We start from the raw sequence: 57,671 nt of genomic DNA, 5'->3' as shown, positions 1-57,671 counted from the left end.
CTGATAAGGTACAGTTAGCGTGAGTGTGTTTTTATTTGCGTCCCGATACTGGATCTGGAATTGTTGAAGTGCCTGATCAAATTCCAGATGATGAAACCGATCAGGTGCAATCACAATATACGGCTCAGCCAACCACTCTATGGTGCTAAAATCAGCATAATGAACAAACGGAGCACCTTTTTCTGTAGCGATGACCTCTGTTGACTGCGTACGCCGTATTCGGTCGTATTCATTCATCTCTAACTTATTAAATGACACCAAGTTCCCCATGAGCTCCATAGCGGGTTTCGATGTCTCCCAAAAGCGCATATACCGGGCGACATGTTCAGAGTCAAAGTGACCCGACGTATTTGCTCTGGCCTCTGAAGCTGAAAAAATCTGGCCGTTTGACGACTGAAATAAAATGGTAAGCCCTTGCGCGCCCCCCACACTTTGCCAGGGTTCAGGACCTAAGCAAAAGAGTGTGGTTTGGTCTTGCCCTGCGGCTGATTTAGCCTCACTGATGGGTTTCTCTATCAGGACCAGAAGGTATGCCAGCTCAGTCATAATCACCAGTTCATCTCTGAGCCCTTCTCCCGATATAAAGCGCTGGTAGGCACCAATAACGCGTTTACACGCCTGACTCTCAGCCTTTAGCCCTGCTTTCGCCAGCGGGATGATTAACAATTGTAAGTCCAGTAAATGGGCAGAACGCACCCGATGGATACCCACCCACCACACACAGAGCAGCGCCGCCTTGAGTTCTGTTTGTAGTGTCTTGAGGCTAGTCTGTATCTGAGTTTGCTCAACCAACAACCAATCCGGCCACTGCCACTCCACTCCCTGTTCACAGCTGTAAAGGTAAATACCCCACAGCTTTTCTGCTTTACTGACAGAATCCCCTACCAAGTCATCTATATGCTGCGCTTTTGTAAAGCTAAATGCCTGGCCATTAATCTCTATGTGCACCACGGCACCATCTCTGGTACCACTATAAGATGCGCTGAGCGTGTAAAGTTTATACACCTTACGGACAGCTTCTCGCCCCGCACTTTTCATAAGTGCATCCGGATCTACTGCTGGTACTTTTTCATCACATGCATCTTCACTCTCTATCACAAATAAAGCGACGGCAACCAGATGCTTACAGAGCCCTTGTACACTACAACTGCATCGGCTTCTGGTCATGTCTTCAACATCCAATGTTCCCGCCACGCCCTCGATGCTGTACTCGATACTCGATTGGGCCTTGTGAATAACAGGTGACTCTTTTTGCAATACCTTGTTCGCACGCCTAACCAATCCGGGACTCGTGAGCTGCTCTAAAAACTGCTGGTTCATTTCACTAGTCCCATTTGTTTCGCCAGCCAATCAGCAAACTGATCCGGGCTCAGTGCCGCTATTTCCATGCCCAGACCAGATAAGCGTTTAGTAGCAAAGCTATCGTAAAATGGGTCGCCCCGGTCGTTCATCGCCGTCATGCCTATCATTTTTACTCCACTGCCTATTAATCTTTGCGCTTGCTCAAATAGCGCCTGAGGTGATCCCCCTTCACAAAAGTCAGAGACAGTTGCAATCACGGTTCTGCGTGGGTCAGACACTGTATTTTCTGCCACTTGCCAGGCTTTTGTTATCAGGGTTCCTCCGCCAAGCTGCGTTGAGAGCAGCAGGGAGACCGGGTCCTCAACCTTTGAACTCAGATCCACAACATTCGTATCGAAGACATATAAGGTTAACGAAACAGTCGGAAGACGATGGAGAATACCCGCGATCACCGCTGAATATATAATTGACTCTGCCATAGACCCAGATTGGTCAATGCACATAATCACGTGCCATGGCAGGCTTTGTTGGTGTCGCGTATTAAAGTAAATATTTTGAAAGTGCAGTTTTTTCTTTTCTAAGTCATAGTGTTTCAGATTAGATTTAATTGTTTTTTGCCAGTCTAGGTTAGCCAGTTTTCGTGCCCCACTGTGCTCGTATCGATTGATCCGCCCTTTTAATTTTTGTGTAAAAACCGGCGTTAGCCGAGCAAGTAACTGGTCAACTACAGACTCTATGATCCTTTGCACCTGCTGGCGTACTGCTGGGTTTTGGGTGCTTCCCAGGCTCAACAAGTGCTTCAGTAACCCCACACTTGGCTGTAGTTTTTCCAACACCTTGGGTTCATTAATACAAGCAGACAAAGAAAACTCTTCGATAGCTTCTTTTTGCAGTTGATGAGAAACGGAATTAGAAAATAGCTGGTCAATGTCATTCAGCCATTCAACCAAAGCTGGTGCGCTATCGTCCAGGCCCGCACTCAGTTTGTGCCCTCTGTCAGTCAGGCCGTGCTGATATAACTGAAAAAGACATTGATCCTGCGCTTGCTGGTTTGCTGACAGCTGGGCGCCCAGGCGGTCTTCCGCATACCGGCCTAAAGCCAAACGCCAACGTGATTTTAGTCGCTCAGCCATTCAGATAACCCCTGCTGTTTTAAGTTAATGATCATTTCTTGTTGCAGGTATGCAGCGCGGTCAATGCTGTCCTGACTGATGCCAATGGGCTGCCATGCAAGGCGCTCATCCCATTGGTTGATCCCCTGTACACGCTGAGCTATCCGGTCAATCTCCTGACTATCAAGACGACAAAACATTTTCCGTAATGATGGTAGTATCAGGTTGAACTGCTCATCTGAGATCAGTTCCAGCCAACCATTTAGAAGTGTCAAAATGACCGGCTGTTGATCCAGCCAATGTGGTAACAAGGAAGCAATCGCTCGTAAAGCATCAAACGCGACTTGAGGATCACGCGAATACAAAAGTGTTAACTCATGGCCCAATGCATCAATGTCTTCACTTGAACTGGCCATTAGCGCAGAGATTGTGTAATAAAGCCAGGTTTTATGGCTTTGTTTACTCACTATCCTTTGCAGCTGCACTTTCCAGTCTGGAGCCAATTGATAGGTCACGCAAAGACCTTGCAGAGACATCAGAATATCCAGCGCTTCTCTTGTCTGGAGTGCATTCAGTTGCATTAATTGTCCACACAACTGCTGCCACATTTTTTCAATCAACTCACGGAGCAAATCGTGTTCACGAGCAAACAGCGGATGCTTAGCCAATGAAAGCATATGAATCATTGCTGATATCAGCACTTTCAGGTCCGTCTGCAACTCTAAAGCCTGACAACAGGCGCTCAGGTTGTCGGCAACCAGTCCATCCAGCCCACACTGGATAGCATTAGCAATCCACTCAATACGCCCTTCGAAATCCAGGTCGGGCAATTGCATCAGGAGCGTTTTTTTCACCACTTCATCGAGCCTATCACTCAACTCGGACAGTTCAAGCAGCGTGACTTCGACATGAGGAGACCATTGGTATTCCCACACCTCGTGCTGACGCGATAAGTCCGCACCATGCGAAAAACTCGGGCCGACCAAACGCGTACAAAATGGAATGCCAAGCATGCAGCAGCTAAACAGAAACTGCCGCCTGTTGCGTGTTGAGCCGCTCGGCTCAAAAACATCAAACCGTGCCTTTTTAGCTTCACTGTACTGCAAAGACAAACGATGCTGCTTTGCCAGCGCCCGCACATTCGCAATTAATGGCAGTTCAACGCTTCCCTCTGGCAGCTCTCCCAAGGCTCTGCCACGCCACTCAAGCTGCAACTGAGTGAACCAGCTAGTCGTTTTTTCTCCCTGTAACCAGCAACTCGCAACACTATCTGACAAGTCGTAATAACTTGGCTGATTCATCCCCCGTAACTGTAATAATCCCTGAAGGTGCTCGGCGGCCTTAATCTTATCGGCAACCGACATGAAATCGGGGGCACAGCGTTCGAGCATCGTCAACACCAGATCAAAATGTGCAACCTTACTTTGGCGCATCAGAAACCACTCTTTGGTATAACCCGGATATGGCATACCAGCCCGATAGCCTAACAGTGCATCCAACTGAGGTTCACTGTATCGCACCAGATAACTTGGTTCATCGGGCGTCTGATTTAATTGCCTGTGATCATCAAATGCAAATAAAGCAGGGGTATGGAATCCACCTGTCAGTACCAGTATTTTGCAGCCTTTTTTGTGCGCTGCTGAAATATGAGCACGCATATGGTCTTCTCTCAGCTCGTCGCCCTGTCGCACCAGCTGTGCCTGAGAAAAACACGCCCGGCTGGCCGCACAAAACAACAAAACCTGGAAAAAAAACGCATCAGCACTGGTAAATTCTTTTTGCTCAAACAAGCGACACCAAAGCTCGTCGGCATCTCTGCATTGATAACGCTGCTGTAACTGCTGGCTGTAACTAGAGCTATTTAGCCAGGATTCATCCCAGCATGCCTCGCCCGAAGCGTGTTGACTATGTGGTAAGTCAATAAAACTGATCTCTGCCCCAGTCTGTTTTGCCCACTTGATAGCCTGATATTCCGGACTATTTTCAGCCAATGGAAAAAAGCTGCCTTGCTGGTAGATTGCGATCGGCGGCTTGGTGTGGGCGCTTGCAATATCATCCACGTGCTGCAGATAGTTCGCAGGTGCTTCAATCAGCACCTGCTCTGGCTCAAACGTATTTAATAGTTCGATCAGGTACAAGCTGCAAGCAGGGCTATGATGACGGATTGGTGCCCAGCGTATTCTCTCATCCGCATAAAATAGCTCAGACAGTTCCTGCTTCCATTGACCCGCGTTCAGCTCATCCACAGCACTTTTCCTGCTTCAAAAAAGTCCCGCCAATGTGCCTGTTCACGGGCTCTCTCGCGCACGATAATGTCAAGATAACTGGCTAATTTAGCCATGTCTTCCACATTGTCTTTGATTACACTGCCATGCATTTGCTGGGCGATATGCGCCCCGCTGAGCGGCTGTTGTAAAAAGTGGCTTTGCAAAGCGCATGCATGCACAATATTGACGGCCTCTGCGGTCGATAAAACCGCTTCCAGACTTTGCAAGTTGCTCTGTCCTTTGCGCCTCAGGTCATTAAATACCTGTACAAGCAAAGCCACCAGCTCATCGGCAATGGCAACAGACACTGACTGCTGAGCTAACTGTGTGCTCACCTGCGACTGGATCAGGCGCCGCTCCTGAAGTGGATCCTGAAGCACCGGTACGGTTTCAAAGTTAAACCGACGTTTGAGTGCGCTGGACATTTCATTAACGCCCTTATCAGCCAGGTTTGCAGTGCCAATCAGATTAAACCCTGGCTGAGCCTGAATACTGACCCCCAACTCAGGCACTGTGAGTTGTTTCTCGGACAAAATTGAAATCAGTGCATCCTGAATTTCCTGAGGACACCGGGTCAGCTCCTCAATTCTGGCTACCTTGCCTTGTTCCATCGCATGGTAAATAGGGCTTTTTACCAGCGCTTCTAGACTTGGTCCGTTCGACAATAGTTGTGCAAAATTCCAAGTGTATTTTAGTTGTTCTTCACTTGTGCCGGCAGTGCCCTGAACCAATAGCTCACTGGTCCCACTGATAGCGCACGCCAGTAACTCCGACAACATTGACTTTGCGGTACCCGGCGGGCCGACCAGCATCAGACCCTGGTTGCTCATTAAGCTCACTATGGCACGCTCGACTAACGCGGCTTCACCATAGTACTTTTTGTCTACCCCCAGCTCAGGCTCGCCGAGTATAAAAGCCTTCACAGCCCGGGGAGAGAGCTGCCACCCTTGTGGCTTAGATGCTGAATCTTGCTCTTTAAGCAAAGCCAGTTCATCGGCAAATTTTTGCTCCGCTCGCTGGCGTAATGGTCTCACCATGGCAATTTACTCTTCCAGTTTGCATCTTCAGAGCACTTGGCAGCAACCCTTTCGTAATCCAAAGCCATGGCATTGAGCAGACTTTTGTTGAGCTCATTCAAAGGCACAAAGTCCTGCTCCCGCCAGTAATTTGATTTAGACAAGGGCACAACCCCCACACTGTAAATAGCCGCAACCATGTTTTCTTCCGGCAGCTGGCTGCCAGAGAACTCAAATATCAAGCGGTAGCCCAGTGACTGAAATTCTTTGAAGTAAAAGAAGAAGGTGCCCCCATCTTCGGCTTCACTTCGCTGATAGCCTCTTTTGGTCAACAGGCCACGTAACGTGAACGTGTCACTTAAAAATCCTCTGAAATGGGTCAACTGGGTTTGCTTTGGTTCGATGCCTGCCAAATTAAATTGTGCGGCGGCTAGTTGCTCAAATAAAGGTTTTACTTTGTAATCCTTCATATGCGTAATCCACAGCTTGAGCTGTTCAGCAGTGAATTCATGACCGGATGCCAAACGCACCTGAGTGATCCCGTTGGTCTCCAGCTCTTCATCGTCCAGGTCCAGTAATTCGCCATCATCACTGGGGCGTGCAGCCACCCACTGATTGTCGATTTCAAACTGCCAAACGAACCTTTGTACCAAGTGGTACATAACCGGATGCTGCCATAAGTACTCCTGCCAATCTGCAAACGTCCATTCGCGGCCACAACACATGGCTTCAAACAATCGTTGCGTTTGTAATGCAATGACTTGTTTCAGCTCTTTTCTATTGGCGTTGAATTGCTTCTTAGCGTGGCTATACTGCTCTGTGTCGTCGTCCTGGCGCGCCTGCGGCAAAGATTTTAGCGCCTTCCCCTGTTCATTGAGAATCGATATTTTGAGATCAGACGTAAGCACCAGTTTTAACGCTCTATTACCTAACTCAAAGGTCTCCATTTCACCTGCAACACTAAAGCCTGCACTGGGGATGGTGCGGTCTGCCAATTCATCCTGGCTCCAGCCATTTCGCTCGGCGATCCGCTCAATCAAAGTTCTTGCAGTTTCCTGCACTGAACGGGTACGGTAGCGACGAGCCGTACTCAGAAGTAATTGTATTGCGGCCATATCATCACTGTTGGCCAGGCTGGTCAGCATGGCTTCAATCTGGTGACGTCGCGTATAATGCTGCTTCATATAGCGAGATACCAGTTCAACGGCTTCAGCACCTATCATGCCGCTGATCAGGCAAAGCATGCCTTTATCTTTAATGGCCGACCCCAGCAAAGTCTCTTTGTGAGATTTAAACAACCATTTATAAGCATCTTCAACGGTTTTGTTCTTATAGTGCTCTCCCCAGCTCCAACTGGAATAACGCTGCCAGGATAAGTGAGTGCTCGCTTTATTTTCTTGCGCGTATTCGTGCGCTTCACTGTCAGAAGGGCACGCTGTATCCTGGCCAACAAACGCGGAAAAAACATATCTGCCCAACTGATGCTGACTCGTCCTGTCGAGCAAACGCAGATAGTGTAATAACAACCGATTGGCGCCGGGCTCTTTGAGCTTAACAGCAAGCACAATCCACCAGCGAATGATCTCAGCATCCACCTTGCTCCCATCTGAGAAAGACAACGCCGGGAGCTGTTCAAAAGGGAACCATGTCATGGACTTAGGTATGGCCTTTTTTAATCCCAGCTGCGCTTCTTTGAGCAATTTGTCTGGCGACAAATAAGCAGAAATGTCCTGCCCTAACTCAGAGAGCGCCGCAAGTCCTTCAGCTTTTGCAGATTCCCGTTTTTCTTTGTCTACCATTTGCTCCAGTGCAGGAATGGCTTCCCGGGCATTCAATTTTGCCAACCATCTTGCGGCCTGAATACGCTGCTCCTGCTTGCCTGAGCACAAGGCCTGTGTTACCCGTCCGATATCTATATCGAAGTGACCCAGCACCTGCTGTGCAGCAGAGCGCAATATTTTGCCATCCCCCAGAGCCAGCTCATACAGGAAATCCGAGTAACGCGTTGGCAGTTCGGGTAAATACTGTAACAGCAAAGTGGCTCTTTCCAGATAGCTTGCCCGATAGTAGGCGTCCTGCTCTTTCGGGTTGAATAAGTGGCCGTCTAATTGTGCTTGATGCTCAATTAAAAACGGCCATATCTTGATCGTCTCGCCCACCCCCGAGGGCAATTCTGCCACCTCTTCGCGCCAACTCGGTTTAAAGATCAGATCTTTAATGCGCTCTGTACTGAAACCTTTACGTTGGTAATACTCAATAATCTGGCGATAATCATTCAATTGCGGGGTGCTTGTCCTGGCAAGTGCTTCAAAAAGCGGATGATCAAAAATCTGATAATAGCGTGCCGGAAACAGGTTGATATAGTTGATCAAATGAATAAGCTCTATGTCACTGTTTTCCAGAACTCGTGTTTTTTCAAATGCCTCAACGATAAAACGCCTTACTTTATGAGTGTCAGCATTTGCCACACCAGATTCAATGACCACCAGCTCTTGCTCAATGTCTTTGTTCGTCAGTGCCCGCAACTCTTGAAACTCCTTCTGGGCATAAGTCCAGTCGGTGTTATTCTCTTTATTATCAGCGACCTCTTGTCTGGCTCGTTCTTTTTTGTGCTCCGCCAGCTGCTCCAGGGCGGCAAAACAATCTCGCTTTAGCTGCTCAGGTAACGGGGCTGAGTCTGGCAGCGCAACAAAGCTGGGCAAAGTAATATTTGCAAAAGCCTGAGCGACCTCGTTTGTTGCAGCCTTGTCTGACAAAACTTTTTCAATAGACTCCAGCACTGCTTTGGCGGTCTCTGTTTGACGCCAGGTTTTTAGTAAACTCTCGCCATTTTCTAAACACTCAGGGGCTATTTCTACCCAGTGTTTTCGTGATGTGGCATTTAAATGGCTATAGTTGCTCTCAAGGTATAACGCCAGCTTGCGGGTATCTAAAAACGGCAGCAGGGCTTTTGCCTTGTCACGCACAACTTTGGAAGAGTCTGAATGCAGCAGCATCGCCAGTGACATCAGATTTGATTTGTCTTTTCGCTCAACAACAAAGCGTATTAACTCACACCTTGCTGCGATTGACAGCTTTTTCAGCTGATGCGGATCAGCAGGCAGCTGACAAAAACCGATATGATCAATATGAATTAAAAACCGTTCTATGGCTGGCATCGAGAGATACCCTGCATTCGCCCTCAATTCCAGTAAATAGATCCAGATGGCCTCTTTATCAATGCCATTTGCTTTGGCCAGTTCAAATAACCAGGTTACAGATTGGAACGGCGCAGGCTCCACACCCGTTTGGGAGTTTGCATCGTGAATGTAAGCAAAATTCAGCACATCCAGTAACTGGCGGATCCAGCCGGGTAAACCAGAGTTCTGCACAGTGGTTATGGAAAGCTCCCTTCGGCAGCTGGCCAGCACATTGCCAAGACGCCGTGCAATATCAAAGTCACACAACAAGTCACTGCGCAAAAAATCTATGAAATTATAGGCGCGGACATTATTTTCAAACCCACTTCCGCTCTGTCCACCCTTAAGGTAGTAAATCATCAGCCGTGTCTGATGAAGTGTTAATTCCTGAAGTTGCAGCTCGGTAAGTTGCTGCAAGTCAGATAACACACTGTCAGATTCACCCGACACCACGTAAGACACTATCCGCCGGGGTAGTTTGGGCTCAATTTGCTCGAAGTCCTTGCATGCTTTCTCAAGGCCATCCTGCTGAACAGTATTGGTGTAAGTTTTAAGTATATTCCCTAAAAGATCGGACAACATATATCAATCCCTATTGTAATTTACCGACAATTGAACCAAACAAACCCGTTGAACTCAATGCTATTCGCAGCAGCTATCAGACTGAACTAGGTTTACCAACTCTTACCTGGCATCGCATCCATCTAATAATTCTCCATATTCCGTGCAAGTTTATCCGTTACCCTCGCAATAAAAGTACCTAAAACAAGAAACTAAGGATTTCACAATGAATACCAAGTTAAATGCGCTCTGTCTGGCGGTTTCGCTGGGCGTCTCGGGCCAGGCGATGGCGGCCTGTAGCGGGCTTGTCGGTGGTGCCTCGGCTTATCTGGACGGCGATACGCTGAAAGTTGCGGGGTCACGCCACAGCGAACAGTTCACCCTCAGTAAATCGGGCGACACCCTGACCGTGACCCGTAAAGTAGGTAGCAGTAGCAGCTGTGAAGTCTTCTTTATGAGCCAGATCAGTGCGCTTGAAGCGCGCCTGGGCAATGGCGCCGATTCGTTCAATGCCAGCAGTATTTCGGTGCCGCAAACCTTGTACGGTCAATATGGTAACGACACCCTGATCTCGGGCAATCAGAACGATCGTCTCTACGGAGGTCGGGGCAATGATACGCTCAAGGGCAACAGTGGTAACGACCAGCTGTTTGGTGAAGATGGCAGTGACACGCTTCATGGTGGCTGGGGTAACGACCAGCTCAAGGGCGGCAACCATCATGACAAACTGTTTGGCGATTACAACGACGACACCCTGTGGGGCGATGATGGCGGCGACTTGCTGATGGGTGGTCAGGGTACAGATGTACTTTATGGTGGCAACGACAACGACTATTTGGGCGGTGGCTGTCGTCTGGCCAATGCCAACAATGGCTATATTTATGAGCAGAGCAGTTGTAACAGTAATCGCGATGGCAACGATAAACTCTACGGCGGCGCGGGTCATGATGTACTCAGCGGTGACAAAGGTCATGACACCCTGTATGGCGAAGATGGCAATGACTACCTGACCGGCAATGGCGGCCGCGAAGATCGCTTACATGGCGGCAATGGCAACGATGCCTTGTTCGAAAATGGCGATGGTAATCCAAACAGCCTGCGCTGGCACAAAGCCTGGGGTAATAATGGCGATGATATCCTCTTTACCAATAGCGAAAACTCCAATCAGGAAGGCGGTAAAGACAATGATGTGATTATCACTTCTTCGAGTGGTTTTGAGGCCAAAATCCATGGCGGAAAAAGTGCCGACTACATCTGGAGTGCCGACGCTGCACCTCAGGGCACCTGTGGTAAAGGCGATGATAAGGGCATGGTGTTTCTGAACAGCTGTGAAGGCACCACCTGGGTGAAAGACTACCAGGGTTTGCTGTCTAAGGTAGATAACAGAAGTAACTTTAACAACCCCTATTACGAGGCAGCCAACGCGGTAGTTGAAATGTCTGGTGAGTACTCTGGCTATAACAATGGCTGGCGCAGCCTGGGTGTGCGTCCTACGCCGCTATACGACATTGTATCCAGTGCCGTCTTTGGGCGCTGGCTGAACGACCAGTCTACTTTGCCATATTCTTACTATGAATGGCGGGTTGATTATAATGTCGGGAACTCCGGCATTTATGGCACTTATTTTAACTGTATGGAAAACAATGTGGCCTATATGTGCCGTCACATCATTCAGCAAACGGAGACCTGTTATAACAGCAGCGGTGACTCAATTAGCTGTAGTTAATTGCGTTTTGTTCTCACTGGCAGGGACGCCAGTCAGGAGCTTTTGCTCAGACATTCGTGTCAGGCATAGCCATATCTGTGTAAATAAGGTACAAAGGAAGTCTGTTGAGCCAAGGATTGTGATCCAATGAACACCCACCCCGGTTATTACCTACTTCCTGCTTTGCTCAGCGGGTGCATGACCTCACCAGCACACAGCTTCAGTCTTCAACTTATATCAAACGGCAAAAAGCGGATATGTTTTCCCGTCACAGAAGACTCAGCCAGTAACAGATGACATGATCAGAGCAGCACTGTACACCTTGCTGACGCTGACACCTGAACAATGCCAAGCTTAGCCTCGAAAGAAAATGAATGTAATAACTTATAAACCCGGAGGTTGTTTATGACTGTTCTGCTTTACCTCGCCGCTGCGCTGTTAATTTTGGTTTCACTGGCTCACTCCTACCTTGGTGAGCGCTTTATCCTCATTCGGCTGTTTAAGCGCGATAACCTGCCACAGCTGTTTGGCAGCAGCGATTTTACCATCCGCACGCTACGTTTCGCCTGGCATCTGACTTCCATCGCCTGGCTGGGGTTTGCCGCGCTGTTGATTGCACTGGCATCACCTGAATTTACCGCAGCAACGCTTACGCAAATCACTGCAGTGACATTTGCGCTTCACAGCTTGCTGGCGCTGGTTTTTTCAAGGGGCAAGCACTGGTCGTGGTTATTGTTTGCGGTGGTGAGTGTGCTGCTTGTAGCGGCCGTGATGTAGCCGACCACAGCCCCCGCCCCCCGTTGTGTTTCATCTTAGCCAAGCTATTCAATCACCCAAAAATGATATAATATAACAATTCAGTTAATATACTAAACTGCGCGCTTGTTGGCTCTGTGTAAGCAAACGCGCTAGTAATCAATGTGAGGAAACCATGAGAAATCTGTCTGAAAGGTTAGACAAATATGCCATAGGCTTGTCAGCGATGTGTGTCGTTCATTGCTTGTTTGTGCCTCTGCTGGTTGCCCTGCTTCCGGCATTCGGTGCAACCTTCTTTTCAGATGAAGCATTTCATCGCTGGTTACTGGTTGGTGTGTTGCTCACCAGTAGTAGCGCATTGTTCCTCGGGTGTAAGAAACATAATCAGTGGCGCATTTTAGGCTACGGCACCGCTGGTATCGGCGTGTTATTCTTCGCCGCCTTTTTTGCTCATGACTTAATGGCTGAGGAAGGGGAAAAGCTGCTGACGATTTTAGGCAGCGTGTTGCTGGTGATCAGCCACTATAAAAACTTCAATCTATGTCAGACCGGACGTTGTCACTAAACCTACCGACTTGGCCGCACTTTACAATCAATGCGCGGCTAAAACCTGTGCGACAATCTCTTCCAGTTTGTCTGGTTCGCTGCCCGGCCCGACCACCAGTAATTTACTCCCTGTGGTCGGCTCCCCCTTAAATGGCCGGATAGACACAGTCCCATCCGGGCATCGCTCAAAGTAGGTATAATCTAAACTTGTACCAAGCCGAGTGCAGCCCTTAACACGCAGAATGGTCTTGGGAATACGTGTGCACAAAGCCTCAATACAGGCTTCGTCTGGCAAAAAAGGCAATGCAACAGAACAGGATGCCCAATGTGATTTCTGATGCTCAAATGACTCTACACTGCCCGATACCGTCAACAGCTCTGGCAGTTGCAAGATGGCAAGCTCACTGGCGTCCTGAATTGTGGCATTCGGGTTGACCTGCTGCAGCTCATCCTTAACCGCCTGTATGCGCACGTCAGGTAAGCCAGAGGTATGGGTAAGCGCAATCAGCGAAGAGACCTTCACCTGGTTCGCTTCCAGCGCATTGTGCTCACCACGACGTTGCCAGTTTTTGACATCAACCACTGCAATTTGCACCGGCGGTTTAAAACGCGCGTCCAGTCCCACACCGAGAAACCCCATTAAACGGCAGGCGTCGGATGTGCCATTCGCTTCAATCAGTGTGAGCCCCTGCTTACGCCGTGGAATGCGATTGATACTATCGCGCAATGCCGTGATGCCGCTGCAACAAATACAACTGCCATCAAGCGGTTTTAACGCACCCTCACTGAGCTGCCCCGCCAACTGCCTTGCATCCAGCTCAGCATGCTCATAATCATTCAGGATCACATAGGGATCCCAGTCGACTTGTTGAGCTTCGAGTAGCAGGCGTTTTAACAGCGTGGTTTTGCCCGCGCCCAAAAAGCCCACCAGCACAAGGATCGGTTCCACTGTTCCTCCGGAAAAACTCTATCTAATTAGGGTAAAAAAGAAAAACACGGGCAACTCATGCCAAATCAATGCTCGAACGTAACCTGTAGCCAGTCAGCCTGATCAGCAAAATATAAGGTTTTTACCTTACCTTTGCCCTCTACATTGACCATATTAACTTGCGTTGGCCACAGTTCCCGCAATGCGCCGTTGAAAAGTTTAAGTCCTTTCACCTGCGCAGGGATTGCAGTTTCCTGGTAAACCCAGAAAAACTTACCTTCAGCTTCGAAACCGACCTCCGCCAGAAGCAGCGCTTTATCTTGCAATGAGCTTACAGCAAACTGCCCGGCCACGTACTGAGAAAACTGTGCCTGCGTTTGAGCAGAGCGGAGAATATCCGCTCCCCCACCAAACAAGTGCTCCACCGCATGCTCAGCATCATGTAGATAAAAACGATGCATTATCTCCAGCATGCGTGTCTGTTCGTTAAACAATACCGTTGTTTGGGCAGCTTTTAGCTGATGTGCATGTGCTGGCCCTGATATTAACAATAGAGCCCCAAGCGTACTTAGTAACCTCTTAATCATTTTTCTTGTGTCTCATCCTTTTCTTTCTCAGGCGCTAATTCCGTTTTAATATCCTGCATTATGTCACGATGCACTTTTTGTGTGCGCTTTTTGGCTTTAAACGCTTCCAACCGTGACGGAATGATCTGTCTTGGGTAGTGATTGTTTTCAACATCAACATCGGCGGTCTCCCAGCCTGGGTCGACAACCACACTTTGGATCTCTTTTCCTTTGTCTGTCACAATGAGCTTTCGTACTTTTTTCGGGGTTCGACGCCATATCTCTGCAGGTATGTATTGCTGCTCTGTTGTGCCATCCATATAAGTAAGCTCTAGCAAGATTGGCATCACCAAACCACCCAGATTAGAAAACTCTAAGACGTAGTAGTTTTTATCCTCCTGAACAGCACGTTCCAGAGTACGACGCTCCCAAGGTTTGAGGGATTTCAGAAACGCCTGATACTTATTTCGTTCCTTATTCGTGACTGTAAAGCGGTCATGTTCATCATAAAAGTCACGGACATCTGGGTTACGCTCAATCCACAGCGTCCGCCCCTCAGCCTTATTGCGCTCAACAAATAAAGAAGATGGCTTGTTCTGTTCAATAGTACGTAAACGGGCAAAGTCGATATCAGGGTTATGAGTATCCAGACGCAGCTTGTATACTTTGTCGATAGCGATATCTACATGATCTGTCGTATAAAACCAGCCACGCCAGAACCAGTCGAGATCGACACCTGATGCTTCTTCCATGGTTCTGAAAAAGTCCGAAGGCGTAGGACGCTTAAACTTCCAGCGTTGTGCATATTCCTGAAAAGCGAAATCAAACAGCTCACGCCCCAAAATCACTTCTCTTAGAATGTTCAATGCAACCGCAGGCTTAGTGTAAGCATTTGGACCTAAGCGAAGCACGCTGTCGGATTGGGTCATCACCGGCACCTGGATTTCAGATTTCATGTAGTCCACGATGTCTCTGGGCTCAACCCCCCAGGGAATATTAGGATCCCATTCTCGACCGGCAACGCCGTCCAAAAAGCTGTTCAACCCTTCATCCATCCAGGTCCACTGACGTTCATCGGAATTAACAATCATAGGGAAGTAGATATGGCCGATTTCATGGATCACGACCCCAATCAGAAAGCGCTTTTCAGCTTGTGAATAGGTTCGGGAGCCATCCTCTTGCAGCTCCGTTCGCGGACCATTAAAGGTGATCATAGGGTATTCCATCCCCCCAACCGGACCATTGACTGATTGAGCGGTCGGATAAGGATAGTCAAAGGAAAAGCGTGAATAGACCTCCATGGTATGAATCACAGATTCAGTCGAGTATTTCTTCCATAAGTCTCCCCCCTCTTTAGGATAAAAAGACATGGCCATTACCATCGGAGTCTCTTTACTGTTCTGATGGTATGCCTTAGCATCCCACATAAATTTGCGTGATGAGCCCCAGGCAAAATCCCGCACATTGTCAGCTCTGAATTGCCAGGTTTTTTGTTTCGAGGTGCCAGCCTTTTCGTTTTCCAATGCTTCTTCCTCAGTCACAATAAAGACCGGACGTTTAGCATGTTTGGCCTGCTCAAGACGCTCAAGTTGTGTTGCACTCAGCACCTCCTGAGCATTGACCAGCTCACCCGTCGCGCTAACGATATGGTCTGCAGGGACAGTAATATTCACCTCGTAGTTACCGAACTCAAGGGTAAACTCGCCTCGGCCTAGGAACTCTTTATTGGTCCAGGCTTCATAGTCGGTGTAAGCATGTAAGCGCGGAAACCATTGCGCAAGCAAAAAGATGTCGTTGCCACCAGGGCGGGCATCGTCAGCAAAATGTTCATATCCGGAACGTGCAGATACAGCATCTTCTTCTACGATATTAAAGGCAAAATCAATGTTAAATGTGAGCTGACTATTTGGCTTTAATGGCTGCGGTAAGTCAATGCGCATGTGTGTGCCTACAGTGGTGAAACTCAGCGCCTTCCCAACATTATCAGTCACGCCATGGATTTCATAACCGAGTTCATTATCGGCCATAAATTGCTGACGGCGAAGTTCTCCCAAGCTCAGCTTAGCAGGCTCTTTGCCATTACCAATTTGTGTTTTAGGCCCCCTGCGCCCAATGCCACCAAAATTATTGCTCTGGTTCGCCATTGAATCTGGCTTAAAGATGTTCTGGTCCAGTTGCACCCATAAATACTTCAGTGTGTATGGCGAGTTATTATGATAGGTGATTTCTTCCTTGCCAGAGAGGCGACGGCGCGCTTCATCCAGGGTCACATCTATTTTGTAATCAACCTGTTGCTGCCAGTATCGCTCTCCGGGCTCGCCGGCTGCATTCCTGTATCCATTGGGTGTCGGTAACACTTCATCAAGCTGACGAAACTTATCCTCAAAGCTGCCTTTAGTCTGATTAACCACAGACGCTTTGGCAATATCAGTCACACCCAAAGCAAGCAGTGCTACAAAGGAAAATATATATTTTTTATTATTCATATCATTATCTTAATTTTATGGGGCTCAACTGGCAGTCAGTAACACCAGCTCAGTCAATAAAGTCCAGGGTAAGCAACAAGCGCGTTTCACCTACTGCGGGAGCCGGGGAACGATGTACCAGTGCGCCCTCTTCATTACCAAGCCAGCCAGATCCTTTTAACAGGGCGACATCGCCGGTGTTGAGTTGCTGAATGTCCGATTCACTGGTGTAAATGCCCGATTCGTGATCCTTTTTGCCTTTGCTGCCCGACCCCAACTTGCTGCGATCCACTTTTTCGTGTGGTAACCACTGAGAGGCCACGCCGCCGAGTGTACTCACCAGCCGGCAGGGAATGTGATCAACATGGAACTTAGGACACATGGCTTTATTGAGTATCGTGAGCCTGAGCCCGGCACGCTTGAGTTCAAACAGCGTGCAGAACATATCCACCAGCATGGCCAGATGCTCACTCAGCGCTGGCTTATTAGCAAGCAGAGCAGACGCCGCGTGCAACGCGTCTATCGTATGCTCAGGTGTAGCCGCAATCGACAATTGCAACTCACTAGCAGAACTAAGTAGATCCGTCACTTCTAAGCTAAGCTCTTGACTAAGCTTACATTGCCAGACGCTCAGATTGATTTCTTCGCGGTAGATATCTGTCAGAATATTCGGCTCAGAGGATAGGGCAGCATACCGATTGGCAGGGATTGCTGGATTTTCATTGATGGCTAAAGCACGGGTCATGGTCTTCTCCTACATCTGCATCAATTTGTAAAGCATTCACAAATAAAGTTACAGTATAACATATCGAAGATTTTCAAACATAGCCGGACTGCCCGCAGGCAGCCCGAGTGCTTAAGCTATGGAGCGACGTTTAGTCCGCGGCGCTTAAGTAGCGCTTCGGTGGTCGGCTCTGCGCCGCGGAATGCTTTGTAAGATTCCATCAGGTCGCGGGAGTTACCCACTTCCAGAATATTCTTACGATAGTGAGTACCAATCTTACGATTGAGCCCGCCCTGAGACTGCACATAGGCAAAGGCATCTGCTGCCAGGATCTCACTCCACATGTAAGCATAGTAACCTGCTGAGTAGCCGCCCCCCATTGAGTGAGCAAAGTAAGCTGATTTATATCTGGGCGGTACATAGTCAATATTCACACCATGCTTAGCCAACGCAGCTTGTTCGAAATCAACCAGATCCTGTAAAGGCGCGTCCGCCGCCAGTGCGTGCCATTCCATATCCAACAAAGCTGCGGCAACATATTCCAGTGTATCGAAGCCCATATTGAAGCTGCGACTGGCAATGACTTTGTTCAGCAATGCTTGCGGAATAGCCTCTCCGGTTTGGTAATGCTTCGCATAGTTTTGGATGACTTCTGGATGAATAGCCCAGTCTTCCTCAAAGGTTGAGGGAAATTCAACAAAGTCGCGAGATACAGACGTCCCCGCTAAGCTGGGGTAAGTTACCTGAGACAGCATACCGTGCAGGCCATGGCCCAACTCGTGGAACATGGTGGTCGCTTCAGAGTAACTCAGTAATGTTGGCTGGCCTTCAGGGGCTTTTTCAATGTTCATCACATTGATAACAACCGGACGCTTATTATCCAGGCCTGATTGTTGCACAAATGAGCTCATCCAGGCACCACCGCGCTTGCCATCACGGGCAAAGTAGTCAGCCATAAACAGTGCCAGACTGGTACCGTCGGCATCAAAGACTTCATAGGCTTTCACATCCGGGTGGTAAACCGGAATGTCATTACGTGGCTTGAAGGTTACGCCATACAAGCGCTCCATGGTAAAGAACAGGCCATCTTCCAGTACGCGATTAAATTCAAAGTAGGCTTTCACCTGTGACTCATCCAGGTCGAACTTATCCTGGCGAACCTTGTCGGCATAGTACAACCAGTCCCAGGCTTGTAGTTCAAAGTCGCCGCCCGTGGCGCGAATTTTGTCTTTGATGGCTTGCGCTTCGGCTTCGACGTTTTTCAACAGCGCAGGCACCATACTGGCAAACATGTCATACACTGCGGTGGGTGTTTTGGCCATTTGCTCATCCAGGCCATAATGCGCCCAGCTCTCATAACCTAGTAGCGCCGCCTTTTTTGCTCTCAGTTGTGCCAACTGTGCGACAATTTCACGATTGTTGTTTTCGCCTTTTAAACCACGATAAGCGGATGCGCGCCATACCTGTTCACGCAACTGACGGTCTTCGAGCTTAGCCAGAATAGGCTGACGCGTGGTATTGGTAATTTTGATCAGGTACTGACCGGGGTGCCCGGCTTGTTCAGCTGCATCTGCCAGCTGGCCAATATACGCCTCTGACAGGCCAGCCAGTTTCGCTTTGTCCTGAACCAACACAACATTGCTTTTCGACAGTGCCAGCAAATGCTGCGAGAACTGCGTGGTTAATGACGATAATGATGCATTGATCTCGCGGATCTCTTTTTGTTGCGCCTCATTGAGTTTGGCTCCCGATCTGACAAAGCGCTTGTAAAAGACTTCTGTCAGACGCTTTTCTTCCGCACTGATATTAAGCACATTCAGCTGCCCGTAAACCTGAGCTACGCGCTCATACAAGGCTTTATTCAGGTAGATGTTGTCGTAGTGACCGGCCAGTTTGGGAGCCAGTTCAGACTGTAGCGCCCGGCGCTCTGCATTTGAATCGGTGCCAGACAGGTTAAAGAATACTGCCTGGGTCCGCTTTAGTAATTCACCACTTCGCTCCAGCGCAACAATGGTATTACTAAAACTGGCAGGGTCTGTTTGGCTGATAATTGCATTCACTTCAGCTATTTGCTCAGCCATGCCCTGCTCAAATGCCGGCGCGAAATGCGCGTCGCTGATAGTATTAAAATCCGGTGATTGATATTGCAATGTGCTTGATACCAGTAGTGGGTTGCCTTCAGTTACCGTCGCAGAGGCTGCACCTTTTTGCAAGCCTGAAGTACGATCCCCGCCCGTGCAGGCCGTTACAAGTAAGGCGGAACTCACCGCCAGTGCTAGCAACTTTTTCATCGTTGTTTCTCTCATCTGTAAAATAGAATGGATATGTTATAATATAACAAAACAATCAACAATCTTTGTTGCGCCGAATACCCGTAGATGTAAGTCGGGTTATCGAAAGGCGGTACAGGCAATTTAGCCACAGCCTGTTTCGTGGTGGAAAAGGAACAGCCTTAAGTTTTTGTTTATCTTTATAATTAATCAGGATATCAATGGCACACTTAATAAAACACGCCACCTTAGTGAATGAAGGTAATCTTTACGTTTCTGACCTCAGAATTGAGAACCAATATATTACGGAAATTGGCCCTGATTTATCGGCCAGGCCTAATGAAGCAGTCATTGATGCCCAAGGCATGTGGCTGATGCCCGGCATGATAGATGACCAGGTACATTTCAGGGAGCCGGGCCTTACTCATAAAGGTTCTATTGCCAGCGAATCGGCGGCGGCCGTCGCCGGTGGGATCACCAGTTTTATGGAAATGCCCAATGTTTCCCCTTCGACCACCACCCGACAAGCACTGGCTGACAAACAAGCCATCGCAAGCCAGAACTCAGTCGCGAACTATGCATTTTACCTTGGTGCAACACCCGATAACTTAGATGAAATAAAGGCTGTTGACCCACGTCAGGTGTGCGGGGTGAAAGTCTTTATGGGTGCCTCGACCGGCGATTTACTGGTAGAGCACCCGGCAGCCCTGGATGCGATTTTCAGAGAGTGCCCCACACTGATTGCTACGCACTGTGAACAAGGCTCAGTGATCCAACAAAATGCCGCGCGCATTGAGCGGCAATTCGGCGCACCGCAAATCATCCACCACCCATTGATCCGCGACGACGAAGCCTGCTATCAGTCGTCTTCTTATGCCGTGGCGCTTGCTAAAAAGTATCGCACTCAGTTGCACGTGCTGCACTTAACCACAGCAAAAGAGCTGAGCTTATTCAGCAGCGCCCCTTTGGCAGAAAAGCACATCACAGCAGAAGCTTGTGTCCATCACTTGTGGTTCAACGAGCAAGATTATCCGGCACTGGGCAATCTCATCAAATGTAACCCTGCCATTAAAGCAGAATCAGACAGGCTCGCTTTGCTAAAAGCCCTGCATGACGGACGTATCGATATCATAGCCACCGATCACGCGCCACATACCTGGCAAGAGAAAAACGTCCCCTATCCGCAAGCCCCGGCTGGCCTGCCACTGGTTGAACATGCCTTGCTGACCCTGATGGAACAAGTTAAACGTGGCGCAATGACACTTGAGCAAGTGGTTGAGAAAACAGCGCACAATGTTGCAACGCGCTTTGCCATCGACAAACGGGGTTTCCTCAGAGAAGGTTATTATGCCGACCTGGTGCTGGTTGATCCAAATCGCACGACCCACGTACAACACGAGCAAACCCGTTACCTGTGTAAGTGGAGTCCGTTTCATAACACCACTTTCGCGCACCAGATCCGAGCTACTTTTGTAAACGGTACACTGGTGTTTGATGGTGAAAAGGTAAGTTCAGAACACAATGCCGCACAGGCATTACGGTTTAACCGCTAAGTGAGACTCATAACCTATGATGCAACTCCCCGATATTGCGACCCATTTTGAACCAGATAGCCAGAGCCCATTAAAGTGGGTTGGTATGGAAAAAATTGTACTGCCGATGCGAGTACGCTGCGATCAGAGCATTGTCAACATCAACACACTTATGGATGTTTTTGTCAGTCTGGATACAGGTGCAAAAGGTATTCATATGTCACGACTTTATCTGCTCGCGAACGAAGCTCTGGTAGAGACTGAACTCTCCTATATGCAGCTGGATAAGGTGCTTAAGGAAATCGTTGCGTCTCAAAATGGCCTGAGCCAGTCGGCCAAATTAATCTTGAAGTTTGAGCTGCCGTTGAACCGGCCTGCGCTGAAGAGTAAGTACAGCGGCTACAATGCCTACCCGATAGAGTTACACTGTGAATACCTTGAAGGCAAAACCCACTGCAAGCTTATCAGTACGATCACCTACAGCAGCACCTGTCCCTGCTCTGCGGCGCTGTCGCGTCAGTTGCTGAGCGAGACGGTTGAACAACAGTTTGCCACACAGGACAACATTGATAAAACACAGCTGCTGGAATGGCTTAAAGGGCCACAAGGATCTGTCGCAACGCCACACAGCCAACGCTCTTATGCCTACATTGAAGCCGATCTGGCAGGCGATCATTTACCTGATTTAGCACACTGGCTTGCCCTGTTTGAAGAAACTTTGGCAACTCCGGTACAAACTGCCGTAAAACGCGAAGATGAGCAGGCGTTTGCTGCATTGAATGCAAAAAACCTCATGTTTTGTGAGGATGCGGCAAGGCGTATTAAAGCAACGCTGGAGTCCATTTCAGAAGTCGCGGATTATCAGTTTAAAGTTGAGCACCAGGAAAGCTTGCATGCTCATAACGCCGTCGTTTACGACCGTAAATTTTAAGCAAAACACACCCACGTAGCAGGGTACGTGGGTGTTAACATGTCGGATCCAGACACTGGTCATTGCCCTGCGATGCATCCCCTCACAACAAATGCTCAACCAGTCCGGCAGACTGATCTGAGACACCAAAAAGCACAGCTCGTTGACAAAAAAGAAACAAAAAAATACACTTAGCCTACATTTCGATATAACAAGCAAAGCTGAGTTTATATTCGACGTGGAATTTGTGAATTAGCATTAACAAAAAGGAACTTAATGATGATCAAAGCAGTATCAACGCTGTTTACCTTATTGATGGGGTTATATGCCAGTATGACGCTGGCCAGTGACAATATCTTTTACTTCAAATCTCAGGGTAAAGAGATCCAGGCCAGCTATTCTGGCAGCTATCTTAACCCGAGGGCTGTGACGTTTCACCTGGACTGCTCGGGTACTTGCAACCTGCAACGTTATTCAGACCAGGTATTAGCCGACTTTGTACGCGCAGTACAGAACCAGCGCAACTACCGCTACAAGCTGGTCCGCGACTGCGGTTTTCGCTGCGACCACGAACAAGGTGGTGGCGGGCAAGACACTGCCGAAGCCATGTCCTCATACAGCGATGAATACGCAGGCGATGAATACACACGCGCAGAGTATACCGGTGAAATTACACCACAAGGTTGGACGCGTACCAAGCAGTTCTTCAGGGATTTAGGTACAGCGACAATCGCCAGCACCGCCGCCAATCACGTATTGGATATTGTTGCAAGCCTGAAGAAACCGGGCGGAACCCGCTTCCAGGTAATACCGAAAAAACACACCGGTGCGCCTGCCGGTCTGTTTGAGATGACCGACCAGGGTCTGGTCGCAGTTGATGAGGTAAAAGTAACAGAAAATGGCAACCATCTCATAATAACACACCCAATGACAAATGAACTTGGCCACGAAACCACGAGACTCGACCACATTAAGAGAGCACTGAAAGATTATCTGTATGAACAAAGATATATCGAGTGTACATACACCTATGTCGAAGAGAGTCCCAAAAGGATGATGTTTGTCTACACCTGTTTTGTGAATGTAGCATAACATGCCTCAATAATACGCCGGTGCCGGGCAAACCGCCGGTGTATTACCCTGGAAACGGCCTTCAGTACCTGTTTTGCTATTGCCCGTCAGGCACCAACGTGAGTCCAGTCACATATAAACCAACCACACACAGCTTTACCCAATTAATTTACAAAAATACCGATATCTGATAACTTTCCAGCGACTGAATAAATTTCACTCAAAAGGACTTAACAATGAAAAAAACACTGTTTACTTTATTAGCCATCGCATCCGGGTTATATGCCAGTACCGCAGTGGCCACAGACGGTATGTTTGGCTTTACATCTCAGGGTAAAGAGATCCGGGTTTCCTATATGACGAATAGCAAAAACGACCCGCAGGCCTTCGCCTTTCATCTGAACTGCGCCGGCAGCTGTGATTTGCAAAGCTATACGGATCAAGTGATCAGTGATTTTGTATACGCCCTAGAACATAGCCAGCTAACCGGTTGCAATCCGGACTGCACTCAGAAAACGACTATGGCGCCTAACCATACGTTTACCCGCACTGATGCAGCAGAGCGGGCAGATGAAATAAAAAAATTCTCTGGCAGCGAAGACGAACCGCGTTTATACGTGGTGAATGGGCAGCGACCAGGCATCCCCTCCGACATACGACTTATCAACAACGGGCGCTTAGAGGCAGTAGATGGCGTGCAGTTTAATGACCTGGGCAGTCAATTCACGGTCACTTTACCCGTGTCTGGCGAGCAAGGTGCCCTTTCATTTTGGCATGACGCCGTCGAAAGGATGCTTAAAGACTATATCACCAAACCATATGAGAACTGTAAGACCAGATTTACGACAAAAAGCAATGGTCAAATGATAAAAACACAGACTTGTTCCGTCGTTGAGTCTTAACACTATGGTGCCATGTCCAGCTGCATGTGGCACTTTGCCACCAACAGCAGGGTGAAGCGCGTCCCAACAAGCTCATCTTTGTCTATACCTGGTTTGTGAATGTGGTATTACTAATATGCCTCAATAATACGCTGGTGTATTACCCTGGAAACGGCCTTCAGTACCTGTCTTGCTATTGCCTGTCAGGCACCTATGGTAGTCCAGTCACATATAAACCAACCACACACAGCTTTACCCAATTAATTTACAAAAACACTGATATCTGATAACTTTCCAGCGACTGAATAAATTTCACTCAAAAGGACTTAACAATGAAAAAAACACTGTTTACTTTATTAGCCATCGCATCCGGATTATATGCCAGTACCGCAGTGGCCACAGACGGTATGTTTATCTTTAACTCTCAGGGTAAAGAGATCCGGGTTTCCTATATGACGAATAGCAAAAACGACCCGCTGGCCTTGGCTTTTCACCTCAACTGCGCCGGCAGCTGTGATTTGCAAAGCTATACGGATCAAGTGATCAGTGATTTTGTATACGCCGCAGAGCATAGCCAGCTAACCGGTTGCAACCCGGTCTGCAACCAGAAAATGAGCCTGACCCTGGCGCCTAACCATACGTTTACCCGCACTGATGCTGCAGAGCGGGCAGATGAAATAAAAAAATTCTCTGGCAGCGAAAACGAACCGCGTTTATACGTGGTGAATGGGCAGCGACCAGGCGTCCCCTCCGACATACGACTTGTCAACAACGGGCGCTTAGAGGCAATAGATGGCGTGCAGTTTAATGACCTGGGCAGTCAATTCACGGTTACTTTACCCCTGTCTGGCGAGCAAGGTGCCTTTTCATTTTGGTATGGCGCCGTCGAAAGGATACTTATTGACTATACAACCAAACCATATGAGAACTGTAAGGGCAAAGTGACGACAAAAAGCAATGGTCAAATTATGACAACAAACACTTGTTCCGTCGTTGAGTCATAACACTATGGTGCCATGCCCTGCTGCATGTGGCGCTTTGCCGCCAGCAGCAGGGTAATACGTTAAACCCGGGTAAAGGTCATCTCCCAGTTGGTTTCCCAGCTCTCACCGTTATCTTTAGAGAACGCCTGTGCCCAGGTCGGTTGCTCAGGGTTCGTGGCATCCCAGATAAAGCGCACTTTAATGGCTTCGCCGTTATATGTTTCATCCGCATAAAAGCGGCCCACCCCCTCGCTAAATTTGCCTACTACCGGTGTATCCAGCATGCCCGGATTGCGTCCATCCAGCCACCAGATTGACCACTGGTCAGTGCGCTCGTTATATGAACGAATAGCCTTTGCTCGCACAGAGCCCTCTGGAAAATGCAGATGATTGTCTTCCACGTTGCCAAATCCGCCCAGCGTGTTGAGCGTTGATGACTCCCCTCTGAACTCGATCCACTCATCGCCGCCATTAAGTATGTCCTTCAGACGGCGGTGCTGTACCGACCACTGGCCAATCATAAAATCGAAGTCGCCGGGTGCACCAGGTGCATTGGATTGAAGCATCATCATCCCTTGTTTTAGTATCGTCATTGGCAGCTACTCTAGCATGGGCACTGTATAAGTAAACAGTGCATTTATGACGAAATCCCGACAGTTTCGGACGTCACAGTGACAGATTTAGGCCCGGCGGCAAATGCCAGCAAACGGCCCATTAGCCAACTGAACACTTCGCTCTGACCACTCAATTCGCATTCACCGTCGCATATACGCTGCAACACCTGCTGCACATCGGTGCCGGTCAGCGCAGCGACCGCCTCTGAAGTCTTTAGGTGTATACGACATACGGGTAACTGCGTCATGATTTTATTGTCCGAACTGACAGTGCCCTGAAAGATGGTCAGCGTATATTTGCCATCGGGTGTGCTGATCTCCAGCTGTAAGTCTGGGCCATTGCCAGACTGCGTCTCTTGCCCCCTTTGCAAATAGGCAAAGAATGCAGCCCACCAATTATCCAGCTTGGTTGTCTCAAACGATCTTGTAGGCTCGGACATAGATGGCCTGGCAAACAGCGCATCGACTTCCTGCATCGCATCCTGTAACGCCACCAGCGTCGCATCCACATCGTCTTTGGTGTGCGCTGCAGAGCAGATAAAACGCAAACGTCCGCGACCGGTTTCAACTATCGGATATGTCACGGCTGAAGCCTGAATGCCTTTTTCAAACAAGCGCTGTACTATCGCATACAGTTTATCTTTGTCGCCAAAATGTGGGGTCACAATCGGTCCGTCTCCACTGCCCAAATCAAACCCGGCGGCACTGAATTGAGCCCGCATATAACGTGCAGTGTCCCACAACCGCGTACGCAGTGAATCATCCTGGCTGATGCGCTGCAGTGCCGTCAGCGCCGCGGCAATATCTGCCGGGCTCACTGACGCCTGAAAAATATAGGCTCTGGACGAGGCTTTCAGCAGCTCAACATATTCAGCACTGGCTGCAACGACGCCACCCAGACTGCCCAGCGATTTGCTCAGCGTGGTCATGATAAAATCAACCTCGTCGCTTACCCCCTGCTCCGCACAAATTCCAGCTCCCTGCTCACCATAAAAACCAAAGGAGTGCGCTTCATCGACCAGTACCAGAGCCTGATAACGCTTTGCCATGCGGACAATTTCAGCAACAGGGGCGGCGCCTTCTCCCATACTGTAAACGCCCTCAATAATGACCAACACGGTACGATAGGGAGAAGCCTCAGATTCAAGCACTGAGGCCAGATCGTTAATATCATTGTGTTTAAAAGTACGGACTTTGGCACCGCACAAACGCGCGCCATCAACAATGGAGGCGTGACAGAGCTGGTCGATCACCACCACATCGTTTTCACCCAATAAGCCCGCGACGGCACCCACATTGGCGGTATAGCCCGTTGGAAATAAACAAGCGGCGGGTTTGCCCACCAGGCTGGCAAACTGTTGCTCAAATGCCAGATGCAGATCCGTTAAACCAGATGCCGCCGCCGAAGTTCCCATACCAGTGCCAAACTCAGTCACGGCCTGACGTGCAGCGTCAATGACCGCGGCATCGCGATTCAGTCCAAGATATAAGTTGGTGGTCCAGATAATCGCCTCACGCGCCTCACTGTGCTGGGCATCAGCGACCGTACCACGCGTACCACTGCCGGTGCGCAGCACCTTACTATAGGGATTAGCGCGGTGCTTACTCACCATCTGAGTGGCAGCCTGAACTAGCTTGCTTTTGTCAGCGGCCGACCACGACGCAGCCTTGGCCAAAGCAAAAGGAGGATGACTGGCACGCATTTGAAATTGTAACTCTTTAAGCGTATCGCGCAGTGGGCTCTGACGGGCAGTTAATGATTCTCCAGAGCCTAAACTCAGCAAGTGCTGAGCCAGGCGCTGAGGCGTATTAAACTCATAAATTGCCTGCACGGAGCAAGTCACATTCAGTACATTGCTCAGCCGATTGCTTAGTTCCAGCGTCGTTAGTGAGTCCAGCCCGGCCTGCTCAAAGGTTTGCGACAGCATAGTATCTGTAGCGTGACCAAGCAAAGCGCGCAGCTCTTCGCAGACAACCGCAACCACAGACTGTTCAGAATCGACTGTTTTGCTTGCTCCGCGTGGCTCTCGATCCGCTGATACATCAGGCAAACGACTACGATCCAGCTTGCCGTTGGGCAGATAAGGCAATGCATCAACAAAGCAAACATTGTTTGGAACCATATGGTTTGGCAGATGACGGGCCACAAAGGACAAAATCACATCCGGGCTGAGTGCCTCACCCTGCTGACAGACAACACAGGCTTGCAATCTGGCCTGTCTGCTTTCTCCCTCCAACACCTTAACAGCGGCTGCAGAGATACCCGGCATGGTACTCAGCACCGTTTCGATTTCTTCCAGCTCAATGCGAAAACCACGGATTTTGACCTGCTGATCCACCCGGGAAATAAAGCGTAACTCACCATGTTTGGTCCACTGACACACGTCACCGGTTTTATATAAACGCGACTCTTCAATGCTACTGTCTGGTGCAGGGGTAGCGAAACGCGCATCTGTGCGTGGTTTGTCAAACAGGTAACCCGTCGCCAGCTTGTCCCCCGCCAGGTAAAGCTCTCCTGCTTCGCCCTCGGGCACCGGCTGTAAGGTTTTATCAAGCACGTAAGCGCGGGTATTTGCCACAGGCTTGCCAATGGTGATTTCAGCCATGTCCGGGTGCAATTGCACAGCTGTCGAAAAGACGGTATCTTCGGTCGGCCCATAGACATTGATCACCCGCAGGCCCGGCTGCTGGTTATACACTTGTTTAACCAGTGCGGGGTTGAGTACCTCGCCACCAAAAATCACACAGCGCAACGTATTGGGCAGAGTATAGCCACTGAGCATGGCCCGAATGGCTGAAGGGACAGCAATACAGGTTCTGACCTTACCTATGCTAGGTAAATCAGGTAATGCCAGAATGTTTTTAGCCAGCACCACGGTACCACCGAGCAAAAGCGTGCCGATGATCTCCATCACCGACGGGTCAAAACACACCGACGTGGCTGCCAGCACACCGCTCAGTTCTTCCTCACTAAGTAACTCGCCCATGGCCGTACACATCGCAATGACATTGCTTTGTGTGATCGCGACCCCTTTTGGCTCGCCAGTCGACCCCGAGGTATAAATCACATAAGCCAGTGTCTGAGCGTCACACTCAGGGTCTGGCAGAGACAGTGACACACCGTCTATGTCGGCCAGCAAAATGTGTGTGCTCGCTCTTTGACACAACGCAGCCGACCCGCTGCCATCCACAATCACCGCCGCAGCTTTACTGTGGGCCAGCATATAATCAATTCGGGCACGCGGATACGCCGGATCCAACGGCACGTAAGCGCAACCTGCTCTGAGCACGCCAAGCAAAGTGGCTACCAGCTCCCAGCTGCGCGCCATACACACGCCTACTAATGCACCGGGCACAATGCCACTGTTTGTCAGTTTAGCGGCAATCGCCTCTGCACGGTGCAATAATGTCTGATAGCTTATTTCCTGTGTGCCATCAATCAGGGCGGTTTTGTCAGGGTGAATTTGTACCCGATCGGTAAATCTAGCCGCAATAGATAACGGCTCGTTTTCCTTATTCTGACGCTTGTCTTGCGAGCTTATCGCAGCAGCAGATATTCGCTTGTTCATATCAATTTCCTTTGTTGTTATTGTTAACGGTGCAGATGTCCTAACAGGCTAGAGCAAGCCTGTCTCGTCTGAAATGGATGTCTTGTATGGCAACAGGTACATACTCATCCGCTGTTATTCAATTAATTTCAACACAGAGGTTACATTGATGAATAGAAAGAAACTAGCCGTCTGAACTGTCAGTTATAGCGGAATATACAAACGCAGAGCTGAAGCAATGTGAAAAAAGTAAGCCGGCATGATGCCGGCTTACCGTTAAAGACTAAACAAGGCTGTCTTATAGATTACTGATCTATGGGCTATTCACCGCCACGGACCATTAGTACAACCCCCCCAATATAACTATAGAACTGTTTACCACTCAGCCCCTGCTCCAAAGAAATGCCAAATATCCTCTGACTTGACGTGTCAGGGGTTGCACTGTGAATATAGCTTTTCCCATGTGTTTCAGGTACTTGAAAAACACTCGTATTTATCGCTGGTTGAAAACACCCATGTTCAATGATACTTCGGAGTTCATGAAAATTGGGAACACGCCAATCACTGTAGCCGGCACTAGAATCCAGCTTATGGATTCGTAAATGAGCATTTAATGACGTAGAACGAACCTCCCCCTCACATTGTCTGCTCTGCGCATTCCACGATTGTCCAACCAGGCAACGATACCACATTAAGCCTGTCACGTTGTGCGTTACAGTCCCGTCATCATGAACAGTAAAGTCACGAGTAGGCGTTGTCTTGGGGATATCATCACGGCAATAGGCTTGCAATCCGTTGCTGCATAAAGCTAAAAAACAAATTACTAATGTTGTTAGTTTCATCTTATTTCCTTCTATGGGGGCACTAGTGCCCCCTTCTAACTTTACTCAGCATCCCGTACCAACAGTACTAATGCATTGTGTGTTTTACTTACTGTCAGCATCTGTACTGGCGTGGAACTAAATGTGTATGAAGAACCTGAACTCCGCCAAGCTTGCTGTGGATCCTTTGCCGAAGTGAGCTCGGTCCAAATATTCATCCATAGTTGATGATCAGGCTCCTGGCTCAATAAATGTGCCAAACCTGTCTGGTTTCTACCTGACTCAACTGATATTTGGAAAATATTCAACAGCTCTTTATTGCTTGGCATACGCCAGTCTTTGGCACCACATAACCCAGCCGTATTGACTGCCTCAACAAAGGAGGGGTAATCACAGGCACTACCGGCACAAGTTCCACCATTCTGAACCCCGGGATAACCGCCATTGGTATTGTAATCCGGGTTATACCAACTATACCTATGGCCATAATAGTGCAGCGATTCTTTGTCACTTTGTTTCACTTCCCACATCAGGCCTGTGTAGTTGTCACGCAAACAGGCATAATGCTCAGCACTATTGGGGAGCGGATTGCCTTCACTGTCTATCTTTGTCAAGTCAAACCCGGCCATACCAAAACCAACTTTAGGTAACTCACTAGCCAGATCTTTCGCATCCCGACCAAAGAAGCCATCCTGACCTTCAAGCTCATATCCACTGTAAACACCACACTTGTACTTGGTTCGCGTTTGATCCGCAAACGTTGTGGAACAATACTGTTGTCCGGTATCGTTCAGTTTACCTTTTCTGGCAATACTGCGTGCAGTCACTTCGTTACTCATCGCATTTTCGTTACCCAGATGATTTGCGGTAACCATTACGTAATAATCCACGTAATTGGAGATAGCCACTTCCACACCACTGCTCACATTCGCAACGCGTGTGCCTGCGCGCAAGGTATCGTAGTTTTGCGGCGTCAACCCAGGCTGTTTCGCATAGAACAAGGTATAGCTGTCAGCCCCTGCAACAGGCTGCCAGGTAATACGCGCTGTGCTATCGGATGTGTCGACTGCGATACTTGGTGATTCAAGGTTAAGCATAAACTCAACAGACAAGCTGCAAGCACGCTTTAGTGGCTCTGTCGTAAAGACATTGCCTGTCAACGTACCAGTGCATCCAGATACATTCTTAATAATGTAGCCTTGCTCTGGAGTTAACTGGAAAGTCGCACGCGCGTTGTAGTCCACAGAGAGGCTAGTCGGCGTAACCGAGCCGCCCGTCGTCGCGCTAGCTGTGACTTCAAACTTAATTCCGTTGAACTTGGCCGTAACCTGACAGCTACTGGTTATAGTACCGGTAGTGTACGTCTGACCATTCAGCTGACCATTACAACCCAGCACGGACTCAATTTCGTAGCCTTCATTCGGCGTTACTTGCAAGGTTACCGTATCGCCATAGGCCGCAGTAAAGGACGCTGGAGAAATGGCCCCGCCAGATTCTGCAGTCGCAGTTACCAGGAAGGTATCTTTACTAAAGCTGGCAGACACATTACAGCTGGCAGTGATCTGAGCGGTTGTATAAGTATTGCCTGTGAGTTTACCACCACAACCATTGACCCCAGTGATGCTGTAGCCTTCAACCGGTGTTAACGTGAAGCTTGCCGTGTTGCCATGTTCAACATTTTGTTGAGCAGGAGAAATGCTGCCCCCATCAGTTGCGGTCGCATTTACTGTGTAGCTGTATTTTCCGAACTCAGCAGTCACCGTACAATTACTAAGTAACGCTCCCGTAGTGTAAGTACTTCCAGACAAAGAACCATAACAGCCAGTAATAGACTTTAAGAAATAGCCATCATCGATACTCACTGTTAACTGTGCTTTATCAAACTTATTGACCTCCTGGCTGGCCGGGCTCAGGCTGCCGCCCTCGTTGGATACCCCAGTAACAATCAATTTATTGGTAGCAAAACTGGCAACCACATTACAGGACGCCGTAACCCGGTCAATGGTATACAGGTTGTTTGTATAACTACCACCACAGCCCGTTACAGATGTGACCTTGTGACCTTCATCCGGATATACCCAGACGCGCGCGCCTTCACCATATTTCACAGTCTGGGTTGCAGGTGTCACTCGGCCACCGCTACCCGCAGAGGCTGAAACAACCAGTGTTTTAAGGCTAAAGCTTGCTGATACCGTACAGTTTGCAGTCACCGCACCTGTGGTGTAAGTGTTACCAGTTAGACGACCCGCACACCCAGTCACGGCGTCAATCTGATAACCTGCATCCGGCGTGACCGTCAATGTGACTGTGCCGCCAGCAGATACGTCACTGCTTGCAGGTGTGATAGCACCACCGGTGCCTGAAGTTGCCGAGACACGATATGTGGCTTGCTCAAAGGTTGCATGCACATTACAGCTAGCGAAGATAGGTGCTGTCGTGTAGGTATGACCATTAAGTGCTCCGCCACAGCCCGTAACACTCGCAACCTGGAAGTTCGGCCCAGATGGTGTTACATCAAATTCAGCACGCTCACCATCAAGGACGACCCTGTGAGTAGGGAAAATTACACCACCGCTATTCGACGATGTCGTTACCGAATGCTCCATCGAGATAGGGTTGAAGTTAACCTTGATCGTACAGTTTTGTGTTACCGCTGCGGTAGTGACAACATTGCCGGTTGCTGTAGCGCCACAGCCTTGAGGCCAGAAACTAACGTTAGAATTAGGTGACACAGTTACACTGGCGCGCTCGCCATGCAACACTTGTTGTGACATTGGAAATACGCTGCCCATATTAGAACCAACCACAGATACGTCAACAACATATTGATTTGGTTCAAACTTGGCCTTAACTGAACAGTCTGAATGCATCGGCCCAGTCGTGTACTCATTGCCAATTAAAGTCCCGTTACAGCCAGTTACCTCTTGCGTCCAGAACCCTGCATCAGGTGTCACTGAAAACGTTGCGGTTAGACCCGATTCAACTTCCTGTCTGGGCGGTGTAATTGTACCGCCTGAAGACGCCTGAGCAGTCGCCACATACTTAATTTTAATAAAGGATGCAACGACTTCACAGTTCATATATACGGCCCCTGTCGTGTAGGTTTGCCCTGTTAACGTTCCTCCACAACCACTGACTTTGTCTATAACAAAGCCCTCGTCTGGCGTAATAGTGAATTGAGCGTGGTTGTCATAGTCCACTTCCACAGCCTGAGGCGAGATAGTCCCTCCACCAGCTGAATTTGTAGCAACATGGAAACTTTGTCGTTTAGTCTCAACATCAATTTGACAGGACTGAGTTATAGGTCCAGTTGTATAAACGTCACTGTGTTTTGCGAACAATCCACCACACCCTGTCACCGACACAATTTCAAAACCCACATCTGGCGTGATTACAAAGCTAGCTCGCTCTGCGTAAGTGACTTGCTGAGAACGAGGTGAAACCTGACCATTTGAAAAATCGGCGACAGACACTTCAAATTGCTCTTTCACAAAACTGGCGCTGATCTGGCAGTTGTCGACAATGGGGGCCGTTGTATAGGTCGAACCACTCAATGCACCACCGCATCCTGTCACGCTTTCAATTAAAAAGCCCGCTTCAACAGATACTTCTACGCTAGCCACAGCGCCATAGCTCAATAGTTGGCTCGCCGGAGTGAGACTACCACCTTCAGTGGCTTGAGTTGTGACTGAGTACTTATTTGCATCGAAGTTAGCAACTACTTCACAAGCAGCCGTGATTGGCCCGGTCACATAAGTTGTTCCTACCTGAGAGCCTTCACAACCAGTGACGGATACAATACTGTGACCTGCTTCTGGCTGTAGTTCAAACGTCGCACTTTGACCATGCTCAACGTTTTGCTGAGCAGGTGTTACAACCCCACCTTCACTCGCCAGTGCTGTAACTGGATAGACAGTTCGCACAAATTTGGCACTGACCAGACACGCCGCCATGATCGGTTTGGTTGTATACAGGTTGCCAGTTAACGAACCTTCACACCCTTCAACAGCATCAATCGAGAAACCCTCATCAGGTGTTACAGTAAAGGTCATGCTATCCGCGTAAGACACCATTTGCTGTGCCGGGCTAATTTGGCCACCTTCAGAAGCCTGTGCTTCAACCATGAACTGCTGGGCACTGAAGGCAACGGCCACTTCACAGTTCGCCATCACAGGTGCGGTTGTATAGACATTGCCATCGAGCACCCCTTCACATCCAGACACTGACGCGATCTTCTGGCCTGCATCTGGCGTCAGCGTCAAACTTGCAGACTCGCCGTGTAAGACAAACTGAGAAGCTGGAGATACCGAGCCATTGCCACTCACCTTGGTCGTTACAGCATAACTATTCTGATCAAAGTTAGCACTTATCTGACATGATTGTGTGATAGGAGCCGTCACAAACTGACCATCAATCAGCTGACCGCCACAACCCTGTATATCAACTGTGTTGTAGCCTGGCTCAACCGCAACCGAAAAAGTTGCTTGCTGGCCATGTGCAATACGCTGACTGGCCGGAGATAAAGCGCCTCCTACTGACGATACCGCTGTTACCTCATAATGGTTTAAGCTAAAGCTTGCATGCACATTACAGGCACCAGTTACATTACCGACGGTATAGACATCGCCAGACAATACGCCATTACACCCTGTCACCTCTACCAGGCTGTAACCCGTATCTGTGCTGACCTGGAAACTAACCGCTTTTCCATGTACAACTTGTTGTTGTGCTGGAGAAATACTGCCTCCTTCACTGGCTGTCGCAGATATTTCGTACTGTTTAGCAACAAACGAAGCACTCACGTGGCAGCTTTGTGTGATTTCAGCCGTAATGAACCCACTTTCCGTTAACACACCGCCACAACCGGACACTGACTCCAGTGTAAAACCTTCATTTGCAGTGACACTAAACGAGACTTGCTGACCATGCACCGCGGCCTGCTCGTTGGGTGAAATACTGCCACCAGAAGTGGCGCTGGCCGTTACCCGGTATTGCGCAGCTTTAAAGCTTGCCTCAACCTCACATGCCGCAGTTACCGCCCCAGTCGTGTACGTGTTACCAGATAATGTGCCGCTACAACCTGTGACATTATCAACCAGGTATCCCACTTGTGGTAACAAATTGAAAGACGCCACATTGCCATGTACAACTTGCTGAGTATCCGGATCTATTTGACCACCAGCTCCGGCTGTCGCATTCACCGTGTACTCACGCTGTGCAAAATGCGCATTGACGGTACAGTTAGCTGTCACCGGGCCGGTAGTGTACTGATCACCTGACAACTGACCGCCACAGCCTTCGATGTTGGCAAGGTAGTGCCCAGTTTGCGGCGTTACAGTCAGTGTGGTTGTGCCATCATAGGCCACCTTAACAGTGTCAGGGGTGATAGAGCCACCACCCGTTACTTGAGTAGACACACTGAAATACTGCTGCGAAAACGAGGCGGCAACTTCACAATTTGCAGTCGCACTTGCAGTAGTAAAAATTTGGCCCTGTAGGGTTCCATCACACCCGCTAATATTTTCCAGCGTATAACCGTTTTGCACCTGCACCATAAACTGAGCGGATTCACCATGGTACACAGTCTGCTCGGCAGGCGTTATGCTTCCCCCTTCACCACTGCCAGACGTCATCAGGTACTGGTTTAGCGCAAACTGCACATCTACCTGACAATCTGCAGTAATGATACCTGTATTGTAAGTGTTCCCCGTGAGTGTACCACCACACCCAACGGCTGATTGAATGTGATAGCCAGTGTTTGGCGTAAGCACAATCGCAGCTACATCACCGTTGTTTACCTGTGATGAAGTAACGCTACTTGTACCCCCTTCAGAAGCATTAACCGTCACGGTATGCTGCCTTGGCATCGCAGGGCCGCCGGGGTCCTGAATAAAGCCATTATTCTCCCAGTCAGCATCACCTAACTGCCCATCGGTGAGGGTCAGCGTGACGACTTTTCTGTCTTCTGAGATCTGATACAGCTCCTGAGGCAGTGCATACCAAGTGTCCTCAGCGCCGGGTTGTGCCGGGCCGAACTTATAGTACTTAATCCCTTCAGGTAATGGCTTTTCATAGACGATGTCCAACTCTACGGTTGCACCCAGCTCTGTGGTTAAGTCGATGTCATTAACAAGAAAAGGTAAGTCAATATCGGTAGGAACTGGCGGCGCCCCTTCTTCACCTGGCTGGATGATCCCTTTACTGGTAGGGGAAATACCGGCATTGCCCTTAACATTCAGCTCAACTTGCTGATCTAATTTATCATTTTTAAGTGCGAGACTCAGCGGGTGGAACTCCACTTGAATTTCACACTCTGCTGTGACAGCTGGAATACTGTATTTATCACCTGACAGTGTCCCCCCACAGCCATATGCTTTACCGACTTTGTAACCGGTTGCAGCAGAGAGTGTTAACGTCTGCTCAGTGCCCCAGTCCAGCACCGGTGATTCAGGATAAATATTACCTTCACCTGACTGAGAAGTGGTTATCTGAAAAGATTTCAAGGCAAAGACAGTTTCAATTTGGCAGTCTTGTGAGATCTTGTCCGTTGTATAGGTATTATTTTGTAACGTACCACCGCACCCAGTCATAGATTCGATCAAATGACCTTCACCGGCTTTGACTGTAAATGTCGTACTGTTGCCCGATGCAAGACTTTTGCTCATCGGTGTAACCTGACCTGAGCCGGTTACGCTGACTGAGAGCGACACATTTGTTTGAGTCGTTTTTCCACCTGATGTAGTGGGAGAAGTTCCGCCGCTGCTACCGCCTTCACCGCCTCCACCTCCACATGCACTAAGTAGCAATGCAGAGGACAAAACGGCAGGAAGGAGTAACACGGAGGCTGAGCACTTTTTATTAAGCATTTAGCTTCCTTATTATTTCTTTCCGTAGAATTTCCAATCGGCGCTAATTTACCTGAATCGAGTTCAAATGTTAATGGAGCAATTAAAATTTAAAGAATTAACCTATTGATTAGAAAAAAGTTACCCACAAAGAGAACAGTGAGAAACACAATAAAATGAACTTTTACTCTAGCCCCTAAATCACATCAATTGCTGTTTCTATCACTCAATAAACAGCACTTAGAGAAACGAAGCGGACTAATGTCTGCTTGTTTTTCGTAGCCAGCGGGGTATGGTGGAATGTCAGCTTTAACAGTGAATGGAATGAGGATATGAGTATTGTTTTAACCACCCAGTGTCGTGATGATGTGGGACTAATTGCCAAAGTAACGGGGCTCTGTTTTGAGCATAATCTGAATATAGTCCGTAACAACGAATTTGTAGATAAAGCAGGTGAGCGCTTTTTTATGCGTACAGAACTGACAGGTGATGTCGGTGAACAGTTTTTGCCGCAACTACGCAGTGTGCTGCCAGGCGGTGCGCAAGTACACTTACATGGCAATGAAAAAACCAAAGTGGTCCTGCTTGCCACCAAAGAAGCCCACTGCCTGGGTGGTATGCTGCTAAAGCAATACGAGAATGCCTTTAACGTTGAAATTCAGGCGGTGATCGCCAACTATGATACCCTGAAGCCGTTGGTAGAGGGCTTTGGCGTGCCGTTTCATCTGGTATCGCATCAGGGGCTGACACGTGAACAGCATGACGATGCCATGGCTCAGGTTATTGAGCAATACCAGCCCGATTATATCGGCCTGGCCAAATATATGCGGGTGCTCAGCCCACAGTTTGTTGCCCGTTTTAGCAATCAGATCATTAATATTCACCACTCGTTTCTGCCAGCGTTTATCGGAGCAAAGCCTTACCATCAGGCGTTTGAGCGCGGGGTAAAAATCATTGGTGCGACGGCACACTTCGTCAACGACGAATTAGACGAAGGCCCGATCATCATGCAGGATGTCACTCAGGTGAGTCATGCCGATAGCGCCGAGGCCATGGCGAAAATGGGCCGGGATATTGAAAAAGTGGTGTTCTGCAAAGCCATTCAACTGGCCACGGAACATAAGCTGTTTATTAATGGTAATAAAACCGTGGTATTTGCCTAGCGTAATAACAAAAACGCCAGCATCTTCGTGCTGGCACTCTCCTTGTCACGACATGACTGTTAACTCTGGCTGTCGAGGGGTTCCAGTTGCAGCTTAGCCGCAATCAATACCGCCTGAGTGCGGTTGTAGACCCCCAGTTTACGAAATATCGCCGTAATATGTGCCTTAACCGTGGCCTCTGAGATATTCAGCTCATAGGCAATTTGCTTGTTGAGCAACCCTTCATGCAAATATTGCAACACCTTGTATTGCTGTGGCGTTAATGATGCAATTTGCTGTGCCAGCTGCTTATCTTCTCCGTCGAGTTCTGCAATCTGATCTTTGAGGCTGGCTGGCAACCAGACATCGCCTTCGAGCACCTGATTGAGTGCCTCGACAATCTCCTTTGATGAAGACGCCTTAGGAATAAAGCCCATGGCGCCATAACCCATGACTTTGGAGATTACATTGAGGTCTTCACTGCCCGACACCACCACAATGGGCAAACTCGGATAATCTTCACGGATGCGGATGAGGCCATACAAATCGCCATTGCCCGGCATATGTAAATCCAACAACAGCAGATCCAGCTCGTCCTGTTCGGATAATTGTTGCAAGGTTTGCTCGAAGTTTTCAGATTCGAAAATCTCCAACCCGTCAAACTGGTTTTGCAGCGCCCCTTTTAATGCTTCGCGAAACAAAGGGTGATCGTCCGCAATTAAAAACTGGTTCATGCTTGGCTCCTAAAAAATCGGCTGTCATGTCGACAGCCGATATAGTAGGTCAATATTTTGTCATAATTCAAGCGATTAACGCTCAATTAACGGTTTAGTCTGTTTTCGATCAATTCATCGACCACACTTGGGTCCGCCAAAGTCGAGGTATCACCCAGTTGCTGATACTCATTGGCAGCAATTTTACGCAAAATACGGCGCATGATTTTACCCGAACGCGTCTTCGGCAAGCCTGGTGACCATTGGATCATATCCGGCGAGGCAATTGGACTGAGCTCTTTGCGTACCCAGTTACGCACTTCTTTGGTCAACTCGTCCGTGACTGCGACCCCCTCGTTGGGAGTGACGTACACATAGATCCCCTGACCCTTAATATCATGCGGGTAACCCACTACCGCGGCCTCAGCGACAGCTTCATGCGCAACCAGAGCACTTTCAATCTCAGCGGTACCTAAACGGTGCCCAGAGACATTCAGCACATCATCCACACGACCGGTGATCCAGTAATAGCCATCTTCATCGCGACGACAGCCATCGCCTGTGAAATACACGCCCGGATAGGCCGAGAAGTATGTTTGCTCAAAGCGCTCGTGATCTCCATAAACGGTCCGCGCCTGAGAAGGCCAGCTGTCCAGGATCACCAAGTTACCTTCTGTTGCGCCCTCAAGCGTGTTGCCCTCTGCGTCGAACAAAGCTGGTGCAATACCAAAGAAAGGACGCGTCGCCGAGCCCGGTTTCATGTCCGTTGCTCCCGGTAATGGTGTGATCATGATGCCGCCGGTTTCAGTTTGCCACCAGGTATCTACGATGGGGCACTGACTGTTACCTATCTTTTCGTAGTACCAGCTCCAGGCTTCCGGGTTGATTGGCTCACCCACCGAGCCCATGATCCGCAAGCTGGTGCGCTTCGAGCTGGCTACTGGCTCATCGCCTTTGGCCATCAACGCACGGATAGCAGTCGGGGCAGTATATAAAATAGTGACATTGTGTTTGTCTACCACTTCACCGATGCGACCGGAGCTTGGGTAAGTCGGTACCCCTTCAAAAATCACCTGAGTACAGCCATTTACCAGCGGCCCATAGGCCATATAACTGTGCCCGGTGATCCAACCGACATCGGCGGTACACCAGTAAACATCATCGGCTTTGACATCAAAGACATACTCGTGCGTCATGGATGAATACACCAGATAACCACCGGTGGTATGTACGACCCCTTTTGGTTGGCCGGTTGAGCCAGACGTGTAAAGGATAAACAAAGGATCTTCGGCATTCATCGGCTCTGGCTCGCACTCGCTGGCGACATCTGCCACCAGCTCATGCCACCAGACATCGTGTGCCTGCCACTCTACTTCACCACCAGTGAGCTGATGCACAATCACGTGCTCAATGCTGACGCCATCCTGATTGACCGCCTCATCAACATTGGCTTTGAGCGGCACACAGTTACCGCCGCGACGCCCTTCATCAGAGGTGATCACCACTTTGGCCCCTGAGTCTTTGATCCGATCCGCAATGGCTGACGGTGAAAAGCCACCAAAGACCACAGAGTGCACAGCACCGATACGGGCGCACGCCTGCATGGCGTAAATCGCCTGAGGGGTCATTGGCATATAGATGGCAACACGGTCACCTTTTTTAACGCCCAATTTTTTTAGGCCATTGGCAAGCTTAGCCACTTCATCGTGCAGTTGCTGAAAACTAATGTGCTCACTTTGCGTTGGATCATCACCTTCCCAGATCAGCGCGACTTTGTCTGCGTTAACTTTGAGGTGGCGATCAATACAGTTATAAGACGCATTGAGTACACCATCTTCATACCATTTGATGCTGATGTGACCTTTGTCAAAAGAGGTGTTCTTTACTTTGCTGTAAGGGGTAAACCAGTCAAGGCGCTTTCCGTGCTCGGCCCAGAATGCCTGAGGATCGTCAATGGATTGTTGGTATAGTTTTGTATATTGATCGTTATCTACCAGCGCTGCGTTCCTGATAGCTTCAGGAACCGGATAAATGCTCTGTGACATAGTCATCTCCATGTTGATTTTTGGCCAGACGGCGATGCACCAAGGATCGCCCACTCTTTTTATATTAAGTATTAGACCTTAGTTGTACTTGCACCCATATTGCAAACATAGTAGATAAGTTAGCCCCTTCTCAAGGTGTAGTGCCAGTCACAAGTAGCGCAAAGTACAAGACTCCTCTATCCACATCCCACCTTAGTCGTATAGACCAAAGGTTAATTGAGTAAAAAGCCGCCATCAACAACATTGAAAGGTAAGAGGCACATTCGCTGATCTCAGCCGGGGCATGTCTGCGCAACCCGGAGCAATGCAAACAGGAATTCAACTATGACAACAGCAAAAAAAAATCATTTAACGCTCAGCGCCCTGGCTGTGCAAAGCGCGCTACTAAGCGGCCTGCTCGTTTCAACTGTCAACGCAGCAGAACTCGGCAGTACCGAAGTAAAATATGGTGGATATATAAAACTCGATGCCATCTGGAGCGACTTTTCCGATGGCAGCTTACCTTCACAGCACATTGGCCGGGATTTTTATATCCCCGGTACAACACCGGTTAGTGGAGGCGAGCCCAAAGATGCGGTATTTGACATGCATGCCCGTCAGTCTCGCTTCAGCCTTGCAACGGATACTAAGCTGGATGATGGCAGCAGTATTCAAACCAAGGTTGAGCTGGACTTTATCGCTTCTACGGGCGGTAACGAACGGGTGACGAACTCTTATTCTCCTCGGATCCGTCAAGCCTATGTGACCTATAAAGGTTGGTTATTTGGTCAGGCCTGGTCCAATTTCCAGAACGTCGGTGCGTTACCGGAAACACTGGACTTTGTCGGACCGGCAGATGGCACTGTGTTCGTGCGCCAGGCCATGGCTAAGTACACAATTGGTAACTGGTCCTTCTCGGCCGAAAACCCGGAGAGTACCATCACCTCTGAAGGTGGTGCCCGTGTTGTTACCGATGATGCTGGTATGCCCGACTTTACCGCTCGTTATACCTATAAAGCCGACTGGGGTCACTTGGTCGTCGCCGCATTAGGCCGTGAACTGACCTATAAAGTTGCGACGGCTGATGAAAGCGAAACCTCTTTCGGCATCAGTGCGTCTGGCCGGGTCAACTTTGGTAAAAACAACTTTAAATTTATGCTGACCCAAGGTCAGGGGTTGGGTCGTTATGTGGGCCTCAATGCCGCACATGGCGCTGTCTATGATGGTAAAGCGTTACATGCGATTGATTCAACGTCTGGCTTTGTTGCATACCAGCATTACTGGAATCCACAATGGCGCTCTACGTTCCTTTATTCTTTCTTCTCTGCGGACAATGACAAAGATCTCTTGGGCATCACGGTAGATCCTACAGAGTCTACCACCAGCTATAGTGCCAACATTCTTTACTCACCCGTGAAGAAACTCACTTTTGGCGCTGAATATAAGGTCGCAACCCGCGAAACCGAAAGCGGTGCCGAAGGGGATCTGGACCGTCTGCAGTTCTCCGTGAAATATGTTTTTTAACTCCCGCAGCAAAAAGCCCGCTACTGCGGGCTTTTTATTTTATTTGTGTCTTGTCGAGCGAGCTTATAAGGTCGCCTTACGCTCGTTGTAATATTCAATCAGCTTATCTACGGCTTCCTGACAGTATTCCCGTACGCCCGCAACCACCATATGTTTCTCGCCCTGGCCCACTTGCTCATCGCCATGGAACAGGTTGAATCGCAATACGATTTTCCCGCGTTTGCCTTCAAAGGTAAACTCAGGCTCCGCAGGCTGAAGTGCTACTTCTTCAATATCGAGTCTGTCCAGGTGGATGGACATAGACTCATAGATCACCATGGGACGTGCCGGGTTAATCATCACATCCTGCTTTGCCATCAATGGAATAATCACATGAGGAAAGGTGGTGCCAGAGAATTCGACGTAGTTGCGGATCAGGCTGCTGGTCAGGCTGTCACACTGTTTGCGCTCACCACTGCGTTTCACCGACAGCATCACTTTGTCATCTGAGGTGATATCAAAGGCATCGCTCAGGGGTGGAAAATGCAGACGGCTGGTTTCATCGACCATGCCCACAAAGTCAAAGTGCATATTCTCACTTACACCGTAGCGTTCAAGCACTAACGAGAACAGCAAGTCACCCGGTACACAGAATTTCTTAGCATCGACATCGTGCAAAGGGTTAAAGTCATCCGCCACCTGTTTAGCAAACTGGCTGGCCTGCTCGCGGCTAATCGCCACGCTATCCATTTCTTGCTGGTAATAAGGAGTTAGCATAATTCACTTCTGTATTGCTTTAAAACCGCGCTATGTTAGCAGAATTATGACTCTGAGAGGTCATATCTGTTTAACTTTCCTGAAAAGGACGCTTTAAGTTATTAAAAGTTTAGCTTTTGCAGTAACTTGACTAAATTAAAATAAAGCCATCAGTGGCTCATAGCCCCATGTGAACAACAACACCGCGCTCAGCACGACAAAAATCACATAGGCGATCAGACCACTGCGCATAGTAGGCGCAGATGATACAGGCTCTGCAGTTTTGCCCGTCAGCAAAGGCTTAACCAGGTTTTTACCTCTCAGGCGATAAACCACAATCGCACTAACGTGGATGGCAATGGCAATCAATAAAATATCGATATTGGTATGATGAATATCCCCGGCAAGCTCAGCCCAGCTATATGGGACATGCGCCACCAGCGGTCCTTCGACCAGAATATCATCCGTAGTAAATAAACCGGAAATGAGCTGCACACTGACTAAGATAAAGAAGGCAAGTACCATCAGACTACCGGCCGGGTTATGGCCAACATAGGACGCTGACGATTTTAACGAAGCCAAAATCGCTTTAGGTGAATGGAATAAGCTACTGAGTTTTGCCGTCTGACTACCGATGATCCCCCAGATCAAACGTGTTGCCATGAGCGCCAGTAACACATATCCGGTTACAAAGTGGATCTCCAGCCAGCCTTCCTCGCCGCTGAAATACAGCACCGCAATGCCGATGACCAGTAACCAGTGAAAGCCACGTATGAATCCATCCCAAACTTTAGTTGCCATTTTACTACCCCGAGTGATTTTGCTTTTAACCCTCGCAGAGTATCACAGGCAGGTAAAATACGTGAAGACAGGGCGATGATTTGCGCTCACCGCCCCAAACTGTGAGATTAACCTTACAAGCACGCTTGCAAGATGGCGCGCGATTTGGTCAGATCAACCTGCTGATGTTCACCCAGGGCAACCATGCCGTGACGTTCAAGCTGTGCCACGATTTTATCGGCTGCATCTGCGCCTACACCATAGTCACTCAAGCGGGTTTTCATGCCCAGAGACTGGAAAAAGGCTTCTGTTTTCTCAATGGCCTGGTCAATGGCCTGATCTTCATCGCCGATTTCTAACCCCATGACACGCTCGGCGTATTGCAGCAGTTTGCCGCGCTTAGCATCGCGCTGCTCATGCATCATGCGTGGTAACACAACCGCCAGTGTCTGAGCATGATCTAAGCCGTAAACCGCGGTCAGTTCATGACCAATCATATGCGTCCCCCAGTCCTGTGGCACACCAGAACCAATCAGGCCATTCAGTGCCATGGTTGCAGACCACATCACATTGGCACGGACTTTATAATCCACTTGCTCAGAGAACAACTTAGGCCCTTCCTCCATCAACGTCAGCAACAGGCCTTCGGCAAACCGATCTTGAACTTTTGCCTCAATGGGGTAAGTCAGGTATTGCTCCATGACATGAACAAATGGGTCGACCACGCCATTGATAAGCTGGCGCTCAGGCAATGAGGCCATGACCTGAGGATCCAATACCGCAAACTTGGGCTGAACCTTAGGCGAAGCAAATGGCAGTTTGTCATTGGTTTCCTTATTGGATACCACACTAAAGCTGTTCGATTCAGACCCAGTTGCTGGCAGGGTTAACACCACACCCAAGTCCAGTGCAGACTTTATTTCAGCGCCTTTGGCAAGAATATCCCAGGGCTCACCGTCAAATTCAGCCGCCGCCGCAATGAACTTGCTACCATCAATGACCGAGCCACCACCCACAGCCAGCAAGTAGGTATAGCCTTCCTGTCTGATCAGCTCAACCGCCTGCATACAGGTCTGATAGCTGGGGTTAGGCTCAATACCGCTAAACTCACCCCAACTATGATTGGCTAATGCATCGTTCACCTGCTGATAAATCCCATTGCTTTTAATACTGCCACCACCGTAGATGACCAATACTTTCGCATCGGCCGGAATACTGTCTGACATCGCCCCTATCTGGCCTTCTCCAAATAGGATTTGCGTCGGATTGTGAAAACTGAAATTCAACATGCTCTGTTCCTGTTAATTTGTGACTCGATATGAAACGACCCTCAGTCTAGCTTGCCCGTCTGTGATGATCATTAGTTAACAGGCAAATTAATTTTGCCATACAGCAACAATATAAATACTATACTGCTATTGCTTGCACTGGAGAGATAAAAATGTGGCAGGGTTTGGATATTTTTCTCGCCGTTGTTGAACATGGCAGCTTTAGTCGGGCGGCACAGGCGCTTGATGTATCGACCTCTCATGTCAGCCGTCAGATCCAGCAACTGGAACAGCGACTGGGCACGCTGCTCCTGCAGCGCACCACGCGAAGCATAAACCTCACCGATGCAGGTAAACACTATGCCGCCAAGCTGAAACTGATCCAGCAGGAGCTCAGTGAAGCCAACGACCAGCTGCTCGGTGGCCAGCAAATTCCCAAAGGACATATACGTATTACCGGCGCCGGAGATTTTGTTGCCAACCGGGTTGCGCCTGTAATTGCCGAGTTTTGCCTGCAATACCCGGAAGTCACCGTAGAAATCGATTTTAATAACCGTAATGTCGACCTGGTTGAGGACGGCTTCGACCTGGCCATTCGCTTTGGCCGAATGCGCGACTCCAGTCTCATTGCCCGTAAACTGACCCCCAGACCCATGACCCTGGTTGCCTGTCCTGACTATCTCAATAAACACCCGGCACCCACACACCCCCATCAGCTGAGTGAGCACAACTGCCTGTTGGCTGCCAATAACCGCTGGCGCTTCGCCATCGACGACAACATTGAGGAAGTCAAAGTCAGCGGAAACTGGCGGACCAATCACCCTCACGCTTTATTGCAGGCCTGCCTGCAAGGTCTTGGCATTTCGCACCTGGCGCGCGATATTGTTGAACCGCACCTTGCTTCAGGCGCGCTGATCACTCTGCTGGATGAGTTTCAGGTCACGGATAATGCCTCCTGGCTGGTTTACCCGCGTAAAGATCTAATGCCATACCGTGTGCGCTTACTCATTGATTTTCTGTTAGATCGTTTTAATACGTCGACTGACTAACGAGTGCCTGACTGAAGAATACCAATTTCACTCAATACCTGTTCAATTTGACGGAGCAAATATGACGCTAACGGCGTTAAAAATTTCTCAATTAGGACAACTAAATAATAAAATTTTTGCCTTGCCTACATGGACGTAGGTACCTCAGCGATAGTAGGACGCGTGAGCGGTGTTATCGACCCTATTTTCTCGCCTCAAAATAGAACCCTTAATTAAGAAAATTGGTATTAACTTGATCTCTTTGCTTGATTACACTAAATTATATCGCACACGATATAATCACAAGAGATTTAAAATGACCAAACTATACGAGTTCAGTGCCAATACATTGCAAGGACAGCCCTTTGAATTTAGCAGCCTGCAAGGCAAGGTCGTGCTGGTTGTGAATACCGCCAGCCAGTGCGGGCTGACGCCTCAGTACGAAGGACTTCAGGCACTGCATGAGCAATATGCAGAGCAGGGTCTGACCATTATAGGCTTTCCCTGTAACCAGTTTGGTCAACAGGAGCCCGGCAGTGCTACTGAGATACAACAGGGCTGTCTGATAAACTACGGGGTTGATTTTCAGATGATGGAGAAAATTGAGGTCAATGGAGACAATGCCCATCCATTGTATGGCTACCTGAAAGACGCCCTGCCCGGTTTGTTCGGTAACAAAATCAAGTGGAACTTTACAAAGTTCTTGCTGGGTAAAGACGGTCAGCCATTGGCACGCTATGCGCCGACCACAAAACCTGAGAAAATAAGCAAAGATATTGAAAAAGCATTAAGTGCATAAGATGAAAGAACAGCCGACGCAATTGCGTCTGGACAACCAACTATGTTTTAGCTTGTATGCCGCATCACGTCAGGTCACACGGCTCTATCAACCCTTGTTGAAAGCCCATGGCCTCACCTATCCGCAGTACATAGTCCTGATGATCCTGTGGCAACACGACGGGTTGTTAGTCGGAGAGATAGGCAAGCGGGCGCAGCTAAACAGCAACACGCTCACACCTCTGCTCAAACGACTGGCACAGCAGGAATTGGTGACACGGGTGCGCTCTGAGCGTGATGAACGCCAGTGCCATATCTATCTGACGGAAAAAGGTAAAGCGCTGGAGGCCGCCTGTAGCTGTATTCCCCAGCAGATGCTGGCACAGACCAATATGCCAATGGCAGATCTACAACAGCTAAAGTTACTACTGGATACCTTTTTAAACAGCCAGTTAAATGACAGCTAAGCAATAAAAAAGGCTGAACCTGAGTTCAGCCTTTTTTACCATGCACATCATGGGGTTAATATGAGGCCGGACCTCATTACCCGATGCTGGGGTACTCGCGGTATGCTTTTTCCAGCTTCTTCGCTTGCTTCTTAGATACTCCCAGGTGGTTCAGTGCCACACGTAAACGCGCACGCGACAGATCTGAACCAAGAATTTCCATCGCATCAACCACTGAGGTCGATGAGGTTTTGCCAGTAATGGCAACGAAAATTGGCTCCAGGAAGTCTTTGATCTTCAGTTCGTGGAAAGTCGCCACCGATTTAGCCACTGCGAAGACCTCACTCTTGTTCCACTGACGCAGCTTATCCAGCTCCCAGATGAAGAATTGCAGTGCCTGACGCACCGTTTCTTCCTCCGCCTTACCAGCTGTCAGTAACGCAGGATCATACTCTGGAATACCACCCACAAAGTGACCAGCAAGGCCTACCAGATCTGACAAGGTGTTAATACGCGTCTTCGCTTCCGGCAGCACACGCGCCAGCATCTGGCCATTGAGTTTCCAGTCAACGAAGCGCTCAATGAGTTGCTCGTCACTTAGATCTTCACGGATCCACAGACCATTCAGCCAGCTCAGCTTATCGATATCAAATACCGGTCCGCCCAGTGACACGCGCTTCATGTCGAAGTGTTCAATCATCTCGGCCAGCGTAAACTTCTCGCGCTCATCCGGCATAGACCAGCCCATACGGCCCAGGTAGTTCAGTACGGCTTCAGGCAGATAACCCATTTCTTTGTAGTAGTTAATCGAAGTTGGGTTCTTACGCTTTGACAGCTTAGATTTATCCGGGTTACGCAGCAGTGGCAAATGGCCCAGTACCGGCGCCTGCCAGCCAAAATCTTCGTATAGCTTCAGCAGCTTAGGTGCTGAGTTGATCCACTCTTCACCACGGAAGATATGACTGATCTGCATGTGGTGATCATCAACTACGTTGGCCAGGAAGTAGGTTGGGAAGCCATCTGCTTTAAGCAGTACCTGCATATCGACATTTTCCCACGGGATCTCAATCTCACCGCGCAGGTAATCGTTAAACTTGAAGCTGCCTTCTTCCGGGATCATCATACGGATCACATACGGCTTACCTGCATCCAGGTTTGCCTGAATTTCTTCCTGGCTCAGCTTCAGACCGCGACCATCGTACTTAGGGCGTAACCCTTCAGCCATTTGCTGTTCACGCATTTCGTCCAGCTCTTGCGCCGTTGCGAAGCAGTAGAACGCCTTACCTTCTTCAACCAGTTGGTGAGCATATTTTTTATATAAATCGCTGCGTTCAGACTGACGATAAGGACCAAAATCGCCGCCCACATCCGGTCCGTGATCCCACTCAAGGCCCAACCAGCGCAGGCTGTCCATAATGGCCTGCTCAGATTCAGGTGTGCTTCGTTGCTGATCGGTATCTTCAATACGCAGTACGAATTCACCGTCTTGCTGTTTCGCAAAGCAGTAGTTGAATAACGCAATATAGGCCGTGCCTAAATGGGGATCGCCCGTCGGTGACGGGGCAACACGCGTGCGGATAGTCATGTTTTTTCTCTTAAATTATGTCTAATGAGGTCATGAGGCTAATGCTAGCATAGCCCCTTGTACGGGCAAACCGCTGATATGCAGTTTACGGGTGTCGCGCTCAGGCTGCCTGTTCAAGCTTTTGTAAGTACGCCACAATGTCGTTCGATTCATACAACCAGGTCACCTGGTTTTGCTCTTCAATTCGAAGACAAGGCACCTTAATTTTACCACCCTGCTCTTGCAGTTCCTGACGATATACCTGATTGTTCATGGCATCACGGGTTTCCAGCTTCAGCCCTTCGCGCTTAGCGGCACGGCGAACCTTGACGCAAAACGGGCAGCCCTTGAACTGATACAGCTTCAAATTAGCAGTTTGCGCATCCAACTTCGCCTGAGCATCTGCCGGGCGTTTTTTGCTGCGCGGGGTAAAGATAAAATCAAACAGTAAGATCAGACTGCCAAGAAGCATACGGATTAATTTCATAGTTAGACTCCAGGATTTTCATGGCGCGTAGAATACCACAAACTTCCCGGATAATTGGTACATATTGGCTTAAAAAAGTTCGATATCTGAGCTTGCAACTTGTTCAGATTCAAGCCCCAGAGCACCGAAAAAGACGACTTTATTCCGACCATGCTGCTTAGCATGATAGAGCGCCCTGTCTGCCTGGTTAACTAACTCAGAGACTTGCATCACGTCCGTGACTTCAGTGTAACCTCCACTCAACGTGACGGTCTTTACCTGAGGAAACGTAGCCAGGCCTATGACATCACGCACTCTGTCCAGCAATGACTGCGCTTCTGTATCTGAATGTGCCTGAAACAGAATAGCAAACTCCTCACCACCATAACGAAAGACATAGTCTTCCGCGCGAAAATTGTCTTTGAGGTATTGCGCAGTCAGCAAGATCACTTCGTCACCGATGACATGACCGAAGGAGTCATTCACACGCTTAAAATGGTCGATATCAAACAGCGCAAGATACCAGTTGCGCGCATTATGTGCTTCTCTTGGCTGCAAAAATCCCTGCCCAGATGCTATCTGAAGTACTCTTTCGTCGAAAGTTTGCCTATTGAGTAACTGAGACAAAGGGTCAATTCTGGCCAAGGCTAACGTATGCCACTGATGAAAGAATACATTCATCAGGTGTGCCGTCAGGTTACAGTTAGCCGGAGTGAGCGCCTCGTAGACCCAAAGTAAGCCAATCACCTGGTCGTCAAGTCGCAAGGGCATGCAGGTGTAGGATTTGCTGATCAACGCTGGCTTACCTCTGCACAACTGGGCTTTGTCGAGCATATCTTCTAATGCCAGCGACTGCGCCACATGTTGCTGATAAACCAGCTTCAGGGACTCTTTGCGTGACAGGCTGGGGCGAATAAAAAAGCTCAGTGCCGAATCTGGCAGCAAAGATGCCAGAATGTCACAAAACTGCTGATACAACGCCTGCTCTTCTTTGAGCTGCAATAAGCTGATGGTGTATTCGTGTCCGCAAGTGGATATAGTCACATGGTTGCCCGGTGATCAGATTCACTCTAAAGATTAGCGTTTATTTACCAGCTTTCAATAATCCCATGCAAACATGCCTGCGCAATGAATTCTATTCAATTGGCGCAGGCGGAAGATAAAGTCTTAAACTGACCCGGCATACACATCCAACAACACCAAGTCATCGCGGTGCACAACAACGTTGGACGCTGGGTAGCCCAGTGTCAGAGGGATCTCACTGCTGTGTAAGCGTTTAATTTGATCCATTTCCTGATGATCAAATGCCACTAACCCTTTTGCAACCAACTGACTATCTAGGTCTCGTATTTCTATCACATCGCCGCGAGAAAACTCACCTCCGATAGCGACTATCCCTTTGGCCAGTAAACTAGCCCCCTGATGAGTAATGGCCGTCACCGCACCGGGGTCACATTGTACATACCCCGTTGATTTAGGACCGGAAAGCAGCCATTTTTTACGTCCCTCCAGGGGCGCGTCAAAACGGACAAAGGTGGTACTTTCTGCCGTACCTGCCATCACCTGCTCGATCACCTGCGGCTCAGCACCTTTAGCAATAATAGTCTCGATACCGGCGCGCTGTGCTGTACGCGCAGCTTCGAGTTTTGTGTACATCCCCCCTGTGCCCAGCTTGCTACCTGCGCCTCCCGCTAATGCCATTAAAGACTGGTCGATAAACTCGACTTCCGAGATCAATGTTGCCTTGGGGTTGCTGCGAGGATCGGCAGTGAACAAACCGGGCTGATCCGTCAACAGCATGAGCTTGTCAGCATTGGCCAGAATAGCCACGAGCGCTGACAAGTTGTCATTATCACCGACTTTAATTTCAGACGTGGCGACGGCATCATTTTCATTCACAATGGGGATCACCTGATGTTTTAACAACTGAGTGATAGTATCCCGGGCATTGAGATAACGCTCCCGATCTTCAACATCTGCACGGGTTAGCAACAACTGAGCCACCGGCTGCTCAAATAAGGAAAACACCGACTGCCACAGATGGATAAGCTGGCCCTGACCAATAGCGGCCAGCATCTGTTTCTCTGCAATCGAAACACCGACACTATGCGCAACAGCATCTCTGCCGGCTGCTACCGCACCACTAGACACAAGAACGGGTGAATACCCCTGTTGTTTTAGCGCCATACACTGGGTGACGATATCGACCATGCGAGGCTTATTCAGCTTGTCTGTACCGGCTGTTAATACACTGGTACCCAGCTTGATCACTACGACCTTACTTTTTTTCATTCCTCATTCCTTCACTGTACAAATGACAGGCATTGAGCCCTGTTATAACACGAAGGTGAACGCAAAAAAATCGGTGACCATAAAAAGCGCTGGATCAAAGAAAGGCTCACTATCGCTTGCGTTGTCAGGCCAACTCGTTTAAAAAGCCAGTGACGTTAAGTATTGAATGGGGCTGACACCATGAGCAAACCAAATAAAGAACTGAAAATGCTGCCTTTACTCTTCGTGAGTATCGCATTGTGTATTGGCGGGCACTTTATTTTGCAGCCCAACTATCAGGATAGCCATATCGCAGAATATGCCTTAGCGGCCCTGCCTTTTCTAATGTTTGCCATTGTCATTATCGCCATAAAAATCGCCATCAAAGCAGATAAAGAGGATTAAACAATGGCGCTTTAACGATCACAGTTTGTGATAGCCAAACCATTGTGGAGCAAGCGATTGTGACTGACCACTGGGTGTCAGACGAACATAGTGCTGGCCATCAATGAGATCTAACATTATGCAGTCATCTACCTCATACAAATCATCTTTATGACGCAACTCCACCTGAGGCAGCAAAGTGTCTAAAGCGCGTGCCTTTGCTGCCTGGGCTGTGGGTGCAACAAACAACCCAAATGCGTGCTGCTCAGCCAAAGAGTCGCGCTGATATCCACCCAGATTAACGAAATAAAGATTAGGCTGTTGCTCGGGCGGTTCGCTGACCAAATCAACCTCATATCCGTCGATATGCTGCAGTGCAACATAGCTGTCCATATGCACTTTATCCTTGTCCCCTACCCATTGTTGTTTCAAGGCGCTAAAAGTATCTTCGATACGCACACCAACGACAAACCGTATGTCATGCATTTCAATATGGCAACCACTCAACCGGCCGCCCAGGTACACCATAAATAACCGCATTTCTGACCCTAACAAGTGTGTTTGACACCATTTTATAATACCACAGTCACTTTTTGGTCTCAGTTCGATGTCTTTTTAAAGGAAAATACGGTATTGGTGGATAAACGAATAAAATAACACAAGGAAAACCCTGTCATGATCCGGTTAATTTACCTGGCACTGATCTTATTCAGTGGGATCAGCATGGCTCAGTTCACACTGATACACAATGTCAACGGCTACACACCGACCCGAGGTGGAGAAATTAACACCTTTTCGACCCTGGTGATCAAAGATGGTAAAGTCGTCAGAACTGGCGACAAACAACTGGCTAACCAGTACCCAAAAGCCAGCAAGTTTAATGGTCAGGGTATGACTTTACTACCCGGCCTCATTGACGCACATGGTCATGTTATTGGGCTGGGAAATAACCTCTCCCGGCTTGACATTCGTGAAGCTGGTTCAGTCGAAGAAGTCGGCAAATTATTAGCGGATTTCAGTAAAGAAAACCCCAAAGGGTGGATCCTGGGGCGAGGCTGGGATCAAACCCGCTGGACACCCAGTACGTTTCCGACAGCTGAGGATTTGGATAGATTTGTAAAAGACAGACCTGTCGTACTTACACGTGTTGATGGACATGCAATCTGGGTGAATAGTAAAGCCATGGCATTAGCCGGGATCAACGCCCAGAGTCAGTCTCCCGCGGGTGGAGAGATCATTCGCCACGCGTCAGGTAACCCAACAGGCATATTTATCGATAAGGCTGAAAGCCTGGTCAAAAGATTTATTCCACCCACCTCATCTGCGCATCTAAGCCAGTCTTTGAACAAAGCCGGCGCGCATCTGCTCAGCCTGGGAATTACCAGCGCACATGATGCGGGCATCGACAAACAAACCTGGAAGCTGTACCGCAGCCGAGCAGAAACCCAAACGTTGCCGCTGCGTATCTATGCTATGCTCAGCGCGGCTGATCCACAACTGGAGAGCATGCTGCAAACCGGGGTTTATAAAGATAAACGCGATATGCTGTCTATTCGCAGTGTCAAAATCTACGCAGACGGGGCTTTGGGCAGCCGCGGCGCTGCACTGCTCAAAGAATATAAAGACCGTCAGGGATATCGGGGGCTCATGCTAGAACAACCCCAACACCTCGAACAACTTATTGCACAGGCCGTGAGACATGGTTTCAGTGCACATACTCATGCAATAGGGGACCGAGCCAATCGTCTGGTGTTGGATAGCTACGAAAATGTGTTCAAAACAACTGGGGGGAAACTGCTAAGGAATCGGATCGAACACGCCCAGATCATTGAACCGAGCGATATTCCCCGTTTTAAAACTCTGGATATCATTCCCTCGATGCAACCCATACACGCAACATCGGATATGCACATGGCTGAGCAGAGGCTCACCGACGAACAATTACAAGGTGCCTACGCATGGCAAACTTTCTTACAACAAGGCAGCAAAGTCGCGGCTGGCTCAGACTTTCCCGTAGAATTGGCTAATCCGTTCCATGGCCTACATGCCGCCATTACCCGTATGAATGCCCAACAACATCCGCAGCAGGGCTGGCGTAACCACGAGCGATTAACCCGCAAACAAGCTTTGCAGGCATTCACTCTGGACGCGGCTTATGCGGCCTTTCAGGAATTCAAACTGGGAAGTCTGGAGCAAGGGAAATGGGCTGACTTTATCTTACTGGATAAAGATTATTTCAAAGTACCGGAGCAGGAAATAAGGGATATTCAGGTCATGCAAACCTGGATTGCAGGTCAGTTACGTTATTCGAAAGATTAATCGATGATGATAAAATAAATACACAGCGCGGTCGTGTAACCGCGCTCGCTCTATGACTGAGGACTGTTATCAGCCTTGTGCAGCTTAGCCAGATGATAAATATTTACCAGTGCCAACAAACCATTGGTTAAGGCAACGGGCCAGGCCGTTATCATGACCCCATATATGGTGAAGCAAATACACCCTGCGAGGTTGAACCAACGTAATTTAACCACATTGGACATCATCAGAGAAATGACTAAAAAAGCAGACGCAATATAACCTAAAAGTTCCCAAGTCATTTGTTCTCTCCTCGCAAGTGAGTTAGCATTATTCAGTGTAGACGCCAAGGCTCAGAATGCTGGATAATGATATCAGCTTAGCTGGCGTTGACCTGCGTTAATAAAAACCGCGGTTGCCATCAACACAGGCTACACGAATAAAAAGGCTAACTCACTAAACCCCACAGAAATTAGGACCTGAAATAAGCTCTAACACGGGAACGGGGGTGAAAAGCACTTAGCCTCTCAATCGGGTGAGTTAGCGTGAAACCGATAAGTGTCATGCTATCTTCATAACAAATTAATAAATAGGACAATTGTCCGAAGAGCCATCCAGATGTTTCAATATCATTTTTCAACCACTTTGGTGGAACAACTGCTCAGTTTTGCAGGTAACAGTTTTCAGCACACAAAAAAAGAAGTGCTAATCCATCAGGATGAGCCCCTCACAAAGCTGATCCTGGTGAGAAGTGGTACTGTGTCTTTCAGCTATGATGTTGGGAATGGCCGACGCCTGCTGCTTGGCCAGCTGGACTGCAATAATACTTTGATAGGTGAAATTGAAGCGCTCAATAATCAACCCTGTATATACACAGTGACGTGCCTTAATGATGTCCAATATAATTTGATTGAACTTAAACACTGGCGACAACTATTACTTTCTCAGCCTGAGTTGAGCCTGTATACCGCACAAACCATTGCAGCGAAATTCACTGAGAACCAAAAAATAAACCTGGACAAATTGTTACTGCCTTTGAGCTATAACATTGCTAAAGACTGTCTGCTCAGAGCCGAAAACAATCACCCGGCGCTGTTGCGTGCCTATTCAACCGTGAGCGCAGAAGCAGAACGTTTCGCCACAACAGAGCGTGCCTATCGCCGCGTGGTCACCGAACTTGTTGATAAAGGGTTAATCGTTAGAACATCAGACGGCTTAAAGCCCGTAGATTTGACTAAATTGCAAGCTTTTATAGATGCATTTGCACAAATTTAATCGTTCATTATTCTTCAGAAAAATGGATTATTAACACATATAACGTGATAACCTAAAAGTACATCAGTAGGTTATTATTTTATGTGAAATTTTGGATAAAGTTCGAGCAGTTCACTTGACGAAAAATTAATGTCGGCTTATCCTCTAAACACTAATTTGCATGCGGGGCAAGGCTCTCTTACATCTGCAAAGCATTAGTGACTACTCTCAGTTTACTTGGATTTAAAGGAAAAGGTAAAAATCATGGGAAACAAACAATTCAGACTAACTAAACTTGCCCTGGCATTGGGTGTAACGGTTAGTTTAGCAGGCTGCTTTAGCGACAATGACAATAATGTTGACATCCAGCAGCCACCGCAAGACAAAACAGTTGCTGTTTTACCTGACGACATTGTTGTTGACAAGAAAGCAGGCTCATTCTCAATCGTCGTAACAGACTCTGCAGGTCAGCCTCTGAGCGACGAAGTTAGCGCTACCATCAACTTTACTAGCAGCAACGCTGCGAGCATTCTGAATACTGCGGGCGATGCACTGACAGAAGAAGATAGAGCAGCCACAGGCGGTTCATTCGCGTTTACTGTAGATGCAATTCCTGCTGACGGTCTGTCCTTTGATTTCGTAATCACAGCTGATGGTTTCCTTTCTAATTCAGGTACAGTTGAGCTTTCGAGCACAGACACCGATGTTGCGGATCAGGTTCGCCTTACCGCTCGCTCTCTTGAGCAAGCTGATGATGCAGCGCCTATCATTGCGACCACAAGCACACTTGAAGCACTTGCAGGCGATGGCGTAACAACGTCTTACACCGCTGATGGTGGTCTGGCACTTAACGGTGCGGACAGCATTACGCTGAGCAAAGATCTTGACGCTGCTAAGAACACTAACAAAGCAGCCGGTGGTGTATCGGTTACTTTGGATAACGGCACAAAGTTCTTGGACAAAAACAATGAACCGCTTCAATCAGTACCTACTCTGACTGTTGCTTACTTCGGTAACGAAGCAACTCGTTCAACGTCTGAACTTGACACAGCGGCGACACAAGAGTCTTCTCTTGATGCATTCCCTGGCGGCCTTGGCCTGACAGTCTCTGAAGACGAAACAACTAGTCGGGAAGGTTCATTCGCTACAGGTGGTTTTGTTGCAATCGAGCTGGTTGACGAAAACAACAACAAGGTTGATAACTTCGATGGCGGTAGCATCAAAGTTGCAATGAAAGTTGACAAAAATACGTCAAACACTTGTCCGATGACTTTTGACGGCGATGCATCTGATGCAGCAGCGGTTAAAGCAGCTGCCGAAGCAGGCATGTTTAAAAACGGTGTATGTACTCAAGCTGTAGCACCACGTCAAATTGCAGTGAACGATATCTTCCCTGTATGGAGCTACGACGAAGACGCAGGTAAGTGGTCTTTCGAAAGCTATGGTGTAGTTAAAGCAGATGCAAATGCAGAAGCAACAACACATAACGTTGCTGTTTCAGTTAACCACCTGTCATACTGGAACCTGGATTTCTTCACTTACATCATCGGTGCTGATAAGTGTACTAATCGTCGCTTAAGCTTTGACATCAAAGATTCAAACGGTGCTGACAGCCAAGTGTATGCTGATGTACTGGTTGAAGCTAACAGCTACCGTCTACTGATTGGTGCATACAACCGCACTAATCTTGCAAAAGGTACTTTCAGAAACCCACCTTCATTCCCAGTTAAACTGAAAATGATGAAAGATGGTGAGAACATTCTGGATGGCGCTACTCTGGCAGATGGTACAACTCTTAACCTAGATGATAATGGTGTAGCATCAGGCGTACAGTTCACTGACCTGTGTGACCTAGATGGTGGTACTCTGCAGCTGACTACAGCGCCTGCTGCTAACATTGTTAAGCCACTAACACCTCAGTTTGTGTGTGCAAGCAATGATGCAGACGAGCAACCTACACCAATCACTACACCAACAATTGCTCAGCTGTTCCGTGGTGGTCGCTTCGTTAAGACCTTCTACCCTTCAGGTCAGTTTGAAGTAAGCCTGGAGAATGGCGATTCGGCGGCTTACACCGTTCGTTATAAGAACCCGAACAACAACACGTGGTTCACTCAGGCAATTGAAGCTAACACAACAGCAGCAACGCTTGATATCCCAGTTACTTGTACTGTTCGTAACCTAACAGGTACCGGCGGTAGCTAATTACTAGAGTAAACTGAATTAAAGCCGCGTTTACGCGGCTTTTTTATCGCCTTTGAAATAATATCAATTTCACGCAAAACTTGCTCAATCTGAACCAACCAGTATGAAGCTAACAACATTAAAAACCTCTTATACCAATTTGCCTAATTAAGTGTTCTATTTTGAGGCGAGAAAATATCGTCGAGAACAA

42 protein-coding genes (1 of these 42 running past the window's edge) are annotated in these 57,671 nt (G+C 48.6%); 17 read left to right on the top strand and 25 right to left on the bottom strand.

What is annotated here, in order from left to right; all coding sequences use genetic code 11:
• The 5 genes in view from CWB98_RS07170 to CWB98_RS07150 are tightly spaced (each overlapping or abutting the next) and all read right to left on the bottom strand, a layout consistent with a single transcriptional unit that may run on beyond the window.
• A protein-coding gene (locus CWB98_RS07170) for an SWIM zinc finger family protein (RefSeq protein ID WP_138544237.1) crosses the window boundary here: on the bottom strand, positions 1-1,320 show its 5' portion. Its footprint begins 480 nt before the window's first position; 1,320 of the gene's 1,800 nt are visible here — the first part of the coding sequence; it begins with the start codon at positions 1,318-1,320; the stop codon falls past the left edge of the window.
• Positions 1,317-2,435, bottom strand: coding sequence for a VWA domain-containing protein (locus CWB98_RS07165; protein ID WP_138544236.1), 1,119 nt, complete (start codon positions 2,433-2,435; stop codon positions 1,317-1,319). Before CWB98_RS07165 ends, CWB98_RS07170 begins: the two co-directional genes overlap by 4 nt.
• Positions 2,420-4,660: a DUF5682 family protein gene (locus CWB98_RS07160; RefSeq protein ID WP_138544235.1), complete on the bottom strand. Its 2,241-nt coding sequence runs from the start codon at positions 4,658-4,660 to the stop codon at positions 2,420-2,422. Before CWB98_RS07160 ends, CWB98_RS07165 begins: the two co-directional genes overlap by 16 nt.
• Positions 4,648-5,718, bottom strand: coding sequence for an ATP-binding protein (locus CWB98_RS07155; RefSeq protein ID WP_138544234.1), 1,071 nt, complete (start codon positions 5,716-5,718; stop codon positions 4,648-4,650). The genes CWB98_RS07160 and CWB98_RS07155 overlap by 13 nt, the downstream gene beginning before the upstream one ends.
• On the bottom strand, positions 5,712-9,458 hold the full coding sequence (locus tag CWB98_RS07150) for a DUF4132 domain-containing protein (RefSeq protein WP_138544233.1): 3,747 nt from the start codon (positions 9,456-9,458) through the stop codon (positions 5,712-5,714). Before CWB98_RS07150 ends, CWB98_RS07155 begins: the two co-directional genes overlap by 7 nt.
• Positions 9,459-9,663: 205 nt before the next feature.
• Here CWB98_RS07150 and CWB98_RS07145 point away from each other — a divergent pair, with 205 nt between their 5' ends.
• The 3 genes from CWB98_RS07145 (at position 9,664) to CWB98_RS07135 (ending at position 12,463) form a co-directional block, all read left to right on the top strand.
• Complete coding sequence (locus tag CWB98_RS07145; protein ID WP_138544232.1) at positions 9,664-11,163, top strand: calcium-binding protein; 1,500 nt, start codon at positions 9,664-9,666, stop codon at positions 11,161-11,163.
• Positions 11,164-11,547: 384 nt separating this feature from the next.
• Entirely contained in the window at positions 11,548-11,919 is a 372-nt protein-coding gene (locus tag CWB98_RS07140; RefSeq protein ID WP_138544231.1) for a hypothetical protein, read from the top strand.
• Between the two features lie 154 nt (positions 11,920-12,073).
• Positions 12,074-12,463: a MerC domain-containing protein gene (locus CWB98_RS07135; protein ID WP_138544230.1), complete on the top strand. Its 390-nt coding sequence runs from the start codon at positions 12,074-12,076 to the stop codon at positions 12,461-12,463.
• Between the two features lie 27 nt (positions 12,464-12,490).
• Here the strand turns inward: CWB98_RS07135 and CWB98_RS07130 are convergent, their stop codons facing one another.
• The 5 genes from CWB98_RS07130 to CWB98_RS07110 all read right to left on the bottom strand — a co-directional run bounded on the left by CWB98_RS07130 (position 12,491) and on the right by CWB98_RS07110 (position 19,418).
• Positions 12,491-13,393 (bottom strand): GTP-binding protein, encoded by a 903-nt coding sequence (locus CWB98_RS07130; protein ID WP_138544229.1) that lies wholly within the window; start codon positions 13,391-13,393, stop codon positions 12,491-12,493.
• Between the two features lie 65 nt (positions 13,394-13,458).
• Positions 13,459-13,959: a DUF6702 family protein gene (locus tag CWB98_RS07125; RefSeq protein ID WP_138544228.1), complete on the bottom strand. Its 501-nt coding sequence runs from the start codon at positions 13,957-13,959 to the stop codon at positions 13,459-13,461.
• On the bottom strand, positions 13,956-16,424 hold the full coding sequence (locus CWB98_RS07120; protein WP_138544227.1) for a M1 family metallopeptidase: 2,469 nt from the start codon (positions 16,422-16,424) through the stop codon (positions 13,956-13,958). Before CWB98_RS07120 ends, CWB98_RS07125 begins: the two co-directional genes overlap by 4 nt.
• Positions 16,425-16,473: 49 nt before the next feature.
• Positions 16,474-17,148 carry a DUF1826 domain-containing protein gene (locus CWB98_RS07115; RefSeq protein ID WP_138544226.1) on the bottom strand — a complete coding sequence of 225 codons (675 nt, stop codon included), beginning with the start codon at positions 17,146-17,148 and terminating at the stop codon, positions 16,474-16,476.
• Positions 17,149-17,264: 116 nt separating this feature from the next.
• Positions 17,265-19,418 (bottom strand): M3 family metallopeptidase, encoded by a 2,154-nt coding sequence (locus CWB98_RS07110; RefSeq protein WP_138544225.1) that lies wholly within the window; start codon positions 19,416-19,418, stop codon positions 17,265-17,267.
• 200 nt (positions 19,419-19,618) lie between these two features.
• Here CWB98_RS07110 and CWB98_RS07105 point away from each other — a divergent pair, with 200 nt between their 5' ends.
• The 5 genes from CWB98_RS07105 to CWB98_RS07085 all read left to right on the top strand — a co-directional run bounded on the left by CWB98_RS07105 (position 19,619) and on the right by CWB98_RS07085 (position 24,795).
• Positions 19,619-20,950, top strand: a complete 1,332-nt coding sequence (locus CWB98_RS07105) for a dihydroorotase (protein WP_138544224.1) — start codon at positions 19,619-19,621, stop codon at positions 20,948-20,950.
• Positions 20,951-20,966: 16 nt separating this feature from the next.
• Positions 20,967-21,860: a GTP cyclohydrolase FolE2 gene (gene folE2, locus CWB98_RS07100; protein ID WP_138544223.1), complete on the top strand. Its 894-nt coding sequence runs from the start codon at positions 20,967-20,969 to the stop codon at positions 21,858-21,860.
• 255 nt (positions 21,861-22,115) lie between these two features.
• Positions 22,116-22,931, top strand: coding sequence for a hypothetical protein (locus tag CWB98_RS07095; RefSeq protein WP_138544222.1), 816 nt, complete (start codon positions 22,116-22,118; stop codon positions 22,929-22,931).
• 215 nt (positions 22,932-23,146) lie between these two features.
• Positions 23,147-23,812: a hypothetical protein gene (locus tag CWB98_RS07090; protein ID WP_138544221.1), complete on the top strand. Its 666-nt coding sequence runs from the start codon at positions 23,147-23,149 to the stop codon at positions 23,810-23,812.
• A 311-nt stretch (positions 23,813-24,123) separates the two neighbouring features.
• Positions 24,124-24,795, top strand: a complete 672-nt coding sequence (locus tag CWB98_RS07085; protein WP_138544220.1) for a hypothetical protein — start codon at positions 24,124-24,126, stop codon at positions 24,793-24,795.
• 59 nt (positions 24,796-24,854) lie between these two features.
• Here CWB98_RS07085 and CWB98_RS07080 read toward each other — a convergent pair whose 3' ends face one another.
• From CWB98_RS07080 to CWB98_RS07065, 4 genes are all read right to left on the bottom strand, one after another.
• Complete coding sequence (locus CWB98_RS07080; protein ID WP_249364635.1) at positions 24,855-25,367, bottom strand: DUF1579 domain-containing protein; 513 nt, start codon at positions 25,365-25,367, stop codon at positions 24,855-24,857.
• A gap of 44 nt (positions 25,368-25,411) precedes the next feature.
• Positions 25,412-28,957, bottom strand: coding sequence for an amino acid adenylation domain-containing protein (locus tag CWB98_RS07075; protein WP_138544219.1), 3,546 nt, complete (start codon positions 28,955-28,957; stop codon positions 25,412-25,414).
• Positions 28,958-29,256: 299 nt separating this feature from the next.
• A complete protein-coding gene (locus CWB98_RS07070; RefSeq protein WP_138544218.1) occupies positions 29,257-29,778 on the bottom strand; it encodes a DUF1566 domain-containing protein in 522 nt (173 codons plus the stop codon).
• Between the two features lie 41 nt (positions 29,779-29,819).
• On the bottom strand, positions 29,820-36,623 hold the full coding sequence (locus CWB98_RS07065; RefSeq protein WP_138544217.1) for an InlB B-repeat-containing protein: 6,804 nt from the start codon (positions 36,621-36,623) through the stop codon (positions 29,820-29,822).
• Positions 36,624-36,934: 311 nt separating this feature from the next.
• Here CWB98_RS07065 and purU point away from each other — a divergent pair, with 311 nt between their 5' ends.
• On the top strand, positions 36,935-37,765 hold the full coding sequence (gene purU / locus CWB98_RS07060; RefSeq protein ID WP_138544216.1) for a formyltetrahydrofolate deformylase: 831 nt from the start codon (positions 36,935-36,937) through the stop codon (positions 37,763-37,765).
• A 59-nt stretch (positions 37,766-37,824) separates the two neighbouring features.
• On the opposite strand, the gene CWB98_RS07055 is transcribed toward purU, so the two are convergent.
• Entirely contained in the window at positions 37,825-38,478 is a 654-nt protein-coding gene (locus CWB98_RS07055) for a response regulator transcription factor (protein WP_054014446.1), read from the bottom strand.
• An 86-nt stretch (positions 38,479-38,564) separates the two neighbouring features.
• On the bottom strand, positions 38,565-40,502 hold the full coding sequence (acs, locus tag CWB98_RS07050; protein ID WP_138544215.1) for an acetate--CoA ligase: 1,938 nt from the start codon (positions 40,500-40,502) through the stop codon (positions 38,565-38,567).
• A 324-nt stretch (positions 40,503-40,826) separates the two neighbouring features.
• Between acs and CWB98_RS07045 the strand changes: the two genes are divergently transcribed.
• Entirely contained in the window at positions 40,827-42,005 is a 1,179-nt protein-coding gene (locus tag CWB98_RS07045) for a DcaP family trimeric outer membrane transporter (protein WP_138544214.1), read from the top strand.
• Between the two features lie 63 nt (positions 42,006-42,068).
• Here the strand turns inward: CWB98_RS07045 and CWB98_RS07040 are convergent, their stop codons facing one another.
• The 3 genes from CWB98_RS07040 to CWB98_RS07030 form a co-directional block, all read right to left on the bottom strand.
• Positions 42,069-42,761 carry a DUF3581 family protein gene (locus CWB98_RS07040; RefSeq protein ID WP_138544213.1) on the bottom strand — a complete coding sequence of 231 codons (693 nt, stop codon included), beginning with the start codon at positions 42,759-42,761 and terminating at the stop codon, positions 42,069-42,071.
• A gap of 135 nt (positions 42,762-42,896) precedes the next feature.
• Complete coding sequence (locus CWB98_RS07035; protein WP_138544212.1) at positions 42,897-43,541, bottom strand: cytochrome b/b6 domain-containing protein; 645 nt, start codon at positions 43,539-43,541, stop codon at positions 42,897-42,899.
• A gap of 113 nt (positions 43,542-43,654) precedes the next feature.
• Positions 43,655-44,809, bottom strand: a complete 1,155-nt coding sequence (locus tag CWB98_RS07030) for an iron-containing alcohol dehydrogenase (protein ID WP_138544211.1) — start codon at positions 44,807-44,809, stop codon at positions 43,655-43,657.
• Positions 44,810-44,961: 152 nt separating this feature from the next.
• Between CWB98_RS07030 and CWB98_RS07025 the strand changes: the two genes are divergently transcribed.
• From CWB98_RS07025 to CWB98_RS07015, 3 genes are all read left to right on the top strand, one after another.
• Positions 44,962-45,837, top strand: a complete 876-nt coding sequence (locus CWB98_RS07025; protein ID WP_138544210.1) for a LysR family transcriptional regulator — start codon at positions 44,962-44,964, stop codon at positions 45,835-45,837.
• 295 nt (positions 45,838-46,132) lie between these two features.
• On the top strand, positions 46,133-46,615 hold the full coding sequence (locus CWB98_RS07020; RefSeq protein ID WP_138544209.1) for a glutathione peroxidase: 483 nt from the start codon (positions 46,133-46,135) through the stop codon (positions 46,613-46,615).
• Between the two features lies 1 nt (position 46,616).
• Positions 46,617-47,060 (top strand): MarR family winged helix-turn-helix transcriptional regulator, encoded by a 444-nt coding sequence (locus CWB98_RS07015; protein ID WP_138544208.1) that lies wholly within the window; start codon positions 46,617-46,619, stop codon positions 47,058-47,060.
• Positions 47,061-47,136: 76 nt separating this feature from the next.
• Here CWB98_RS07015 and gltX read toward each other — a convergent pair whose 3' ends face one another.
• From gltX to proB, 4 genes are all read right to left on the bottom strand, one after another.
• Entirely contained in the window at positions 47,137-48,624 is a 1,488-nt protein-coding gene (gltX, locus tag CWB98_RS07010) for a glutamate--tRNA ligase (protein ID WP_138544207.1), read from the bottom strand.
• Between the two features lie 100 nt (positions 48,625-48,724).
• Complete coding sequence (locus tag CWB98_RS07005) at positions 48,725-49,090, bottom strand: glutaredoxin family protein (protein WP_138544206.1); 366 nt, start codon at positions 49,088-49,090, stop codon at positions 48,725-48,727.
• Positions 49,091-49,159: 69 nt separating this feature from the next.
• Positions 49,160-50,113 carry a GGDEF domain-containing protein gene (locus CWB98_RS07000; protein WP_138544205.1) on the bottom strand — a complete coding sequence of 318 codons (954 nt, stop codon included), beginning with the start codon at positions 50,111-50,113 and terminating at the stop codon, positions 49,160-49,162.
• A 123-nt stretch (positions 50,114-50,236) separates the two neighbouring features.
• Positions 50,237-51,361 carry a glutamate 5-kinase gene (proB, locus tag CWB98_RS06995; RefSeq protein WP_138544204.1) on the bottom strand — a complete coding sequence of 375 codons (1,125 nt, stop codon included), beginning with the start codon at positions 51,359-51,361 and terminating at the stop codon, positions 50,237-50,239.
• A gap of 180 nt (positions 51,362-51,541) precedes the next feature.
• On the opposite strand from proB, the gene CWB98_RS06990 reads away from it, so the two are divergent.
• On the top strand, positions 51,542-51,745 hold the full coding sequence (locus CWB98_RS06990; protein ID WP_054014645.1) for a hypothetical protein: 204 nt from the start codon (positions 51,542-51,544) through the stop codon (positions 51,743-51,745).
• Between the two features lie 18 nt (positions 51,746-51,763).
• Here CWB98_RS06990 and CWB98_RS06985 read toward each other — a convergent pair whose 3' ends face one another.
• On the bottom strand, positions 51,764-52,264 hold the full coding sequence (locus CWB98_RS06985; RefSeq protein ID WP_138544203.1) for a DUF1543 domain-containing protein: 501 nt from the start codon (positions 52,262-52,264) through the stop codon (positions 51,764-51,766).
• A gap of 135 nt (positions 52,265-52,399) precedes the next feature.
• Between CWB98_RS06985 and CWB98_RS06980 the strand changes: the two genes are divergently transcribed.
• Positions 52,400-54,043, top strand: a complete 1,644-nt coding sequence (locus tag CWB98_RS06980; RefSeq protein ID WP_171045603.1) for an amidohydrolase — start codon at positions 52,400-52,402, stop codon at positions 54,041-54,043.
• Between the two features lie 50 nt (positions 54,044-54,093).
• Here the strand turns inward: CWB98_RS06980 and CWB98_RS06975 are convergent, their stop codons facing one another.
• Entirely contained in the window at positions 54,094-54,324 is a 231-nt protein-coding gene (locus CWB98_RS06975; protein WP_138544202.1) for a YgjV family protein, read from the bottom strand.
• 316 nt (positions 54,325-54,640) lie between these two features.
• Here CWB98_RS06975 and CWB98_RS06970 point away from each other — a divergent pair, with 316 nt between their 5' ends.
• The gene (locus tag CWB98_RS06970) at positions 54,641-55,297 is read left to right on the top strand and encodes a Crp/Fnr family transcriptional regulator (protein WP_138544201.1); all 657 of its coding nucleotides are present in this window, start codon (positions 54,641-54,643) and stop codon (positions 55,295-55,297) included.
• A 243-nt stretch (positions 55,298-55,540) separates the two neighbouring features.
• Positions 55,541-57,481, top strand: coding sequence for a hypothetical protein (locus CWB98_RS06965; RefSeq protein ID WP_138544200.1), 1,941 nt, complete (start codon positions 55,541-55,543; stop codon positions 57,479-57,481).
• Positions 57,482-57,671: the final 190 nt, after the last annotated feature.

The organism is Pseudoalteromonas rubra (assembly GCF_005887115.1).
In the GTDB taxonomy this organism is placed as follows: Bacteria; Pseudomonadota; Gammaproteobacteria; order Enterobacterales; family Alteromonadaceae; genus Pseudoalteromonas; species Pseudoalteromonas rubra_F.
This window is presented reverse-complemented; position numbering and strand designations above follow the sequence as displayed.

What these genes read in the sequence shown, in the direction of transcription:
- CWB98_RS07165 (WP_138544236.1), bottom strand. Translation starts at nt 2,435, where the DNA reads ATGGCTGAGCGACTAAAATCACGTTGGCGTTTGGCTTTAGGCCGGTAT.
- CWB98_RS07155 (WP_138544234.1), bottom strand. Translation starts at nt 5,718, where the DNA reads ATGGTGAGACCATTACGCCAGCGAGCGGAGCAAAAATTTGCCGATGAA.
- CWB98_RS07150 (WP_138544233.1), bottom strand. Translation starts at nt 9,458, where the DNA reads ATGTTGTCCGATCTTTTAGGGAATATACTTAAAACTTACACCAATACT.
- CWB98_RS07145 (WP_138544232.1), top strand. Translation starts at nt 9,664, where the DNA reads ATGAATACCAAGTTAAATGCGCTCTGTCTGGCGGTTTCGCTGGGCGTC.
- CWB98_RS07140 (WP_138544231.1), top strand. Translation starts at nt 11,548, where the DNA reads ATGACTGTTCTGCTTTACCTCGCCGCTGCGCTGTTAATTTTGGTTTCA.
- CWB98_RS07135 (WP_138544230.1), top strand. Translation starts at nt 12,074, where the DNA reads ATGAGAAATCTGTCTGAAAGGTTAGACAAATATGCCATAGGCTTGTCA.
- CWB98_RS07125 (WP_138544228.1), bottom strand. Translation starts at nt 13,959, where the DNA reads ATGATTAAGAGGTTACTAAGTACGCTTGGGGCTCTATTGTTAATATCA.
- CWB98_RS07120 (WP_138544227.1), bottom strand. Translation starts at nt 16,424, where the DNA reads ATGAATAATAAAAAATATATATTTTCCTTTGTAGCACTGCTTGCTTTG.
- CWB98_RS07115 (WP_138544226.1), bottom strand. Translation starts at nt 17,148, where the DNA reads ATGACCCGTGCTTTAGCCATCAATGAAAATCCAGCAATCCCTGCCAAT.
- CWB98_RS07110 (WP_138544225.1), bottom strand. Translation starts at nt 19,418, where the DNA reads ATGAAAAAGTTGCTAGCACTGGCGGTGAGTTCCGCCTTACTTGTAACG.
- CWB98_RS07105 (WP_138544224.1), top strand. Translation starts at nt 19,619, where the DNA reads ATGGCACACTTAATAAAACACGCCACCTTAGTGAATGAAGGTAATCTT.
- folE2 (WP_138544223.1), top strand. Translation starts at nt 20,967, where the DNA reads ATGATGCAACTCCCCGATATTGCGACCCATTTTGAACCAGATAGCCAG.
- CWB98_RS07095 (WP_138544222.1), top strand. Translation starts at nt 22,116, where the DNA reads ATGATGATCAAAGCAGTATCAACGCTGTTTACCTTATTGATGGGGTTA.
- CWB98_RS07090 (WP_138544221.1), top strand. Translation starts at nt 23,147, where the DNA reads ATGAAAAAAACACTGTTTACTTTATTAGCCATCGCATCCGGGTTATAT.
- CWB98_RS07085 (WP_138544220.1), top strand. Translation starts at nt 24,124, where the DNA reads ATGAAAAAAACACTGTTTACTTTATTAGCCATCGCATCCGGATTATAT.
- CWB98_RS07080 (WP_249364635.1), bottom strand. Translation starts at nt 25,367, where the DNA reads ATGACGATACTAAAACAAGGGATGATGATGCTTCAATCCAATGCACCT.
- CWB98_RS07075 (WP_138544219.1), bottom strand. Translation starts at nt 28,957, where the DNA reads ATGAACAAGCGAATATCTGCTGCTGCGATAAGCTCGCAAGACAAGCGT.
- CWB98_RS07070 (WP_138544218.1), bottom strand. Translation starts at nt 29,778, where the DNA reads ATGAAACTAACAACATTAGTAATTTGTTTTTTAGCTTTATGCAGCAAC.
- CWB98_RS07065 (WP_138544217.1), bottom strand. Translation starts at nt 36,623, where the DNA reads ATGCTTAATAAAAAGTGCTCAGCCTCCGTGTTACTCCTTCCTGCCGTT.
- purU (WP_138544216.1), top strand. Translation starts at nt 36,935, where the DNA reads ATGAGTATTGTTTTAACCACCCAGTGTCGTGATGATGTGGGACTAATT.
- CWB98_RS07055 (WP_054014446.1), bottom strand. Translation starts at nt 38,478, where the DNA reads ATGAACCAGTTTTTAATTGCGGACGATCACCCTTTGTTTCGCGAAGCA.
- acs (WP_138544215.1), bottom strand. Translation starts at nt 40,502, where the DNA reads ATGTCACAGAGCATTTATCCGGTTCCTGAAGCTATCAGGAACGCAGCG.
- CWB98_RS07045 (WP_138544214.1), top strand. Translation starts at nt 40,827, where the DNA reads ATGACAACAGCAAAAAAAAATCATTTAACGCTCAGCGCCCTGGCTGTG.
- CWB98_RS07040 (WP_138544213.1), bottom strand. Translation starts at nt 42,761, where the DNA reads ATGCTAACTCCTTATTACCAGCAAGAAATGGATAGCGTGGCGATTAGC.
- CWB98_RS07035 (WP_138544212.1), bottom strand. Translation starts at nt 43,541, where the DNA reads ATGGCAACTAAAGTTTGGGATGGATTCATACGTGGCTTTCACTGGTTA.
- CWB98_RS07030 (WP_138544211.1), bottom strand. Translation starts at nt 44,809, where the DNA reads ATGTTGAATTTCAGTTTTCACAATCCGACGCAAATCCTATTTGGAGAA.
- CWB98_RS07025 (WP_138544210.1), top strand. Translation starts at nt 44,962, where the DNA reads ATGTGGCAGGGTTTGGATATTTTTCTCGCCGTTGTTGAACATGGCAGC.
- CWB98_RS07020 (WP_138544209.1), top strand. Translation starts at nt 46,133, where the DNA reads ATGACCAAACTATACGAGTTCAGTGCCAATACATTGCAAGGACAGCCC.
- CWB98_RS07015 (WP_138544208.1), top strand. Translation starts at nt 46,617, where the DNA reads ATGAAAGAACAGCCGACGCAATTGCGTCTGGACAACCAACTATGTTTT.
- gltX (WP_138544207.1), bottom strand. Translation starts at nt 48,624, where the DNA reads ATGACTATCCGCACGCGTGTTGCCCCGTCACCGACGGGCGATCCCCAT.
- CWB98_RS07005 (WP_138544206.1), bottom strand. Translation starts at nt 49,090, where the DNA reads ATGAAATTAATCCGTATGCTTCTTGGCAGTCTGATCTTACTGTTTGAT.
- proB (WP_138544204.1), bottom strand. Translation starts at nt 51,361, where the DNA reads ATGAAAAAAAGTAAGGTCGTAGTGATCAAGCTGGGTACCAGTGTATTA.
- CWB98_RS06990 (WP_054014645.1), top strand. Translation starts at nt 51,542, where the DNA reads ATGAGCAAACCAAATAAAGAACTGAAAATGCTGCCTTTACTCTTCGTG.
- CWB98_RS06985 (WP_138544203.1), bottom strand. Translation starts at nt 52,264, where the DNA reads ATGCGGTTATTTATGGTGTACCTGGGCGGCCGGTTGAGTGGTTGCCAT.
- CWB98_RS06980 (WP_171045603.1), top strand. Translation starts at nt 52,400, where the DNA reads ATGATCCGGTTAATTTACCTGGCACTGATCTTATTCAGTGGGATCAGC.
- CWB98_RS06975 (WP_138544202.1), bottom strand. Translation starts at nt 54,324, where the DNA reads ATGACTTGGGAACTTTTAGGTTATATTGCGTCTGCTTTTTTAGTCATT.
- CWB98_RS06970 (WP_138544201.1), top strand. Translation starts at nt 54,641, where the DNA reads ATGTTTCAATATCATTTTTCAACCACTTTGGTGGAACAACTGCTCAGT.
- CWB98_RS06965 (WP_138544200.1), top strand. Translation starts at nt 55,541, where the DNA reads ATGGGAAACAAACAATTCAGACTAACTAAACTTGCCCTGGCATTGGGT.